The following is a 57671-nucleotide window of genomic DNA, read 5'->3' on the forward strand; positions in this document are numbered from 1 at the left end:
CGAAAGAAAACTATATCCCAGTCATTTCTTCCATTGGTATTGGGGAAGCGGGCGAAACTTATAATATCAATGCTGATTATGTCGCCGGGGAAGTTGCGGCTGCCGTTGGTGCGCACCGTTTGATCTTTTTAACGGATGTAGATGGCGTTTATCAAGATTTTAGTGATAAGAACTCTTTGATTGCCGAGATGAGTGTTGCAACAGCGCAATCGTATATCGATAGTGGCATTATTAATGGGGGGATGATTCCCAAAGTGAATACTTGTCTTGACGCGATTGATCGAGGCGTTGATCACGTTATTATTCTCAATGGTCAAATTCGCCATTCGATTCTACTTGAGTTATTTACAGAAGAGGGCTGCGGTACGATGATTTATCGTGATCAGCCTTAATAGTCGCCATTATTGAAATTAATTATTTATAGTAATATCGGTTCAGGAGCTTATTCAAATGCCGGGCATCGGCGGATCGAGACAAGGAAGTCGTTCTATCTGGCATCTTTCAAGTGTTGGGGAATCAGGTTTTATCTTTTTTAAAACTACACAATAGCTGTTTGAAAGCTATTTTTCTTAAACCAAATTTACTATAAATCAATTATTTAAATTGATTCTTTAAATATTTTATTGAAGTGTTTTATTGAAGTATTTTATTTAAAAATTGATCATTAGATATTACTATTAAAACTAGAGGAAGGAGAGGCACGATGTTGCTCAATGTTTATAACCGATTTCCGGTGAATTTTGTGAAAGGAAAAGGCTTGATCTTAACGGATGATCAAGGGAAAGAGTATTTAGATTTTGTGTCCGGAATTGCAGTCAATGCACTAGGACATGCGCATCCTAAAATGGTAGAAACCATTCAAAAACAAGCAGAAACATTGCTACACGTTTCAAATCTCTACTATAACGAAGCACAAAATAAGGCCGCTGAGAAGCTTTTATCGGCAACGGGCTATGAACGTGTGTTTTTCTGCAACAGCGGGGCAGAAGCGAATGAATTAGCCCTGAAAATTGCCCGTAAATATGGCAAGCAGATCAGTGCAACTAAAAACAGTATTGTCTATATGAAAAATTCGTTTCATGGACGAACAACCGGTACTTTAGCCGTTACAGGACAAGAGAAATATCAGAAAGATTATCGACCTTTAATTCCCAACACTGTAGAGATTCCTTTTAATGATGTTGAGGCACTGACCGAGATTATGAATGAGGATGTCTGCGCTATTATTCTTGAGCCGATTCAAGGAGAAGGGGGATTGACCAGTGTAACGCCGGCATTTATCAGCGCCATTCAGACGCTTTCGCAAAAATATCAAGCTTTGGTGATTTTTGATGAGATTCAATGTGGCTTAGGTCGTACGGGAAGCGTACTCTATTCGGATCAATTACCTCTAAAAGCAGACATTGTGACATTAGCAAAAGCGCTTGGAGGCGGCGTTCCCATTGGGGCTTGTATCACAAAAGGGCTTGCCAATGATGTATTAGTACCCGGTGATCATGGTTCTACTTATGGCGGTAATCCTTTTGTTTGTAGTGTCGCTAATACGGTTTTAACGGAGATTACAACACCGGAATTTTTAGCGAATGTTCAAGTGATGGGAGAATATGCACGTGAACAGCTCTCAGCTTTACAGCAAGAATTTCCACTCATTGAAGAACTTCGTGGAGAAGGATTATTATTAGGTTTTAAATTACAAGATTCAGTGACGGCTGGCGATTTTGTAAAAGCCGCTTTAGCAAAGCAGTTATTACTTGTTTCCGCGGGTGGCAATGTCGTGCGTTATTTTCCGGCCCTGATTGTTACAAAAGCAGAAATTAATCAATCGATAGTGATTCTAAAAAAGGTACTTTCTGAATTATCGTCATAGTGAAAGAATCCTATTATCAGCGGCCTATTATCAGAGGCACATCATCGAGATTCATCCACATATAAAAAGAACTAAGATCATTGATCGCATTGCCGAGGAGTGATCTTGTTCTTTTTATGATCGTGCGCTGATAATGATGACATTTTCAATATCGAGAGATTTCTAAAGTTTGCTACCGAATATTTCCTTAGATCCTCATTTGCGGACGCTCGGTTGATCTAGATTGAGTATCTTTCTATCCCACACTGAATCAGCTTCTATTGAGAATGATGAAAAATATTTATCCTTGATGAAGCGTAATCCCTAAATTTTTTAATGCCTGTACCGCTGTTTTGGGTAGTTTTTGATCAGTGAAAATCGCATCAAAAGTCTCGATAGGCAGAGCGATATAAGTACCGACTTTGCCATATTTAGAAGAATCTGTGATGAGGTAACGTTTACGACTAATATTTGCGACAGCCTCTTTAACGGGGACTTTGTTCTCATCAGGAGTAGAGATTCCGCGGAGATTCCAAGAAGATGCAGAAATAAAGGCGATATCGACAATAAAATTATTGAGCGCTTTAGCGGTAATCGTTCCAATGGTGGAGTTGTTCTCTTTGCGTACACGTCCGCCGGCGATGATCAATTCTGCTTCACTATGTTTGACAAGATAATTGGTAATCACAAGATCATTGGTGATAATTGTTAAGTCATTTCTTGGAGCTAACTGTTTTGCAAGTGCAAGTACCGTTGTTCCAGCATCTAAATAGACGCAGGCATTTTGCGGAATATGTTCACAAGCAATCGCTGCAATGGCTTCTTTTTCATCTGACATTAGCCCCTCTTTAACTTCATGTGATGGCTCAAAGGGCAGTCTTTCTGCGGCTTTTACGCCCCCGGAAACAGAGATCGCTTTTCCCTCTTTTTCAAGCAGATTGATATCTCGCCAAATCGTCATATAAGAGACATCAAAAATTTTACAAAGTTCCTGAATACTCATCACATCATGTTGCTGAATGAGATTAAAGATCGCTTTTTGTCGTTCTAAAGGGATCATAGGGCATTATTTCCTTTGTATGTTTTGAGATCAAGAGCATCATTCTAACCTAGCATTTATCAAGGAAGAAAGAGAGATAGTTTCTTTATTCTAACGTATTAAGTTAGACCTAGGACAGCTTTTTATCTTATTTATGTTGAAAAATGATGAGATTTGATAGATATTGGTGAGGAAGAATTTTGTCAAGGAGTGACGGTAATGAGTCAAGGATATCTATTATTGGTAGCTATTTTAGGAGTTTTAGGACTTCTATTAATGGTAATACGGTTTAAAATACAACCTTTTGTGGCGCTTTTATTGGTGAGTATTATTGTGGCATTAGCCAGTGGTATTCCCATGAACAATGTTGTAAATGTGATGACTTCAGGGATGGGGAAAGTACTCGGTTCTGTGACGATGATTGTGGGTTTAGGTGCAATGCTAGGCCAAATTATCGAAAAAACTGGGGGTGCGGAATCCATAGCTAACTATTTTAGCCGTCTTTTAGGCGCTAAACGAGCTATTCCCGCGCTTACAGCTTCGGCATTTATCCTGGGTATCCCGGTATTCTTTGATGTGGGATTTATTATCTTAGCGCCTATTATTTACGGTTTTGCGCGGGTTGCGAAAGTGTCGCCTCTTAAATTTGGGCTTCCTGTTGCCGGGATTATGTTAACGGTGCATGTTTCTGTACCCCCGCATCCAGGTCCCATTTCAGCAGCTGAATTGACCGGTGCAGATATCGGCTTATTAACCATTATCGGTCTAGGCATCTGTATTTTTGTCGGAGTCATAGGGTATTTCACATCTAAATGGATTACGCGCAAAGAGTATAAAAATCTATTACCACAAACGAATAATGATAGCGAAGTTGTAACGGAAATAGCTTTAGAAGAGAAAGCTAAAAATGCGCCAAATCCTTATCTAATCGCCTTTTTAATCATCGCCCCGATCTTCCTAATTATGCTAGGTACTGTTTCTTCGGCAGTGATTGATGGGGAATCAAGTATTAAATCATTCTTTAATTTTTTAGGTGCACCAGTAATTGCATTGATGATTGGTCTGATTTTGGCCTTTTACTTCTTAGGGATTCGCCGGCGTTATACCTTAACGCAGATTAGTGATGTGATGGGCGAGGCATTACCTGCCGCCGCAGTGGTCATTATGGTGACAGGTGCTGGTGGTGTTTTTGGGAATGTTTTGGTGGAATCTGGTGTGGGTAAAGCGCTCTCGGATCTTCTCACCTCGATTGGCTTACCCATTATGTTAGCGGCCTTTTTAATCTCATTGGCATTACGAGCTTCTCAAGGATCGGCAACCGTTGCGATCTTAACAACGGCAGGCTTATTGTCAGAGTCATTGATTGGAATGAGTGGAACAGAGATCGTTTTAGTCACATTAGCGATGTGTTTTGGCGGATTAGGTCTCTCACACGTGAATGATTCAGGGTTCTGGATTGTGACCAAATATTTAGGACTTTCAGTAGAAGATGGACTTAAAACGTGGACTGTCTTAACAACTATCCTCGGTGTCTCAGGCTTCTTAATAACTTGGTTGGTATGGTCATTGATTTAAATTTGATAAGCCGTAGCAATATATCAATGTATTAACCTATCAAGATAGTAAGTTATCAAGATATTAAAGGATTATCAGTACAAAAACTATCAGTACAAAAATTTTATAACGTGCTTTCTAGAGCGTTGCTTCGAGTAGAGTCCTCGATCACAGAGGAGAGCACAATTATCATAAATAGAAGGATCAATATTATGAGTCAACAATTTTCATTAGCAGTTATTGGATTAGGATCAATGGGAATGGGTGCGGCTAAATCAGCTATTCGTGCCGGCATTACTACTTATGGGATTGATCTTAATGAGGCGGCGCTTGCCGATCTTAAAGCGGCAGGTGCTAAAGCGGTGGGTAAGGATTGCCGCGAGTTTGCATCAGAATTAGATGCGGTATTGGTCTATGTGGTCAATGCAGCTCAGGCAAAAGCCGTACTCTTTGGTGAGAATGGCGTAGCGCAACATCTTAAAGCAAATACACCTGTGATGGTTTCAGCTACTATTTCAGCAGAAGATGCAAAAGCTATTGAGAAAGGATTAGCGGAATTTCAATTGCCAATGTTAGATGCCCCCGTTTCAGGTGGTTCAATTAAAGCTAATAGTGGTGAAATTACAGTAATGGCGGCAGGTAAGCCGGCAACATTTGCGCAATTACAACCTGTACTAGAGGCGATTGCGGCGAAAGTCTATAACATCGGCGAGGAGATTGGTCTTGGTTCAACGGTGAAAATTGTTCATCAATTATTAGCAGGTGTGCATATCGCTGCCGGAGCTGAAGCAATGGCATTAGCGGCTAAAGCGAATATCCCTTTAGATGTGATGTATGATGTTGTTATCAATGCCGCTGGTAATTCTTGGATGTTTGAAAATCGGATGAAACACGTGGTCGATGGTGATTACTCGCCCAAATCAGCAGTGGATATCTTTGTAAAAGATCTAAATCTTGTTCGGGATACAGCAAAAGAGTTGAAATTCCCCTTACCGCTGGCCTCTACAGCGCTCAATATGTTTGTCGAGGCTTCTAATAAAGGCTATGGCCGGGAAGATGATAGTGCGGTAATTAAGATCTTCTCAGGTATTGAGTTACCTAAGGCGAAATAGATTGTGATGACGATATATTGTCAATAATCCAATGAATTAAAAAATAGAGAAGGAGTCAATGATGAAAATTGGTGTCATTGCCGATGATTTTACCGGTGCAACTGATATAGCGAGTTTTCTTGTAGAAAATGGTCTTTCCACAATGCAGTTTAACGGGATACCTAAAGCTGATGAAGCTGTAGATACAGATGCGGTTGTGATCAGTCTTAAGAGCCGTTCTATCCCGAAAGCGGAGGCGGTGCAAATCTCTTTAGAAGCGCTGAAATGGTTACAATCAAAAGGCTGTGAGCAGGTCTATTTTAAGTATTGCTCAACCTTTGATAGTACTGCAGAGGGGAATATTGGTCCTGTAACCGATGCATTGTTAGATGCATTAGGGGAAAAAACAACGATTATCTCGCCGGCATTACCCGTTAATGGTCGGACTGTCTATAAAGGGTATCTCTTTGTATTAGATCAGTTATTGTCTGAATCCCCAATGAAAAATCATCCGCTCAATCCGATGCGAGATAGTAGCTTACAGCGTTTAATGGAGATGCAAAGCGACGGAAAAGCAGGGTTGATTACGAGCGATGAGTTAGATAAAGGTGTTGATTTTGTGAAAGCCCGTATTGAAGCGCTTTCTCAAGAAGGCATTAATTATATTGTGTTAGACGCTTTGACTGAGGATCATTTAGTGATTCAAGGAGAAGCCACTAAAACAATGAAATTAGTGACCGGCGGATCAGGGCTTGCAATCGGTTTAGCTAGAGCTCATACAGCGGGAAGATCAGGGGGGCAAGCGAATAGCGCGGGGTATCCTGTGAAAGGCGATGCGATAGTACTCTCAGGTTCTTGCTCGGCAATGACCAATAAACAGGTGCATTGCTATAGTGCTAAAGCACCAAATTTTGCCATTGATGTTGCAAAAGTGATCGATGAAGCAGATCGCAAACAGTATGTCCAAGAAATTATACAATGGATTGACGAGCAGAAAGGGAAGACGTTAGCACCCTTAATCTATGCCACGAGTGATGCGAAGATGTTAGCACAAATTCAGCAACAATATGGCGCTGAGAAGGCTAGTCACGCGGTCGAAGAGACTTTTCGACTATTGACAGAGGCCTTAAAAGAGAGTTCTATCACTCGGTTTATTGTGGCAGGCGGTGAAACATCTGGTGTGGTAGCGCAAACTTTAGGGGTGGAAAACTTCTATATCGGTCCTGTGATTTCACCGGGTGTACCTTGGGTGAAAGGGGTGAAACAACCCATTTCATTGGCGCTTAAATCAGGGAATTTTGGCGATGAAGATTTCTTTGCACGAGCACAAGAGGAGTTTGTGGTATGACCTCAAATCATCTACAGCAGCAAAAAATAGTACCGAAAACCGTTGATCCCGCAGTATTAGTAAAGGAGGAACAATTTGCCCGTAGCGAGATTGTTCGTATTGGCAAATCCTTTTTTGCAAGAGGGTATGCAACGGGCTCGGCGGGGAATCTTTCGATTCTACTTTCGGATAATGAGACGGTAATAGCAACGCCGACAGGTTCCTGTTTAGGAGAGCTTGAGGCGGATAAACTCTCAAAAGTGACGATTGATGGGGAGTGGGTGTCGGGTGATAAACCCTCTAAAGAAGTGGTGTTTCATCGGGCGATCTACATTCATAATCCCACTCATCGAGCAATTGTGCATCTACACTGTACCTACTTGACGGCGCTTTCTTGTTTGGAAAATTTAGATCCTAAGAATGCCATTAAGCCTTTCACTCCTTATGTAGTAATGCGTGTTGGCGAGGTGCCGGTGGTTCCTTATTACCGGCCGGGTGCTGATATGCTTGCTACGGATCTTGGGCGTTTAGCGCCAGATTATAAGGCTTTTTTATTGGCTAATCATGGACCTGTAGTAACCGGTTCCACTTTACAAATCGCAGCGGATAATCTTGAAGAGATGGAGGATGCAGCGAAGCTCTCTTTTATCTTACAAAATAGTCCTATTCGTTATTTAACCCAAGCTGAGATCGAAGAACTCAAAGGATAATAGAATGCCTAAATTTGCAGCAAATCTATCAATGATGTTTAAAGAAGTTGATTTTTTAGATCGCTTTGAACGTGCGGCGAATGCCGGTTTTAAAGCGGTAGAATTTCTCTTTCCGTATGAGTATGATAAGGCAGAATTAGCCTCTCTTTTAGAAAAGTATGGTTTAGAGCAAGCACTTTTCAATACAGCCCCAGGTGATGTTGCAAAAGGGGAATGGGGTTTAACTGCTGTTCCGGGAAGAGAAAAAGAAGCAAGGGAGATGATTAATCAAGCTTTTGAATATGCCTTAGTGCTCAAATGTCCACGTGTACATGTAATGGCAGGCGTTGTACCGGAAGGGGAAGATCGTGGCGCGTATCGACAAACCTTTATTGAAAATGTGCGTTATGCCGCTGATCTATTCAAGTCACACAATATTGATGTCGTAATTGAAGCATTAAGCCCCCCGGTGAAGCCGAATTATCTCTTTAGCAGTCAATATCAATCGCTTGCATTAGTGAAAGATATTGATCGCGAGAATGTAGGGGTGCAATATGACTTTTTCCACGCACAACTAGTGGATGGCAATATCACTAATTTCCTCAAAGATCATATTGATCAAATTAAGCATATCCAGATCGCCTCTGTACCGGATCGTCATGAACCGAATCAAGGCGAGATCGATTATCCTTGGCTCTTTAATCTATTAGATGAATTAGGTTATAAAGGATGGGTCGGTTGCGAATATAATCCTGAAGGCAATACAGAAGCAGGATTAGATTGGTTTAAACCTTATCGCTTAAAAGGCTAATGAAGTGTGTAGAGCCTAGTTGGAGATATCAGTAGGAGACTATAGATAAGAATATATAGCGATACATCACGACAGATAACAATATATTCATATAATATATCTCTATATTGATCCTGTATTATTAAAACCGTCAGTTTAGAATTTCTTAAAAGTGATTCTGAAAGGGCGGTTTTTTATTGTATGAAAATAGATGTGTAGTAAATAGATGTGTAGTAAATAGATGTTTAGTAAAACAGATCTGTATAGTAGTTTTTGTTTAAGAACAATGTTTTTGAGCAGCTAGTGTAGGATTTAAAAGAACATAAAATCGCGTACTAAAGAACACTTGCAAAATGCCGGATAGAAGAGCGTTCTTGCCTCGATTAACCAATACGCCGACATTTGAATAAGCTTATTTGGGTTGATAATAGGAATTAATTCCAAGTACTTCATATAAGTAAATATGTTTAACCAAATTATTAATAATATTTATGTTAATTGTAATAACCTTGTCATAAAAGATTTCTAAGATAATGATGATTGGATGCAGAACAATTGATATATGTAATCAATTCTGATCCATCTTCTTTCGTACTTTTTAGATAAAAATGCATAAAAAACTTTAAGTGCATTCAACATCTATAAAAGTCGTGAAAATATCATTTTATAAGTCCATCAATAGGAATCGAATAATGAAAAAATTATTGACTCAAAAGCCGCTACAAACAGCTGTTTTAACCGCTCTTTTAATGGTATCTGGCAATGCAATGGCCGATGATGCGGTGCTCTTTGATCGTGCTGCGAAAGGAAATGTGATCGAAAAGGGGGGCGCGACAAGATTGAAAGGGGATCAAGTTGAAGCCTTGAAAGCTGAGATGAAGAAGCACAATGTCAAAAATGTAATCCTTTTTATTGGTGATGGAATGGGGGATTCTGAGATTACCGTTGCGAGAAACTTTGCAGAAGGTGCAGGTGGTTTCTTTAAAGGGATTGATGCGCTTCCTTTTACCGGTCAGTATACTCATTATGCTTTAGATCCTAAAACTAAATTACCGAATTATGTGACAGACTCAGCCGCTTCAGCGACTGCTTGGTCATCGGGTGTGAAGACGTTTAATGGCGCGTTAGGAATTGATGTCAATGGCAATCCATTCCCAACGTTATTAGAGCTTGCGAAAGAAGCAGGACTTGCAACAGGTAATGTTTCTACAGCCGAGATTCAAGATGCTACACCGGCAGCACAATTTGCGCATGTTCCTAAGCGTAAATGTTATGGTCCTGAAGCGACTTCAACGCTCTGTCCCGAAAGTGCTTTAGAAAATGGCGGATTAGGTTCTATTACTGAACAATTGATCGAAACACGAGCGGATATCACATTAGGTGGTGGTGCAAAATCTTTTAAAGAAGTGGCAAAAGCAGGTCAATATGCCGGCAAAACTTTGACTGAAAGCGCTGAAGATCAAGGGTATATTTTTGTCTATAATAATGCGGATATGAAAGCATTAACCCAAGCTAACCAAGATCAACCTGTCATCGGTCTCTTTGCAGAAGGGAATATGCCGGTGCGTTGGAAAGGTCCTAAAGCCGTTGAGGGAGGGGCATTATTAGAGCCGGTCGAGTGTGAAGTGAATAGTGAGCGCACAGCAGAGATTCCAACGCTAGCTGAGATGACTGAAGTTGCTATCGATCTATTAAGTCAAAATGAGAATGGCTTTTTCCTACAAGTAGAAGGAGCTTCTATTGATAAACAAGATCATGCAGCAAATGCTTGTGGGCAAATTGGAGAAACGGTAGATCTTGATGAGGCTGTTCAAGTTGGTTTAGAATTTGCGAAAAAACATGGGGATACACTGATTATCGTAACAGCTGATCATGCTCATTCAAGTCAAATTATCCCCGCTGGCGCCAATGCACCGGGATTAACACAAACATTGATTACTAAAGAGGGTAGCCCTATGACAATCAACTATAGTAACTCGATGACAGAATCGCAAAATCACACAGGATCACAATTACGTATTGCGGCTTTTGGACCACAAGCGGCGAATGTAACCGGGCTTTTAGATCAAACAGACCTTTTCTTCATTATCCAAGATGCGCTTGAATTAGATCAAAAAAATGATTAGTTACTATTTGTATATGACGATTTTGGGCTTTATAGTAAATTGAGTTTAAAAAATGGTTTTAAGCAGTTGGTATGTGATATCAACAAAAATATAAAGCTGTATTAAACAACACTTGCAAAATGCCGGATAGAAGAGCGTTCTTGCCTCGATTAACCAATACGCCGACATTTGAATAAGCTTATTTTGAACCGATATTACTATAAAAAAACGCTCTAACTATTGAGTTAGAGCGTTTCTATTGTGATTGATTTTACGCTAATTGAATTAGGTATTATCTGATCATTAGGGGTATTTAAGCCCCAATTTTCGCTTCTTTTAGCATTTTCTCAAGATAGTGAATATCCATGCCACCTTTGAGGAATCCTGGATCATTTAAAATCCGTAGGTGTAATTCCGCATTGGTATTGATTCCTTCGATCACAAGCTCTTGTAACGCATTTTTAAGACGCGCAATGGCCATTTCACGAGTCGGTCCATAAGCAATAATTTTCGCAATCATTGAGTCATAGTATGGCGGAACACGATAGCCGGTATAGATATGGGTATCGATCCGAATACCAGGGCCACCAGGTGGGTGATAGGTGGTGATCGTACCTGGTGAAGGGACAAATGTTTCGGGATGCTCGGCATTAATCCGGCATTCAATAGCATGACCTTCGATTTGGATATCATCTTGCGTTAAACTTAATGGCTCGCCACTTGCAATTTTGAGCTGTTCTCTCACAAGATCAACACCTGTAATGAGTTCTGTCACAGGATGCTCAACTTGAATACGGGTATTCATCTCGATAAAGAAGAATTCACCATTTTCATAAAGAAACTCAAAAGTACCGGCACCACGATAATTAATACGCTTACACGCAGCAACACACGCTTCACCGATTTGCGCACGCTCTTCAGCAGTAATGCCAGGTGCAGGGGCTTCTTCAACCACTTTTTGATGGCGACGTTGTAATGAACAATCGCGCTCACCTAAATGAATGGCATGACCTTGACCATCTGCTAATACTTGAATCTCAATATGGCGTGGTTTTTCAAGATAACGCTCCATATAGACTTCAGGATTACCAAAGGCCGCGAGCGCTTCTGATTTAGTAAGCTCGATTGAACGAAGGAGATCTTTTTCAGATTCCACAACGCGCATACCACGGCCACCGCCGCCACCAGAAGCTTTGACGATAATAGGATAACCGACTTCACGAGCCAGGCGAAGATTCTCTTCTTTATCATCAGAGAGCGCATCACCTGAACCCGGTACACAAGGAACACCGGCTTCGATCATCGCTTTTTTCGCAGAGACTTTATCGCCCATAATCCGAATAGTATCAGCTTTAGGGCCAATGAAGATAAAGCCAGAACTTTCAACTTGCTCTGCAAAATCTGCATTCTCAGCGAGGAAGCCATAACCAGGATGGATTGCATCGGCATTGGTAAGTTCAGCAGCGGCAATAATACTGGGCACATTCAGGTAGCTAGCGCCGGGAGCTGCAGGTCCGATACAGACAGACTCATCAGCAAGACGAACATGCTTTAGGTCTTTATCTGCAGTGGAGTGAACAGCAACGGTTTGAATTCCAAGTTCTTTACAAGCTCTTAAAATTCGAAGTGCGATCTCTCCACGATTGGCTATTAATACTTTTTTTAACATCTCAAATTGCTCCTTATGCAAGGATCATCAGAGGCTGATCAAACTCGACAGGTTCACCATTTTCAACAAGGAATTTTACAACTTTACCTGATTCTTCAGACTCAATCTGATTGAACATCTTCATGGCTTCGATAATGCATACAACATCACCCACATTAACCTGTGCATCGACTTCTGTGAATGGGTCAGATGTAGGGGAAGCTGCACGATAGAAAGTTCCTACCATTGGAGAGCGAATCACTTTACCTGAAAGTTCAGCTTTAGGTGCTTCAGCTGCAGTTGTTGCAACAGCAGGGCTTTGTGCTTGCATCTGAACTTGTGGCATTTGCATAGGCTGCATCATAGGTTGCATCATCTGCATGCCGGGCGCTTCTTTAGGGAAACGGCTAATACGAAGTGATTCTTCACCATCGGTAATTTCGATTTCATCGATAGATGATTTATCAATGAGTTCGACTAATTTTTCTATTTCTTTAATATCCATTAAGATTAACTCCTATGTAAAAATGATAAGGAGACCCTGCGAAAGAGGATCTCCTTATTTGATCTATTTATGAGAGATTATATTCAATATCTGTAGTAGTGCAAGCTCATAACCATAAAGCCCACAACCGACTACAACGCCACTCGCAATATCTGAGAGATAGGAGTGATGTCGGAAAGTCTCTCGTTGGTAAACATTTGAGATATGAATCTCTACAAAAGGGATATCGACACCCAAAAAAGCATCCCGAATAGCAACACTTGTATGGGTAAATGCACCGGGATTAATAATGATACCGTCAATATCTGTTGTTTTTGCGGCATGAATCGCTTCAATAATCTCATACTCTCGATTACTTTGCATCGCTTTGAGTGTTGCCTCGAGTTGATGGGCTTTGTCAACCAGCATCTCTTCTAGCATCGCTAAAGTCGTAGAACCATAAATTTCAGGTTCACGCATCCCTAGGAGATTTAAGTTTGCTCCGTTGACTAAAAGTATGTTTTTATTTTTATTTCGATTCATCATGCTGATTATTTTACCGTATAATAGACAACAGTGCCTAGAATTTCACTTATACCATTTAGGCTTGTAAATTTGTATCTTTTCTCACACTATTTTTTGTATTTGTTTATCAAACAATGTTGCTTGATGTTGTTCATTTAAAAAATAAAGCGGTACTTTTAATATTTATTGGGTATACTTTTGACGTGTTTAACAATATTGAAATAACAGGATGATTATACAACAGACGCAAAGTTTCAAAACCAAACTCGGACTTACCCTTTGTCTTTTTCTCTCTTCATTTATGTCATTTGGCGTGGCCAAAGGGATGGAAGCGAAGTTCTCCGGCAATGAACTCCTAACGACTAAACTCGCTCAAGGAATGCAAATCAAAGATAAAAATCATGCTCGCGTGAAATCGATGATTGCAGATTTTGAGTCCCATAATCAGAGTTTATTTACCCATTTAGATGGAGAGGGCTTAGTGGTATTTAACTTTGTGGTACAAGAAGTTGAACGTCGTGGAATGCCTCTTGAAATTGCTTTTATTCCTTTAGTAGAGAGTGGTTATAAACCGAATGCTCGAAATGGTCAGCATATTGGTCTTTGGCAATTAAGTCCTGTTGCCGCTAAAACATTTGGTATTCATGTTTCACCTAAATCAGATGGTCGTTTGAATTTGATCAAAGCAACCAATGGCGCTTTGGATTATCTTGAGTATCTTAATCGTCGTTTCGATGGTGATTGGCTCTTAACGATCGCAGCTTATAATGCAGGAGAAGGGCGCGTACTTCGTAGTATGAAGAAAAATCGCGAAGCAGGAAAACCGACTGATTATTGGCACTTAGATCTCCCTGCAATTACGAAGGCTTATATTCCTAAAGTGTTAGCATTATCCGCGCTCTCTCTCAAAGAGCAGCGTTTTGATGTTGCGATGGCGAATATCCCTCAATTGATTGAAGTGAAAGCCTCCAATAAAGCTAAATTGCTCAATACCGTCAAAAAACATGGTATTGATGATCAAACGATTAAGTATTTTAATCCATCAGATGTCTATGCGAAAGATGGTTCATCTATTGTGATCCTGATGAAAGAGCTTTTAGATTTAGATGGGTTATCCTCTTATGCGCTGTAATATTATTGCAACTGATCATTGCATGCATATTTTTATCAACATATAAATTTTGTGTTTATGAGTATATATTCTGGCACTTGAGTGAAGTGTTGATCATGTAAAACGCTAGTCGATTTGGTAATTGACTAGCGTTTTTTATTGCGATCAGAAAAGTGTTATTTTGCTATTTGCCATTCTTCGCTTTGACGATATCCGCCATAATGGCGAGTGCAATCTCTGCGGGTGTCTTACTGCCAATGGGGAGTCCGATGGGGGCATGGATGCGTGACAGTTCTTGATCGGTAAAATCACTACAACTTTTTAACCGCTCCATACGGTTAGCACTATTGCGTTTAGAGCCCATTGCGCCGATATAGAAAGCAGGTGTTTCTAAGGCTGCTAACATGGTTAAATCATCGATTCTAGGGTCATGCGTTAATGAAATAATCGCAGTTTGTGCAGAGATACTATTATTTTCTATATATTGGGCTGGGAATGTCTCTAAGAAGGTGATTCGCTCATAGATCGGCAGATTTTTAAGTTGCCGGATCTCTTCTGCTCGATCATCGGCGACAATGACAGCAAATCCTAATTGATCAGCAAATTCCATACAATAGAGACCCACTGCCGAGATCCCGGCGATAAAGAGAGTTGTATAGCTACGAATGGTTAATTCCATATGTGTCCCATGATGTTGAATAAAGGGAAGGTTATCCGCTTCTACGACTGTTTCTAGCGTAGGGTATTCTCCTAATATAACGGTTTTTTGCAAAATATCATGGCCTTTGAGTGCCGAAATCATGGTTTTTAAATAGACTATTCTCTCATCAGAGGGCGTAATATATTCCACCAAGAGATCAATAGTACCGCCGCAAGGAAGGGTTGTAGTGGGTTTGAATTGCTCGCTCTGTTCGCCATACACAACCTCTTCACTCTTTTCAGTGAAAAATCCGGTCTGAATTTTTTCTAGGAAATCTTCTTCAATACAACCGCCAGAGAGCGAGCCGTAATATTGTCCATTAGCATCTGCTACAAATAGTGCACCGGGTGAACGGGGGGCGGAGCCATAAGTATGCAGGACGGTCGCTAACCAAATGGGCCGATCTTGTTGTAACCATTGCAGAGCAGTTTCTAGAACTTGTAGATCGAGCATTTTCATAGAGCATCTCCTAATATTCGTAAAATTCCAAGGATTTTGGCTAATGATGATTGGGGCAAGCTATAACAATTTTAAATCGGGTGATACTGACAAAAATCTTCATAAGTATCGATATCTTGGGTGATTCCGGGATCTTCTAGGTATATTTTTTTGAGGGGATATTTTTGCAGAATTTTCTGCGCTCCTTGATCACCACTTAATTGTAGTAATTCAGAAAAACAATGTTGCTGAAAGCCAACAGGATGCCCGGCAGTATCTTGGTAATAGGGGCGAACATTATGCTCAAGATATTGTGTTAAGGCGGTGATCACTTGTGTAAAACTATCCGCCTGAATAAAGGGAAGATCTGCCGGTAGAATGAGTACTGCCTTATAGTGCGGATTATGTTCTAAGGCAAAAGATAAGCCTTTTGCAATGCTTTCTCCTAACCCTTCACTTTGAATACTGATCTGTGGACTTGGCAGTGTACGAGCAATTTCGGCAATATTGGGTTCAAGTTGATTGGTCACAATCAAGATATTCTCAGGAGTCATAACTTGGTATGCCTGTTGATAGCTCTTCTCTAGCATCGTTTGAGAATCTTGATCCGCCATGGCTAATTTATGTCGTGGCGGATAAGGGCAGCTTGCTTTGAATCGTTCACTGAAACCGGCTGCCATTAGTAGTAATGCAATCATAGTACCTTCTTGCCTTTGATCAACAAAAAGGAAAGAATCTTTATCTATAGATGATTAAGGATCAATCAATGATCGAATAATCTATCATTTCAATTTGGATTCTTTCCTTGTGTATTAAATCTTCCTTACCATCCTTATCTTCTTGCTCTTCTGCTCTTGATATGAAAGATAAAGAGAGCAAAGAGAAAGAGAGCGATTTTCAGGTGAATTAACGTAACGCTTTCACCTCATGACTTGTGACATCGCCGGGAAGATCTGCATAAGCGGTTCGTAGATAATTGACTAATGTGGCAATCTCTTCGTCTGTTAGCTCATTTTTAAAAGAGGGCATAGATTGGAAACGCTCATAGTTCGGGAATGTTTGCCAAGGAAGTCCTTCTAAAATAGCGGTAATCAGATTATGGCTATCCGGATTGTTGATCGTACTGTTGCCGATCATTGAAACTGCGACACTAGGTTTTCCTAAGCCATCATCATTATGGCAACCGGCACACATATTGAGATAGAGATCTCGTCCCGGCGTTCCAACTGCGACCTCTTTGGTAGCGATCTCTCTAGGCGCAAGCGGTCTGTCACCCATGAGATAGGTTGCTACAGCATCGATATCACTTTCAGAGAGATATTGCGTACTATTTTTAATAACTAAATACATATCACTAAAAGCAGAACCCTGTGGTGCAATACCTTCTTTGAAATAGGTTTTTAGATCTGCTTTGGTCCAACCTCGTTCCGCAAGGCCTTTAGGGGTAATGTTAGGTGCTTGGAAACTGCCCAGAATACCGCCTTGGAGGAGTTTATCGCGCTCTAATTCCCCTAACTCTCCCATTGGAGAATGACACATAGCGCAGTGGCCTAAGGTGTCTACAATATATTTACCTTGCTTCCATGCCTCTGAATCCCCTTCAGAGATCGCTGGTAAAGGGGTTTTATCGAGGAATAGTAGATTCCAACCCATTAGCATCATGCGCTGATTAAAGGGAAATCCGAGTTCATTCTCAGGAATAGCAACATCAATCGCCGGAATCGACATGAGATAAGCGTAGAGTGCATCAGAATCTTCTCGAGTGATATTGGTAAAGTAAGTGTAGGGCATCGCTGGATAGAGATTGCGATTAGGAGGCGCGACACCTTCAGTCATTGCGCGATAAAAATCATCACTTGTCCAACGACCAATGCCATAATCAGCAGAGGGGGTTAAGTTGCTACTATATAATAGACCAAAAGGGGTATCCATCGCATAACCACCGGCAAGCATAGCGCCGTTTTCAGCAGTATGACAAGAAGCACAATCCCCTAGTTTTGCTAAATACTCACCACGTTGGATCTGCTCTTTAGAGGCATGACTTGTTTGAAGCGGTGTATCGGGTGTTCTGCGCTCTTCCCAGGAGAAAAAGGCAATAACGGCCACCATAATGATAATGACCACATAGATAATGTAACGAAATTTTATTTTCATAAGGTCTATCCTTTAATTAATCCCGGGGTAGCGAGTACTAAATCTCTGACTGCTTCATAGTAGCGAACATAACCGGTACAGCGACAGATATGATCATTAAGGGCTGTTTCAATAGCCCCTTCTAAATCGGCTCTTGGAATGGGATTTTTTGCTAACTGTTCCATAAATATTGTCGTAGCATTGACAAATCCGGGAGTGCAATAGCCACATTGAAAGCTAAAATGATCCATAAAGGCTTTCTGAACAGGCGAAGGAATCACTTCACCTGACTTATCTTTATGGGCAATTCCTTCAATGGTGCGAACTGTTTTACCGTTAAAGAAGTGAGCGCCGGTAATACAGGTACGCATCTCTTCACTGGTACCGTCAGGGTGATCGACAATAATGACACAAGCGTGGCAAATGCCTTGACCACATCCCATTCTGGATCCCGTCAAGTTGAGATATTCATGCAGAAAATCGAGCATCACAATCCCTTCAGGAACATCAATGGGGCCGACTTTTTCGCCATTAATGGTTAATGTTATTGGTTTAAAAACCATTGTGCTTTGTGCATCTGTCATTTGAGAATCTCCAAAATATCTTGCGGTAATATGGGGTGTTTATTGAAGTAATGGCCAGTGCCTGCGGCGATTGCATTGGTAATTGCAGATACAACCGGAATCATGGGTACTTCAGCCATGCCTTTGGGGGGATCGGTTTCAGAGAGCGGCGGTAAAACCTCGCGCGTCTGTTTCCAAACTGCCACATCACTCGCAAGCGGTAGACGATAGCGGTTAAAGTTCCATGTACCATTGCCGGGACCATCTTCATAAAGCGGGAGATACTCATGCAATGCATGACCAATGCCCATAGCAACACCGCCTTCAATCTGCCCTGAAACTAGTTGAGGAACAATCATATTGCCACATTCAACAACGGTATGATGATCAAGTAGATCAACAACGCCAGTTGCTCGGTCAATGGCTACTTCTACAGATGTTGCCACCGCAGTGTAGTAAGTAACACCGGCATTATTACGACGTGTTTTGGGATAGAAGACAGAGACTCGGGGGGCGACTTTATACTCGTCTTGATTTCCCCAACGAAGTGAAAGACCATCGAGCGCATAGCGAGTTGGAGCGGCTTGATCATCGATGGCAAAATCAGCATGAGCCCATTGCCAACGGTTAAAGCCATGACCTACCACCGCTGTTAAGCCATTTTGTTCGTAGATCCGTTTTGCAATACGTTCTAAAGGTAGCGGTTCTAAACCATCCGCAGTTAAACCTTTAGCGGTCCATCTTGCATCTTCTTTACGAACGGTTAAAGGTGTCGCTTGTCCACCGCCGATCCCTTCAGACCAAATCGACATCGCGGCCGGCCAGATACCATAATCAAAGAGTACTCGAGCTGATTCTGAAGTGACGTGAGAGAAGAAGTAAGCAGAGTTACTTGCGCTCGATGGAGAGGAAAGAAAAGGTGTCCAAAGTGGGTCTTTCTCTAATTGATCCTGCTCTTCTTGGGTAATGGTTTCAGGGCTAATGGTCATATAGAGCGGTAAAAGAGGCCATTCTGTAGTGCCATAAGTCGATTGATCAGCGGGCTTACCGAGATATTTCGCTAATAGTACTGATTGTGAAGTGGACATCCCAGTGCCGATCTCAATACCACTATGCCAGAGGCGAAGATCCCCATTTCGACCAAGTTCGATACGGGCAAAAGAGGCTTCTTGTCCTGTACCATAATCTTTCTGAACACAAGAGATCCCCGTTGCGAAAATTTTTCCGGGATTGGCTTTCTCATATTCTGCTTTTCGTTTTGCTCGATCTTTCCAGATCGCTTGTTCAGCACAAGCAGTTAATACTTCTTCACCGCGCATCATCCCGCCAGGAATAGCGCCTTGAGTATTTTTCATACCTGATTTCATCAGATTATTGAGACGAAAGGCAACAGGATCGACATTCAAAAGTTTTGCCGCTTCATCCATTAGCGTATCCATCGCCGGCATTGCCTGCAATGTTCCATAACCGCGGGCAGAACCTGCATCGACCGCACGAGAGGCGATACCAACTGCTGCAAGATCGCTTTTAGGAATATAGTAAATTCCTTGGACTCCTGTTGCACCTACGGCCATAACGCCGGGTGTAAAATTACAGCGCCCACCGCCATTACCGATAAATTTCCCGGTAAAAGCTTCAATTTTGTGGGTCTTTTTGTTCACTGCCATTTTGAAGTGCATATCAAAGGCATGACGCTTGAGTGCCGATTGGAACTGCTCATAACGGTCATTTGCAAGTCTTACAGGACGACCATCGCCATAAAGAGTTGCCATTGCACCATAAATAGGCTCAGGTGCATGGTCTTTTGAGCCATATCCCACTGTAAAGCAAGGATGTAAAAAGAGTTTTTTCATCTTAAATTGAGAGCGATTAATCATCTCAAGAAGTGAGTTCATCACCTCAAAAGGTGATTGAGCAGCCATCACAAGATGTAGCGCTTCATTCTCCGCATCATACCAACCATTGGAGTTATTCGGTTCCATCGCACAAGTATCGATTGATTGAGAATAAAACATACGATCTAACACTAACCAATCTTCTGGCGGATTTTCGAGTTCTTTCGCTATTTGGTCGGCATAATACATACCTTCCTCATCGAGCTTCCCACCTTCTCGACCTTCCGGCCAAACAGGAAGGTGTTTTTTGAATGAAGTAGGGGAGATTGAAATATCTTTAAGGCTAGAATAGGTATCAGGATCAAATGGATTATCCGCTCCCACTCGGACGCCGCGATAGGTTCCCCAAGGGTTACGCTCTACATATCCGGTATATTCACCCCATTTAATAATATTATTTTTAAATTTAAGGGCATTTTTGGCAAAACGGAAACGATTAAAATCATGATAGATAAGAAGCGCTACTGCTTGACCTAAATATTGAGGGGTTTTACCTTCCGGCAATAACATATCATCGCCGAAGAAAGCAGGGAATGAGATCCCGTCACGTTCAAGATCGGCTGCAGTAACGATCTTATCAGGCATTAAGCCATTCTCAAGTAGCGAGAGATCAAAACCTTGATAGATCTTATCTGCTTCTGTGACTCGAAGAAGCATCGCATGTGATTGGTTTTGGGGCCAATGGGGCATATCTTTGGCACGAATATCCATTGAAAAGACCTTTTCCCCTTGAACTTTAGCGAGCGCATCCGTGCGGCACTCTACCTGATGAGTCTTAGGATTCCATTCGGGTGTTTGGAGAATATTTTCTTCAAAAAGAGCGGCAAATGCCGGGCTAAATGGCTGGGCAACATAAACGGTTACCCCACCAATGACCATACTTTTTAAAAAATGTCTGCGAGATATCTGTGCTTTCAAAGTCATTCACCTCTTTTGTTTAAAATTGATATAATTTTACAATTATACCTGTAGTTATGACATTTTTTCAAAATATTGACATTTAAGAATAAGATACTATTTAGGTATACTTCTTATGTTTTCTTTTTTGTATTTTAGATAATTAATAGATATCAGCGTTATTTTTCATTAAGCCTTTATGTTTATCCAATGATGCTTACTCAACTATATCTACTAAACTTCTTTCTGTAACAGATATAGGAAGATATAGGACAAAGGCATAAGGTCGTAGACTCTAGCAGTTACAATTGAAGGTTTCACTGAATGTAATGAGATTGATAAAAGGATAAGTAGATGAACCAAACATTAATCACCAAATATGAGTATGGGCTAGGGCTGATTGCAATCTGCTTTGCTGTGCTGATGCTCTTTGAATTTTTTGCTAGGAGACAGAAACTCGGTATACGGGCGATTATTATTCATCTTGTACTCACCGGAATTCTCTGCGCAATTGTAAGCTTAACGGCAGAGTATATGCAGATGGCGATTAAAGATTTTAAGGTGAAATTCATCACGTCTCAAACCATCTATTTTTTTCAAATTCTACTGATTACCCTCATTATTATGCGTACTATCTTCTTCTTGCTTAATCGCTTAGAAGCTCGGCAAGTGGCTAAGGGTGCGGATCGAACTTCAGCAAGGATTATTACGCGGGTTTTTAAAATTCTGATCTTCTTTGTCATTCTTCTGCTTTTTGGAGAGCGCTTTGGCATGAGTCTATCAGGGCTACTAACTTTCGGTGGGATTGGTGGTATTGCGATCGGGATGGCGAGTAAGGATATTTTGAGTAATTTCTTTTCTGGTGTAATGCTCTATTTTGATCGTCCTTTTAACATTGGCGATTGGGTTAGTTCTCCTGATCGGCAAATAGAGGGGACGGTTATGGAGATCGGTTGGCGAATCACCAAAATTATGACCTTTGATCATCGTCCTCTCTATATTCCTAACTCGGTATTTTCGACGATTAGTGTAGAGAATCCCGGAAGAATGACGAATCGTAGAATTAAAACAGAGCTCGGTTTGCGCTATCAAGATGCCGATAAAATTGGCATTATTACTAGTGAGATCAGAACAATGTTACAAAATCATCCAAAGATTGATACCAAACAGACACTTTTAGTCTATTTTAATGAGTTTGCAGATTCATCATTGAATATCATGATCTATTGTTTTACAAAAACTGTAAAATGGGCCGAATGGCTTGAGTATCAACAAGATGTGTATTTAAAAATGATTGAGATTGTTCATCAACATGGTGCTGATTTTGCCTTCCCGTCACAGACGGTTTATCTTGATAATGATGATGCGCCCGTAAAACTCGATATCTCTCTTGTGAATAGTGATAAAGGTGCAGATATGGCGAATCAGTTAGCGGCAGCTGCAGGGAAATCAGAAAGTGAAACGGTAGTAAAAGGTCGTGTAGATCAGAATCAATCATCATAATCGTAACCATCATCATTAAGTGTTACGAGACGAATATAAAAAGAGGCTCTTTAAAGCCTCTTTTTATATGCCTGTCTTTGCAGGATATTAATCGGAAAAGACTACTCATAATCTCGACTAAAGAAGTATTTATAACGAATTCCCGGCGCGATAAAGCTCGAAAGACTAATAATATTGTGCTTATCCCAAGTTCTGCGAGTAATGTATAGGCAAGGTTCTCCTTCAGCAATATCTAGGAGATCGGCATTTTTTTCAGTACAAGCAACAGCTTCAATTGTCTGTTCCATGCGGCTTAAACCATGTTTCTCCAAGAGATAGCCTGTTGGTGTTATTGTGGTAAAGTCTTGTTGAATAAAATCAGGGACAAAAACGGGATTAATATAACGATTCTCTAACATTAAAGAACGTTCATTCTCATAGTGGATTAACTGGCAATAATAGACATTTGCACCTGTGTGAATCCCTAAGCCTAATGCAATTTTTTCATCGGCGGGTAATGAGCGAAGCGCTAAAACCTTTGCGCTATAACGATTACCTCGAGCGATCACCTCTTTTTGAATATCGCCGATATTAGTAGGAGAGGTCGCTGATTTTTGCCCTGTGACAAAAGTGCCTTTACCAGGTGTTCTTGTGAGCACATTTTGCGCAGTTAAATCTTGGATGGCACGATTGACCGTCATCCGACTAACACTGAATTTCTCTGCAAGTTCCAATTCTGTAGGGATTTGTGAACCTGCCGGAAATTCACCTGCCGTAATATTATTGAGTATATAGTTTTTGATACTTTTAAATTTAGGAATCGCCATCGTTTTAATATCTATCTGCGCTAAGAATTGATGAATTGAAAATGAATTTAAGTCGAAACAGTTGTGTGAAATGTCTGTTCAATATAGATAGTTTTATATAACTTTGTCTAACTTTTTTATCCTATTTTCACGAAATAATTATTCTATCATAGTAATACAGTAGACTGAAAATAAAGCGTTTAAAAGTATTTCATCAGAAAGTTTTAGGATGTGTTCTACTTTAGTAGAACTAGTATTTTCAATGAGTTATGTTGTTTTTGTAATGAAAAGTAAAAAAAATCTTGCGAGAATTTTGAAACCGTGATTAATTAAATATCGTCGATACAGAAATGTCTATACATTTACTGATATAGAAACAGGAGGAATGGAATTAAAGGTTCAATTTTAAAAGTGAAACAATAATTATAAATCCTTTTAGAACCATTCAAATTTTTACCGAAAGTAAGATAAAGCATAGCGTTCAAAACAAATTGATAGCGAGTTGTTGAGACGTAAATCATCAGGTTTTGAGTGATAACTCGCAAGCTTACTTTTACCAAAGGGATCAAACCAAAGAGATCCACTTGGATCATTTGACAAAATTAACAATAATTAGAACTAGAGGAGCATTTCATCATGCCACATCGTACAGATAATAGTCGTGTTATCAGAGCACCTAGAGGTAGTGAGTTAACTTGTAAAAGCTGGCAAACGGAAGCAGTTTACCGAATGATTCAGAATAACCTTGATCCTGAAGTTGCTGAACATCCTAAGAGCCTTGTGGTTTATGGCGGAATTGGACGAGCAGCACGTGATTGGGAATGTTATGACAAAATTTTAGAAGTTCTCAAAAATCTGGAAGATCATCAAACATTACTCGTGCAATCAGGGAAGCCTGTAGGTGTTTTTGAAACGCATAAAGATGCACCCCGTGTATTGATCGCAAACTCTAACATCGTCCCTCATTGGGCAACTTGGGAGAAATTCCATGAGCTCGATAAGAAAGGTTTAATGATGTATGGTCAAATGACAGCAGGTTCATGGATCTACATCGGTTCACAAGGGATTGTCCAAGGAACTTATGAGACATTTGTGGCGGCAGCGAAGCAACACTTTGAAGGTGATGCGACAGATCGTTGGGTATTAACTGGTGGTCTTGGTGGAATGGGTGGGGCTCAGCCTCTTGCAGCGACAATGGCTGGATTTAGCGTGATTGCAGTTGATTGTGATGAAACACGTATCGATTTCCGTCTCAAAACCCGTTATGTAGATAAGAAAGCAACGTCTTTAGATGAAGCACTTTTAATGCTTGAAGAAGCGAAGAAAGAGGGTAAACCTGTTTCAATCGGTCTTTTAGGTAATGCCGCTGATATCTTTACTGATCTTGTTGATCGTAATATTACTCCTGATGTGGTAACAGACCAAACATCTGCTCATGATCCTATCAATGGTTATTTACCATCTGGTTGGACAATGGAAGAGTGGCTTGAAAAACGTGTGACAAATCCTGCAGAAGTAGAACGTGAAGCGCGTAAGAGTATGGCAAAACATGTTCGAGCAATGCTCAAACTGCAAGAGCGTGGTGCTGCAACCTTTGACTATGGTAATAATATTCGTCAAATGGCGCTAGAAGAGGGCGTTGAGAATGCCTTTGATTTCCCAGGTTTCGTACCTGCTTATATTCGCCCACTTTTCTGTGAAGGTACAGGTCCTTTCCGTTGGGTAGCGCTCTCTGGTGATCCTGAAGATATTTATAAGACAGATCAGAAAGTCAAAGAGTTAATCCCTGATAATCCTCATCTTCATAATTGGTTAGATATGGCGCGTGAGCGTATTGAATTCCAAGGTTTGCCGGCACGTATCTGTTGGGTGGGCTTAAAAGATCGTCAACGTCTTGGTCTTGCTTTCAATGAAATGGTTCGTAATGGTGAGTTAAAAGCGCCTATCGTCATTGGTCGTGACCACCTCGATTCAGGTTCAGTCGCAAGCCCTAATCGTGAAACTGAAGCAATGCGTGATGGTTCTGATGCTGTATCAGATTGGCCATTATTGAATGCACTTCTCAATACTGCAGGGGGAGCAACTTGGGTATCATTACATCATGGCGGTGGTGTGGGTATCGGTTTCTCACAACACTCTGGTGTTGTTATCCTTTGTGATGGTTCGGAAGATGCAGATAAACGTGTTGCGCGTGTTCTTCGTAATGACCCAGGCACAGGTGTTATGCGTCATGCGGATGCAGGTTATGAGATTGCGATTAACTGTGCAAAAGAGCAAGGCTTAGATTTACCGATGGTGAAGTAATTAATCATTCGATAAATCAGTGAAGAGCAGGGGTTATTACAGGATTTCATTAAGAAACGAAGCAATATATTCACTAATAGATATATTAACCGATAGATTGTGTAATGGCTTCTGACTCTTCAAGATTAAAAAAGGAAGAGCGTATCTACAGTAGCAAGGGTTTGATAGGCTAGAAAGAAAGTGTAGATACTCTCTGACTGTATATAGTAGTGATGTATTTTTTACAAAATAACTGTATCCATACTGTTATCACATAAGTTCCAGGAGCCAGAATTACTCTATTGATGAATGGACTTTATGTAATCACAGTAAGCGTCACAAACCGGGAGGAAGTAGAATATGGTAGCATTGACTGGAAATATGACTATTTGGCGAGGTGCGCGCATTGCCACAATGGATAGTGCGCATACGGCAGATTATGGATTACTTGAAAATCATGATCTGATTACAGAAGGGGATAAGATTGTCGCAATTTTACCTACAGATAGTTATGAAACTCCAGAAGGTGCAACGATTCATCGACTTGATAATCTACTCATTACCCCAGGGTTTATTGATTGTCATACTCATATTGTATTTGGGGGTAACCGCGCAAAAGAGTGGGAGATGCGTCAAAATGGTATTCCTTATGCAGAGATTGCAGCTCAAGGTGGGGGAATTAATTCCACGGTAGAAGCAACGCGTGAGGCAACAGAAGAGGCGCTCTATCAAAAAGCGCGCCTTAGAATGCAAGCCCTCGCGGAAGATGGTGTTACAACGCTTGAATCTAAAACAGGTTATGGTCTTGATCTTGCGAATGAACGCAAACAGTTAGCCGTTTCGGAGCGTTTAGGGCGGGATTATCCGATTGAAATTGCAACAACGCTCCTCTCAGCGCATGCAGTGCCACTTGAGTATAAAGATCGTGCAGATGATTATATTGAATTAGTCTGCTCAGAGATTCTACCGACCCTATGGAAAGAGAAACAGTTTGAAGCAGTAGATGTCTTTTGTGAATCGGTAGGTTTTACACTAGAGCAAACACGTAAAGTTTTTGATAGTGCGAAAGCATTGGGGATACCTGTAAAAGGGCATATGGAGCAGATGTCGAATTTGGGGGGGAGCGAGTTAATTGCCCAATATAATGGATTATCTGTAGATCATATTGAGTTTTTAGATGAAGCCGCGATTAAAGCGATTTCACAATCAGGTACAGTCGCAACACTTTTACCTTTAGCATTCTACTTTTTAAGAGAAACACAGAAGCCACCGATCGATCTACTTCGTCAATACAATGTGCCTATGGCTGTATCAACAGATTATAACCCTGGTACCAGCCCATTTACTTCTCTTCGTTTAGCAATGAATGCTGCTTGTGTCTTTTTTGGTTTAACTCCCCAAGAAGTCATGGCAGGCGTGACGCGTAATGCCGCTCAAGCCTTGGGAAGAGAGAAGACGCATGGTCAGTTAAAACCTGGTTTTGTGGCAAATTTAGCGATTTGGAATGTGAAAGATCCTGTGGAGATCTTTTATGAGGTAGGTTATAACCCGCTGGCTTATCGTGTATTTAAAGGCGAAATGTTATCTAAAATGACATTAGCAACGCTGTAGATACCAATCTAATCACAATAGATTGATCGCAATAATATTACTTATAACAATAAAATCGATTAAAATTACCGATTGGTGTGAATTAGATGGGTCATCACCAGAGTAACAAATTCAGTCAATTCAAAAAGTGACTAGATTCGGTAATTTTAATATATGAAACAGATGTTTCATTTAGGAGGTAGCAATGCATTTATGGCAAAATATTGATAAAACAGTTTGGCAAGGGCGAGATGATTCCGCAGAGAGTCCTATTGCGAAACGTCTTTTTCAGACGGTTGTTCAAGCGCCAAGCTTTGCGCCTCAAGATTATCCTGAACATGTTGCGTTATTAGGTTTTGAATGTGATGAAGGCGTGCGTCTCAATAAAGGACGAGTAGGTGCTAAAGAAGCTCCTAATGCACTTCGTAAAGCACTTGCAAATATGGCAGATCATGGCAGCCACAAACCCATCGTTGATTTGGGTAATATTCAATTTGCCGGAGAATCTCTCGATGCAGTGCAGAATGTTTTTGCTTCTTGCGTGACGAAGTGCCATCAATTAGGCTTGCCTACTTTAGTATTAGGTGGAGGGCATGAAACCGCATATGCCCATGGTAAAGGTATTTTTGATGCTTATCCTAATCAGAAAATTGGGGTCATTAATTTTGATGCTCACTTAGATATTCGAACAGCCGAGATGGGAACATCAGGTACCCCATTTAAACAGCTTTATCAAAATGCAAAATCACAAGATCAGGAATTTCATTATCTCTGTATTGGTGCAAGTCTTCCGGGAAATACAAAAGCACTATTAGCAACCGCTACCGATATGGGTGTTGAGATTATCTGGGATAATGAGTGTCATCCTGGGAATTATGCTGAGATTGCCACTCAAATCGAAGCCTTTATGGCAAAAGTCGATATTATCTATTTAACGATTGATTTAGATGCTTTGCCATTTTCAGAGATGTTTGCGGTATCAGCACCTAGTGCTTATGGCGTATCGATGAAAGATTATCTTCATTTTGCTGATCAGATTATGGCCTCGAATAAGTTAAAAGCTGTAGATTTCGTGGAATATAATCCGAGTTTAGATCGTGATCAGCTCTCAGCTAAAACTGCGGCAAGAATGATTTGGCACTTCTATCATCAATGGCGCTCGTGATGAATGAAAGGGCGGATTGTGTTGGGCATGATGTTTCAACTTTAAATTCAAAAGACAGTAATTAATAGTAATCGCTAATAAAGACAGTCAATAACAATAGTTAATTTCTAGCCGATTAAGGCTAGTGGGTTTATTCGGCCTAAAAAAGCCTCAGATGGTATAAGAGGGAAAAGGAATGACCCTCTTTTCAAATAATTAAGGATTAACAAGTCAAAGATTCATGATCTATAGATTAATGAGTTACAGATTAATGCATTAAAAATTATAGTCTTAAAGTAGTTTACTGCCTATAGGACACTTAATAGCGACATACAACACATAATATTGATAATAAAAGCGTTGTGATGTCATAACCCAGAGAAACTTGAAGGAGTTACGATGAAAACAATTAAAATCGATGGTAATCATTTAACCTTAGAAGATGTCGTCAATGTTGCGCGTCATGGCTATCCCATTGAATTGAGCCCTGAAGCCATCGTTGAAGTAGAAAAGTCACGGCAGTATGTCGATGAGTTAGTAGAATCAGGTGCGGTCGTTTACGGAATTACCACCGGTTTTGGTAACTTTAGTAATGTTCATATCTCTAAAGATGAAGCAAAAGCATTACAAAAAAATCTCATTATCAGCCATTCTTGCGGCATTGGTCCTTGCTTTAGTACGGAGATTGTTCGCGCAATTATGCTACTTCGTATCAATAACTTAGCGAAAGGTTTCTCTGGAATTCGTTTAAGCACTTTAAATACACTCATTGAGATGCTCAATAAAAAAGTGCATCCTAAAATCTATGAAAAAGGTTCATTAGGGGCAAGTGGCGATTTAGTACCTTTAGCGCATATGGTTTTACCGATGATTGGTGAGGGTGAAGCGGAATTTGAAGGCGAGATGCTTGCCGGTGAAGAGGCGATGAAGCGTGCGGGCATTACCCCTATTGAATTGACTTCTAAAGAAGGGCTTGCGCTTATTAATGGTACACAAGTGATGACCGCTGTGGGTGCTTTAACTGTATATGATTCAATCGCACTTTTAAAAGCAAGTGATATCGCGACCGGTTTAACGATTGAAGCTTTAAATGGTATTACAGACCCGTTTATTCCGGAGTTACATGCACTTCGTCCACATCCAGGCCAAGGTCATGTCGCAGCTAATCTTTTAACCCTACTTGAAAATAGTGAAAGAACGACACATCAAGGCGATCTAAGAGTACAAGATGCTTATTCACTTCGTTGTGCACCCCAAATTCAAGGGGCAAGTCATGATGCTTTAAATTATGTACGTGAACGTGTTGAGATTGAGATTAACTCTGTAACCGATAACCCGATTATCTTAATTGATAAGAAAATGGGCATTTCCGGTGGTCATTTCCACGGTCAACCAATGGCGCTTGCATTTGACTTCCTCGGTATTGCTTTAGCCGAAATTGCTAATGTGAGCGAGCGTCGTATTGAGCGTCTTGTAAATCCTGCACTCAATAATAACTTACCAGCATTCTTAACAGAACAGGGTGGATTACATTCAGGTTATATGATTGTGCAATATGCTGCCGCTTCACTAGTATCTGAAAATAAAGTATTAGCCCATCCTGCCAGCGTAGATTCAATTCCCTCTTCTGCTAACCAAGAAGATCATGTCAGTATGGGAACGATCGCTGCACGTAAAGCGCGGGATATCTATGCGAATGCAAAATCTGTTGTGGGTATGGAATTAATGTTGGCTTGTCAGGCGATTGATCTTAATAAAGAAGATGCCGGTAAAGCATTAGGTAAGGGTACAAAAGCAGCATACGATACTATTCGTGAAGTGGTACCAGCGCTTACAGAAGATCGTGTTGCTTATGTAGATATGCATAAAGTCATCAACCTTGTCGATGATAAATTGGTACACAATGTTGAAGCAGCATTAGGGGCTTCTTTGAAGTAAGTCTACGAGATCGATGAGATCAAGGATCACTATAGAAGGTTAGTAAAACCGCTATAGTGATCGCACAATGAAGTTATATCTTGTTTTGAATGTTGATATTAATACTATATTAATACTAATATTCAATGATTCAGTAGAGATATAGCAATAATCAATAGAAAGAGCGCGTTATTGGCATCGGTAGAATAGATAAAATATGGATGACAAATATGAAGCATTCATATCAATAGCTCATTAGATTATAAGAGATTATAAGATTTCAAGCATATCAAAAGGATTTGTGGCAATCATGAAAGAACCATAAGTTGATATTGATAATCAATATTAATAAATATTAATCAATATCATACTTGATGCTTCTGATTTGATATGACCTGACTTGAAGACCAAACAGCTCATAACGCCTCTTTTACTGCATCATTGCGTAATTTGTACGATATTTTCCATATTATGATTTGGCATAATGTACTATTACACGATGACCGCTTTTCACGCAGGAGGATTTTATTATGGCCACACAACAATTAAAAAAGGGCCTTACTGCACGTCATGTTCTTTTTATCGGTTTAGGTTCAGCGGTTGGAACAGGGCTTTTTTATGGCTCGGCTGGGGCAATTGAATTAGCAGGCCCTGCGGTACTCGTTGCTTATTTATTAGCAGGATTAGCTGTATTTATGGTGATGCGCGCATTGGGAGAGATGATTATGCATAATCCTCTACCAGGAGCTTTTGGTGCGTATGCCTCTAAATATTTAGGACCATTGCCTGGTTACATTACAGGGTGGACCTATGTGATTGAGATGGCACTTGTCTGTATTGCCGATGTTACCGCTTTCGCCGTTTATATGGGCGTTTGGTATCCGGATGTGGGCCACTGGGTTTGGGCGCTAGGTATTACATTAGTACTGTGCGGTATCAATCTCTGTACAGTTCGTCTTTTTGGGGAGTTAAGTTTCTGGCTTTCACTACTGAAAGTTGTGGCAATTGTCGTGATGATTGTTGCAGGTGCTTATATTCTCTTCTCAGGAATGGGTATTACTGGTAGCGATATTACGGGTGGTGGCAGTAAAAGTTCTATCTCTAATCTTTGGGAAATTGGAGGGTTTGCACCCTATGGGATTCAGGGCATTATTATCTCATTGAGTGTTGTCGTGTTCGCCTTTGGGGGTGTTGAGACTTTAGGTTTAACCGCGCTTGAAGCGAAGAATCCCAATAAAGTGATTCCTATGGCCATTAATGTGGTGCCGGTACAGATTCTACTATTCTATTTCTTGGCGATGTTGGTGGTTCTTTCGCTCTTTCCTTGGAATGAGATTGGTTTAGAGGGCAGTCCATTTGTAACTATTTTCCATAAGCTCGGTATTGAGTCAGCGGCGAATATTCTCAATTTAGTGGTGATTACTGCAGCTGTTTCGGCGATTAATAGCGATATCTTTGGAGCCGGTAGAATGATGTATGGTCTCTCTAAACAAGGCCAAGCACCGAAAATTTATAGTAAGCTCTCAAAAAGTGGGGTTCCGATCTATGCGGTAGGTGTTATGTTCTTAGTCTTAATCTTAGGCGTTATTTTAAACTACTTTATCCACGATCAACTCTTTTTCATCATTGCTTCAATGGCAACCTTTGCAACAGTTTGGGTTTGGATGACAGTATTGATCTCACAAGTGATGATGCGCCGTACCTTATCACCGGAAGAGCAGAAAGCACTTAAATTCCCGATCCCATTTTGGCCTGTAGGACCTTTTATTGCGATTGCGTTTATGGTCTTTGTAATCGGCGTGCTTGCTTATTATCCGCCAGCAAGAGGGGCATTTTATGCAGGGATTATCTGGTTAGTGTGGTTAGTCTTAGCCTACTATTTCTGGACTAAACCACAGATGGCAAAACGTGCCGCTGCCGGGGAAGTCTTTACAGATTGATAGATTAATTGCCATAAGCTTTAGATGAAATATAAATTTAGTTTCAGCATATTGAGTGTGACTCCTATATACCATCACTCAATAGAGGTTCTCTTTTGATGGTTTGTTCAGAGAATCTTTTACCCTAATAGTTAGTGATAATTATTAGGGCTTTTTTATGACGGGATGAAAAAGAGGCATAAAAAAACTCTTTGAGCTAAAGGCTCAAAGAGTAAAAAAAGATCTCCCATAATCTAGGGGGAGGGAGAACTTGAGGACAAAAGTCTATGAATCGACATTTAATGCGTCATTCATATTGTATTGAGATATTGGGAATGTACTTCAATATCTCAATATTATATTTCAATAGGAAATAGAGAGATAAAAGCGCTAGATCGCCATTTTATTAGATTGCACTGAGCGCTTTATCATCTATCCGACTCTATTAGAAAGTTATTCTACAGACAGAGAAACACTTACTGAGAAGAGCACAGCGGCGATACGAATTGCTGATTGAATACCTTGAGTAGAAACACCTAATTCACGAAGATTTTTCTCATGTGAATCAAGGCACATACCACAACCATTGACTGCTGATACAGCAATTGACGCTAATTCAAACGTTGCTTTATCTAGGCCTGGATTTGCCATTTGGTTCATGCGAAGACGCGCTGGTAATTTGCCATATTCACTGTCAGATACAAGATGTGTAAAACGATAGTAAATATTGTTCATGCTCATAATGCTAGTTGCGATCTGCGCACCTTGGTATTCTTCTTCTGTTAAGAAGTCTTGTGCAAATTGCTCGATATTTTCAACGAGCACTTTGCATTTTGTGCTAAGAGCTACAGAGACAGCAATGGCCGCAATCTGCTTTTCTGTTAAGCCTGGTGCACCGGCTTCTGTTAATACCGTTGAAAAGTTTAAACGCATATCTTTTGCATACGCTGGTAACATATCTTTGATTGTATCAATTGCCATAATCTATTCTCCTTAATATATGAATATTAAAAAATGAATTTAAAAATCGTGTGTGATAACGATGATCACAGAAGAACTGTTTCAACATTCTTTAATTTAGTTGTATCAGGTCAGGTTTTAAATTAAAGAATGCTACATTTTGCGAGATTGTCATCAAAATAGATTTAAAATGCTATTTTGTCGATCTCTTGCTATGGATTTATTTAAACATAGAACCACGATAAAATCTTATGGTATTTATTAATGAGGATGATAAGTAATGCTAAAAAGGGCATTATAAATTGCACTTATCTCTATCTGTCTCAGTATAGGAAAAATAGACTTAGAAGACAAATAGCTAGGGAATATCAGAGAAATGGCGATAGATAGGTAAGAAATTGAGAATAAAAATAGATGACAAAAAGGATAATAACAATGGATGAACTTTGGCAATCTGATCCTTGTACTTATTTGCGGGAATGGCTTCCACGAGAGATTCCTATTAGTGCCTCTTTAGCGTTAGAGCCACTATCGTGGGTGAATGAGATGTTACAGCTAAAAGTTCCTTTGGAGGCGAATCGCAATCATATGCACTCAGGATTTGGGGGAAGCTTATATACCGCATCATTACTCGTTTGTTGGAGCTGGTTACATCTACAATTGCGTACATTGGGGGTTGATGATGGTGTACATATCGTCATTCAAAAAGCGGATGTGCAGTACCCTAAGCCATTATTGACAGATGGTATTGCCATTTGTCGAGGCGTGGATACAACTGCTTGGGCTAAATTTTTGAAATCTTGGCAACGTTATCAAAAGGGTAGAATAACTTTATCGAGTGAGATTAAACCTATGGATGCAATCGATCCGATAATGGATTCACGAACTGATGCACGAACTGATCTATCCATCACAACACAATTTATCGGTGACTTTGTCGTCTATCGAGCATAATCACGCAGAATATTGACGCAGGCTTAAGATCGTAGAGTCATTTTAGATTATGATATTGCTTATTAAAATTCAAACACGAATTCGAACTTCAACTCAAACTTGAACTTAACTTCAAACCTCAATTCAAAATATCAGGGATAGATATTTGATATCTATATGAGATTAGCTTAACAAAGGATCACTTTATGAAACTTGCATCAAAATCACGCCGGAAACATTATCAACAGTTACGGGAAAATCACTATGATCTGATTATTATTGGCGGTGGCATTAGTGGTGCAGCGATTGCTTTAGATGCAGTGACTCGAGGGATGAAAGTGGTGCTGCTTGAGAAGCAAGATTTTGGATTTGGTGCAAGTAGTCGCTCGACAAAATTGATTCATGGTGGCTTGCGTTATCTACAATCCTTTCAGTTAAAACAGGTCACGCATAGTGGTGAAGAGCGGGCGCTTCTCTATGAAAATGCTCCCCATTTGGTGACTCGCCGGAAGATGTTAATTCCTTTCTATAAGGGCGGTTCGTTTGGCAAAATTCGGACAGCCATTGGACTTCGATTATATGATTATTTGGCGAAAGTGAAAGCTGATGAACGGCAGCAGATCCATTCAAAATCAGCACTGTTATCATTAGTGCCAGCATTGACAGATCAAGGCTTAAAAGGGGCAGGTGAGTATGTTGAATATGTGGTGGATGATGCGCGTTTGACATTAGAGATTATTAAAAAAGCGATGGAGAAAGGGGCTCACTGCTTCAATTATTTAGCGGCTATCGATTTTAATTATGATGATAAAGGTTATATTGAAGGCGTTGTTGCACGAGATCAGTTGACAGGTAATCGTTATCTTATTGAAGGTGATTTCTGCTTGAATGCTACCGGTGCTTGGCGACAATCGCTATTAGCACCTCAAGATGATCACGCGATAGATTCTTCTACAGCTACGGTAAAAGATCAGTCTGTAAAAGATCAGTCAAGCACTGATCGCTCAGCTAATAATAGCTTACCTGATAGCGCGATTAAATGGATTAAAGGTGCCCATATTGTCTTTGATCAGACAGATTTTCCTTTGAAAGAAGCGGTTTGTATCGAGATAGACCCTCAAGAAGAGGGGGCTGAATCTAAGCGTAAAAAAGAGATGGTGATGGCGATTCCTTATGCCGGCAAAACCTATGTGGGTGTGAGTCAAAGTGAATATGAGGGTAATGTGGATATGCCAACGATTTCAGTGAGCGATCAAGGATATCTGTTATCGGCAATGCAACGATTTTTCCCTAGCCTTCATTTGACGAGTGAAATGATTGAGTCGAGTTGGGCGGGTGTAATGCCGATTGTCGCGCATAAAGGGGCATCTTCTAAAAAAGGTCAGCCGGTGAGTGCATTACTCGATGAAGCTGAGAATGGTTTATTAACGCTTATGAGTGGCAAATTAACGGGTTATCGCTCGCTGGCACAAGCTGTTGTTGATGAGTTAGCCAGTAAAATTATGACCGTTAAACAGCGACAATTTAAACCCTGTCAAACAGCTCAATTAACTGTTTCAGGCGGAGATGTTGGCGGTAGTGCTGGGCTAGATCATTTCTTGCAAGAAGCGATTAAGCGCGGAGAGACTTTACAGTTGAGTGAGGAGGAGAGCCGAGCTTTAGCGATCCGTTATGGGAGTAATGTTGAGCATCTTTTTACCATTGCCGAGAAAGCAACACCGGAAGTGTTACAAGGTTTACCGTTGCTACTCTATACCCAACTCTATTACAGCGTGACAGAAGAGGGCGTGATGACCCCTTGTGATTTCTTTATTCGTCGCTTAGGCGCACTCTATTTTGATATTGATTTAGTTAAAAATCATCGAGTTGCAGTCGTAGAGTGGATGGCGCGTTATTTTGGTTGGTCAATTGCCGAGGTTAAGCGCTATAATGCTGAACTTGAGCAAGCGCTCTACCAGGCAACGCATGCAGTAGAAGATGACCGTATTGTGAAGATTACTCATCAAACTGACGATAATCAATCGCAAAATAGAATAAGCAAGGATGCAGAGGAAGTCGGCACTCAGAAAAATGAAGCCGATGTGTAGGATGTTTTGAAAGTATATTTTAAGGACATATTTTAAGTATATATTTTAAAAGTGAATTTTAAATATACATTTTAATTCACGTTTTAATACACATTTGCTATTCACTTCGGGTGAAGTATGTGATGATATAAATCATTGATATTAATAAAAGGGGAATGAAGGATGAGCCAAAAAGATCTAGGGGCATTAGCGACCCGTTTAGCAGAGATCGATTTTGAGGAATCACTCTGCCGAGCATTTTTAAAAATTGAGACCGAAGAGGAGTTATTACGTTTTCTACGGGATCTCTTAACACCCAAAGAGCTCAATTCGGTGATTGAACGTTGGAAAGTCTGTCAGCTTTTAGTGCGTGGGGATCTCTCTTATCGCGAGATTCATGCGCTCACATCAGCTAGTTTGACAACCATTGGTCGTGTTTCTCGTTTTATTAATGAGGAAGATAATGATGGTTATCGCTTAGTACTCAGTCGAATGGATGAAGAAGAGAAGATCTAATATTCATTCTTCACCACAAATAGCTAGATCAATTGATCGCAGAACCGCCTAAAGAGGCGGTTTTTTTTGTCTGCCATTTTCATCGTTGTATTGAGAGTGCCACTTTTCATTCTGTCTAGAAGTATCGATCAATAAGATTGGTTCAAAAGATACCTTATTTAAATGCCGGCGAATCGGCTGTAATAGATAAGAAAGCTGTTCTATCCGGCATCTTGCAAGTGTTGTTGAGTGCAGTTTGATGTGCTTTTTAAATCCGATACAGGCTGTTAAAACCATTTTTCTTAAACTTATTTTAAGAAGGATAGAAAAAGATCAGAAAAAGGATCAGAAAAAAATTGACATTCATTCTTGAAAACATTACTGTACTACTACAGTAGAACAAGAAGAGAAAATAATTGAAATCTTCACTACTCATATAACCATTTAAAGATATTGATCAATAGATGAAATAACCATCAAGGAGAAATTATGAAGAAGTTACTAGCTGTAGTATTGAGTGCCGCTTTAGCGACAGGATTAACAGGGGCTGCATTTGCTGCAGATATGAAAAAAGTTTATGTTAATCAGATCGTAGAGCATCCTGCACTTGATATGACTGCCAAAGGTATCCGCGATGGTCTTAAAGAGCGGGGGTATGTGGAAGGGGAAAATTTAGATTTTGTCATTGAATCAGCGCAAGCGAATGTGGCATTAGCTTCTCAAATTTCTACCAAATTTGTAGCACAAAATGCTGATGTAACGGTGGGAATTGGTACGCCCTCTGCCCAAAGTCTTGTAAAGGCCGCGATGGATGGTAAGACTAAAATGGTCTTCAGTTCAATCACTGATCCATTGGCAGCAAGTTTAGTGAAGTCCCTTGAAAATTCGAATACTAACGTAACCGGTATGTCGAACTTTGTAGAAGTCGCCCCGCAGTTAGAGATGTTTAAAACGGTATTGCCGGAGATGAAAAAGCTAGGCTTTATCTATAATCCAGGGGAAGCAAACTCCATTTCACAATTGGAAGATCTACAAAAAGCCGCACCTCAATTGGGTATCGAAGTCATCACGCAAGCGGTGAACCGTACAGCCGATGTGCCACAAGCGGCGACTCGTTTAGCAAGTCAAGCAGATGCGATCTTTATCTATGGAGATAATACAGCACTTGCCGCATTAGAGAGTATTGTGATTGCCGGTATTAAACAAGGTAAGCCTGTTTTTGTTGCGGATACAGATGCAGTACCATCGGGTCCTCTTGCGGCGCTTGGTCCTAATCAGTATCAATTAGGGATCGATACAGCAGCGATGATTGCCGACATTTTAGAAGGAACGGATATCAATGCAATTCCTGTGGGTTTCCCGGGTAAAACTGAATTGGTGATCAATTTAGATAGCGCGAAAAAGCTCGGCATTGAATTACCTGCTACAATTATCGATTCTGCGGCTGTGATTATTGAAGATGGTCAAGCTCGCACTGTCAAATAATAGCGTGAATGAGTATAGTGAATTCTCGTGAATTCTCAAGCGTAAAGGATGCGTAATGAGCATAAGTGAATTAGTGATGAGCCTGGAACTCGGGCTCATTTATGGAATTGTCGGGATGGGAATCTATCTGACCTTTCGGATTATCGATTTCCCGGATCTAACCTGTGATGGTAGCTTCGTTTTAGGTGCGGCAATCTCTTCAATCTTAATTAAAGCCGGCGTTGATCCCTTTATCTCGTTAATATTCGCACTTATGGGCGGTGCATTAGCGGGCGCATTAACCGGCATTTTAAATAGCTTTTTTAAAGTGACCGATCTACTTGCCGGGATTCTCGTGGCCTTTATGCTCTATTCGATTAATTTACACGTGATGAACGGAACCCCCAATATTTCGCTATTAATGTCGCCGACTATTTTTATTACTAATAATTTGGTGGTATTAGGCGGTATTGCGGTGGTTCTGATCGCACTCTTTACATTCTTACTCAATACAGATATTGGGCTTTCACTACGGGCTGTCGGGCAGAATAAGCGTCTTTGTATGAATGGTGGCGTGAGTGTCAAATGGATGATTATCCTCGGGGTTGCGATGGGAAATGCGCTAATCGCAATGGGCGGCGCACTCTTCAGTCAACAGCAAGGTTTTACCGATATTTCAGCTGGCGTGGGCACTATTATTTCAGGATTTGCCGCGGTCATTATTGGGGAGAGAATCTTACCCTTTCGCTCTATCTGGATTAAACTTTTAAGCTGTATTGTGGGCTCAATTGTCTACCGTATCGTCACTAGCTTAGCGCTGCACGCAGAATTCTTACATCTGAAGAGTTATGACTTTAACTTAGTGGCAGGATTATTGATTATCATTATTATGGCGATGCCAGGAGGGAAAAAACGATGCTAAAGCTCGAAGATATTACCCTCAAAGTTGGTAAAGGCACGCAACTTGAACGAGTGATTTTAGAAGATCTGTCGTTAGAGGTGAAAAAAGGGGAGTTTCTCGTCGTAATCGGCGGTAATGGCGCCGGTAAGTCAACCGTTTTTAATACTATCTCAGGGTTTATGAAACCAGAGAAAGGCCGAATCCTCATCGATGGTGTAGATGTCACTAAGAGCTCACAAAAAGCGCGGGCGAAGCTAGTCTCGATTGTCATGCAAGATCCGAGAATGGGGACAATGGAGAATATGTCCATTTTAGAGAATATGGCATTTTCTTATAAACGGGGGCAGAATCGTGGGTTTAAATTATTTAATAGCGATAAACGCCGGCAATTTTTTCAAGAGAAATTATCCCTTTTAGAGATGAATCTTGAAAATAGACTGCACGAGATGGTGAGCAATTTATCTGGTGGACAACGTCAAGCATTGAGTTTGGTGATGTCGATTATGGCAGAATCTAAGGTGCTTTTACTCGATGAGATTACGGCAGCACTTGATCCTAAAATTGCAGAACATGTGATGGCATTGGCAGATAAACTCGTGCGAGAGCAGAATCTTACCTGCATTATGATTACTCATAATATGGAACATGCGATTCGCTATGGAGATCGTACTGTATTATTGAAAGAAGGACGGTTCTGTAAATCCTATAGTCGAGAAGAGAAATCGAAATTAACAGTTTTTGATTTAACGCGGGAATTTACCGATGCGTAATAGAACGATTATGGGCGGTGCAGTGATCTGTAATAATCTCCCAGATACCGCTCTCTTTCCCAACTTGTTAGAAGAGATGCTACAATATTGATATCATAATCTTATATCACATTTTTTATATATTCATTATTGTACGCACTTATGATTATTATCGCTGAAGATCTGCTATTAAAAGCCTCTCTTGATGGAGAGGTTCTTTTACATCAAGTCAAAACAAAATTGTTGGCAACAGAAGTGCAAACGATGGGTAAATTGGCCGCGATATTGCCACGTAAGCAATATAAGAAGGCTACAGAACAGATTTTAATGTTAAAGCAGCGCTATTATCCTGATAATCGATCCTTATTACCTATATTGAGCTTTAAACAACGAGGTCAAACTGCCGGTACTGCCCATTTGCAAAAGTGGGAGATTCGGCTAAATCCTATTTTATTAGCAGAGAATAGCACCTCTTTTATCGATGAGGTTCTGCCCCATGAATATGCACATCTTTTAGTTTATGCGCTCTATGGGCGAGTTCAACCCCATGGCAAAGAGTGGCAGCAGATGATGGAATATGTGATGAATCTGCCGGCTAAGCGGACTCATCAATTTGATACTGCCCGGAGTAGTACCAAACAATATCGGCGCTTTACGTATCAATGTGATTGCCAAACACATCAATTAACAGCTATTCGCCATAATCGTTTTCAGCAAGGAAAAGCCCAATACCATTGCCGGCAATGTGGGCAGATTTTAAAACCGATAGTGGATTCAACGACCTCGCAGAATTTTGAGTCGAGCCGATAGAGGGTGCTACAATAGCGCCTTAAATGGATATTGATAGCGATAAAATAGCGCGTAATTAAAAATAGGGTAGAGAGATTATGGCAGAACAAAAGTCTTCGGCACTCATCACAGATTTAACGGACTCTTCAGATCAATCAGGTAGTACAACAATCTCTACAATATCTGAGGCGCGTGCCCGGGAGCAATCTCACTACTCAGTGTCCGAGAAGAAGCTTGAGAAACGTCTACGCAGGCAAGTGGGTAGAGCGATTATGGATTATGAGATGATCGAAGAGGGCGATCGGGTGATGGTCTGTCTTTCTGGTGGGAAGGATTCTTATGCGCTTTTAGATCTACTGTTCAAATTGCAGGAGAAAGCCCCCGTTCAATTTGAACTCTTTGCGGTTAATCTTGATCAGAAACAGCCGGGGTTTCCCGAAGAAGTTTTGCCGAATTACTTAAGCTCAATCAATGTGCCTTTTGAGATTATTGAACGAGATACTTATTCTGTCGTGAAGCGAGTGATTCCAGAAGGGAAAACCACTTGTAGCCTCTGTTCTCGGCTACGCCGAGGAGTGCTCTATCAATATGCTAAAGATCATAGGTTTAATAAGATTGCATTAGGTCATCATCGAGATGATATGGTGGAAACGCTCTTTATGAATCTGTTCTTTGGCGGTACGATGAAATCGATGCCACCGAAGTTGAGAAGTGATGATGGAGAAAATATCCTCATTCGTCCCCTTGCGTACTGTGAAGAGAAAGATTTGATCAAATACGCACAAATGCGCCAATTTCCGATTATTCCTTGTAATCTCTGTGGTTCACAAGATGGCTTACAGCGACAAAGCACTAAATCTATGCTTGCAGAATGGGAGGCAAAATATCCCGGTCGTATGGATTCTATCTTTAGAGCGATGTGTAATGTAAAACCCTCACAATTAGCAGATAATCAACTGTTTGATTTTAAAGAGTTTAAAATTAAAGCGGACGGTGGGCAGAATCGCTCTGTTGTAGATGTGGAGGAGGATGCTGTAAAAGGTTCCGAGAAACAAGTCTTAAATTGGTTAGGGTAATTGATTGTGGAAATTTATGGGTTTTTAATTATCAATAAAAAACACTAAAACATATCATATTTAACATATTAAAAATAATCTTACAATAAGCAAACATAATGTAGGTCAATTTTGATAATGGTGTTCTGTGCTATAGTCTGTATGTACTATCATGAATATCAAATAAGTACATTGATATCGTTGTTCGGTAATAAGTAACAAATTTTATCATGTGACTTATAACGAATTCTTGACGGGTGTCGCGGTCATAGTGCGAGATATTATGATGAACAAGGCTCGTACAGGGAATGAAGGGAGATCGACCTACAGGAGTTGAAGGCAAGATACTTTCCACAAAGATCACGGCAATTTTTGAGTTCCATTATTAAAAGGACACAAATTATGTTGGATTTAAAAGAAAAATTTGCGAAAGCTTGGGATGGTTTTAAACAAGGTGAATGGCAAGAAGGTGTTGATGTACGTGACTTCATTCAAAAGAACTATACCCCTTATGAAGGCGATGAGTCCTTTTTAGCTGGCGCAACGCCAGCAACGACCCAATTGTGGGAAAAGGTTCTAGAAGGTATTAAGATTGAGAACCAAACTCACGCACCTGTAGATTTTGATACCGATAAAGCTTCTACAATTACCGCACATGATGCCGGTTATATCGAAGAAGGTTTAGAGAAAATCGTAGGTTTACAAACTGATGCGCCTTTGAAACGTGCCATTATTCCTTTTGGTGGTATCAAAATGGTGGAAGGTTCTTGTAAAGCGTATGATCGTGAGCTTGATCCTGATTTGAAAAAAATCTTTACCGAATATCGTAAAACCCATAACCAAGGGGTATTTGATGTCTATACACCGGATATTCTAAAATGTCGTAAATCCGGGGTTTTAACGGGGTTACCTGATGCGTATGGTCGTGGCCGTATTATCGGGGATTATCGCCGCGTTGCACTCTACGGTATTGATTTCTTGATGGAAGATAAATTCAAGCAATTTGCCTCACTACAATCTCGCTTAGAATCAGGCGAAGATCTAGAGATGACGATTCAGCTTCGAGAAGAGATTGCTGAGCAACATCGCGCACTGGGTCAAATGAAAGAGATGGCGGCAAAATATGGCTTTGATATCTCAGGACCTGCGACTACGGCACAAGAAGCGGTACAATGGACTTACTTTGCTTACCTCGCGGCAGTCAAATCGCAAAATGGGGCCGCAATGTCCTTTGGTCGAGTATCAACATTCTTAGATATCTACATTCAACGGGATATTGAAGCAGGGCGCTTAACAGAAGTCGAAGCGCAAGAGCTGATTGACCATTTAGTGATGAAATTACGGATGGTGCGTTTCTTACGAACCCCTGAATATGATGAACTCTTCTCAGGCGATCCTATTTGGGCCACAGAATCCCTTGCAGGTATGGGCTTAGATGGACGGACATTAGTAACTAAAAATACCTTCCGCTTCCTCAATACACTCTACACAATGGGACCATCGCCTGAACCTAACTTAACAGTGTTATGGTCAGAACAGCTCCCACAAGGCTTTAAAGAGTATGCGGCGAAAGTTTCGATCGATACTTCATCGATTCAATATGAGAATGATGACTTAATGCGCCCGGACTTTGGTAGCGATGATTATGCGATTGCTTGCTGTGTGAGCCCGATGATCGTGGGTAAACAGATGCAGTTCTTTGGTGCTCGTGCCAACCTTGCGAAAACACTTCTCTACAGTATCAATGGTGGTATGGATGAGAAGATGAAGATGCAAGTCGGGCCAAAACATGCGCCGATGACTGATGAGATTTTGGATTACGATAAAGTAATGGCAAGTATGGATCAATTTATGGATTGGTTAGCGACACAATATGTCACAGCCCTTAATGTCATTCACTATATGCATGATAAATATAGCTATGAAGCGGCCTTGATGGCGTTACATGATCGTGATGTTTATCGGACAATGGCTTGTGGTATCGCCGGTCTTTCAGTGGCGGCGGATTCACTCTCAGCGATTAAATATGCCAAAGTTAGACCGATTCGTGATGAAGATGGTATTGCCGTAGATTTTGAGATCGAAGGGGAGTATCCACAATTTGGTAACAATGATGCTCGAGTAGATGATATTGCGTGTGATCTTGTGGAGCGTTTTATGAAGAAAATTCAGAAACTCCCTACCTATCGGAATGCAGTACCTACCCAGTCTGTGTTAACCATTACTTCTAATGTGGTATATGGTAAGAAAACAGGAAATACGCCGGATGGTCGCCGCGCAGGTGAACCTTTTGGTCCTGGTGCAAACCCAATGCACGGTCGAGATCAGAAAGGGGCGATTGCTTCATTAACCTCGGTGGCGAAAATTCCGTATGCTTATGCGAAAGATGGGATCTCTTATACTTTCTCAATCGTACCGAATGCTTTAGGGAAAGATGATCAAGCGCGTAAAGCGAATCTTGCGGGTATGATGGATGGATATTTCCATCACGATAGTGAGTTTGAAGGTGGACAACATCTGAATGTCAATGTGATGAATCGTGAGATGTTACTCGATGCGATGGATCACCCAGAGAAATATCCACAGCTCACCATTCGGGTATCGGGCTATGCTGTCCGCTTTAATGCTCTCACCAGAGAGCAGCAGCAAGATGTGGTGACTCGAACCTTTACACAAACAATGTAGTGGGTAAGAGATCAATCAGGGAGATGAGTCTATTGTGTAAACAAAATTCTCAATCAAATCGTTAAGATATCTCCCACATTTGAAAGACCTTTGTTATCGTCGAGTCCCCGATAGTGAAATATTGGGGACTCTCTTCTTTTTGATCCGCAGTAGAGAAAGTAATATTGGTAGATTATTATGATAGATCTTGATGCGAGATCTATGAGAGATATTCATTTTCGGCGGTAAGGAGTTTTTTATGTCTGTACTTGGTCGTATTCATTCTATTGAATCTTGCGGAACTGTCGATGGTCCCGGCATTCGTTTTATTGCTTTTTTTCAAGGATGTCTATTACGCTGCCTCTATTGCCATAATCGTGATACGTGGAATTTACGGGGTGGACGATTAGTCACCGTAGATGAACTGATGCAAGAAGCTCACGCTTATCGCCATTTTATGAAGGCTTCTGGCGGTGGTGTTACCGCTTCCGGCGGTGAGGCGGTATTGCAGGCAGAATTTGTCCGGGATTGGTTTCGAGCCGCACAAGCTGATGATCTTAATACCTGTTTAGATACGAATGGTTTTGTTCGACAATATAATAATATTATTGATGAGTTAATCGATGCTACAGATCTTGTAATGCTCGATTTAAAACAGATCAATGATGAGGTTCATCGGAAATTAGTCGGGGTTCCTAATCGCCGGCCTTTAGAGTTTGCCCGCTATCTTGCCAAAAGAGGTCAGCGCACTTGGATTCGCTATGTGGTAGTACCGGGTTATACAGATGATGATGATTCAGCGCATCGTCTAGGGCAGTTTACAGAGAATATGACAAATATCGAGAAAATCGAGTTGCTACCCTATCACGAGCTTGGAAAGCATAAATGGGAAGCCTATAACGAGCCCTATAAGCTTGAGGGCGTTCATTCCCCACCGGCAGAAACATTAGAGCGGATTAAAACTATTCTCACATCCTATGGGCATACTGTGACTTATTAAAGAGATTAGGATATTTTGAAAGCGAGATTTTGCAGGAGAAATTTTATAGTAAATTTGGTTTAAGAAAAATGGTTTTAAACAACACTTGCAAGATGCCGGATAGAACCGCTTCCTCACTTATTACAACCGATGCGCCGGCATTTAAATGAGCTTATTTTGAACCGATCTTACCTCACTATAGAAAGCGAGATTTCCGAAAAATCGTGTAACAAAAAACAAAAACCGATCCTGCACTCTGAATGGCACGATCGGTTTTTATTGGTTGAGAAATGATATTCGTGGATTATTTTCTCGTGAATTATTTACCTTTAAAACCTTGCGATTTTAACAGTTGATTGGCCACTCGGATTTGATGTTCAAGGGCATCGCTTTCTTGAAGTAATCGCTCCTGCGCTTCAATATCCTTATGAGCGTTATCTTGGTGCTTTCCATTAGATGAGCGTTCTTCGGTTCGTGAACCATTCGTTTCGGTAGTATAACCTTTGCTACGCATCAATTTATTAGCAACATTTAGTTCTGTCTGTAACTCAGAGAGATCTGTCTCTACCAATTTCTCAGCTTCCTCTTTGAATGCCTTATGGAAATTACGCATTGAATCCATAACTTGAATCTGCATATCACGCACCGCATTCATATCTTGACGATAGATTTTAAGATACATCTGTAATTGCATCTGAACAGAGGGAAGAAAAGTATTGAGAAATCGACCGGCACTTAACACATTATTCTCATCCTCTTCAATGGCATCGATCATCTGCTGTGTATAAATAATGATCTGATCCACGTGCTGTTTGATATTATTAGGTGTATCGAGGTTCTCTTGTTCAATCACAGTTAGCACTTCAATATGACGACGCACTAACTCATATTTGGCATTTTGTTGACGTAGAATCTGCTCTTCCATTGCTCGTTGCTCAGCTTGTTGTTGCAATATTTTGGCCTCTTCCGCAATACGTTGCTCCTCCTCTAAATAGGCTTCTCGCTCCTCTCTATTCATAAAGTAAGAACCAAACTTCCGGCGAATATCTTCCGGCGCTAATATACCAAAAGCTAACAAGATACCGAAGGCAATGAGAGCCCAAAGCGGGAAGAGGGAGAGTAATGGCAGATGATTATCTTGCAAGGCACCATAGAGGAATAGAATCGCTAAGGGAATCGTGAGCCAGAAGATGCGATTACCAATATGTCGATCGCGAATGCCGACGACAGCGGTAAATAATCCACCTACTAAAAGAGACACAGGCCAAGCACCGCTTAAAGCCGTGATAATCGTTGCAATAATACCTACGCCGGTTGCAAAACGATTAGGACGAGCCGGGAACATCATTACAAAGCCGAGATAAGTACTAAAAAGGGTAAACCCCGAACCCACTAAAAGTTTTGGCGGAATAATATTCGTAAAAATTTCCGCTAAAACCCCGCACGCAAATCCTTTGCCGTGATCGATAAGACGCAATATAGTTGATTTAACCCGACTAAATCCTTTAGTCAGTGGGGTTTCAGCTCTGTTTAAAAAAGGTCTAATAATGCGATATCCGATATAGACAACAATGAGAAATGCAATAAACGGCATAGAAACTTCCTTATAAGCTTATAAAGCGATCCCTTAGATTCCGATGAACAGTATCGAAACTAAGGGATATGAAGAGCGATCTTGGCCTACATCGCTGATGACGATGAGAGATCTGACACTTAAATGGGGCGCAAACTCAATGATCACTTACGCCTTTTTAAAATATATTAGCTCTGATATTTATCAACAACAGCCCCAATACGTTGACGAAGATTATCTTCCATTTGACCAAGTTCCACTTCCACTTCAGCACGGCGATGACGGGCTTCTGTAGCAATACGCATAGTCTCTTCAATGGTATTGACTAAGCGATCTTGTACTTCACGAATGGTTTCAATATCAACGACAGAACGTTCAATCTCGGTTGCTGTTGCGATACTATTTTGTTGTAACGCTTCAGCATTCCGGCGAAGTAGCTCATTGGTGGTATCAGAGACATCTTTCTGTAATTTTGCAGCTTTTCCTTGTTGATCTAATGACAGTGCAAGCACCATTTGGTTTTTCCAAACAGGAAGCGTGGTTAAGATACTACCTTGGATCTTTTCTGCTAACTGTTGGTTATTATTCTGCATAATACGAATTTGCGGCGCTGTTTGCATCGCAATGGTTTTAGAGATTTCAAGATCGTGAAGACGGCGTTCAAAACGATTCAGGTTTTCCATTAGATCTTTCACTTTTTGGGCATCAAGAAGATCTTTACTCTCATCTGCTTGTGCTTGTAAGCGCGGTAATTCTGTCATTTTAATCTCTTCGATCTTCTTTTTACCGGCCGTGACAAAAAGGCTGATCTCTTTATAGTATTCAAAGTTTTTGAGATAGAGTTGTTCAAGACGCTCATTATCGCGTAGTAAACCCACCATAGATTGATCGAGATGTGCCGCGATCGTATCTACTTGCGAGGTCAGTGTCATATGATCGATCTTTTCAGCGGCATTTTTTCGAAAGAAGCCACCAATAATCGGTAATTTCGCAAGGAAACTACTGTTTTGATCCTCTTTGGTTAATGGGTCATATTCTTTCACTTTGGCGATTAATGAGCCTAATTGTTCCCCAATGGCGCCAGAATCTTTGCCTTTGACGCCTTGTAGTAAGGTATCGGCAAATTTTGCGATCTCTGACATTGGTTTAACGCCGTATCCCAAAACTTCACTTGCTTGATTAATATCGATATTTTGACTTATTTCATCAATACGAACGAGATCTTGACTATTCTCTTTAGGATCTTCCCCTTTGCTAAAAGCGGTAAGATCAGTGGGGTTAATCGTTTGTAATGCTGTGTTATTGTTGCTTGTGGTATTCATATCGTTTCATCTCTTTGTTATAGGATTATGAGGTAGAATCGTGGGCAAATGCCGCTTATTTTTAAACATATATAACTCAATATTATAGAACGTTTTATCTTATTTTACTTCCCATAATTCTATTTATAGTAAATTTGGTTTAAGAAAATGATTTTAAACAACCCTTGCAAGATGCCGGATAGAACGGCTTCCTTACTTATTACAACCGATGCGCCGGCATTTCAATAAGCTTATTTTGAACCGACATTACTATAATTCACGATTATCCGCTATTTTGCCATAAGGGAATGCAATTTTGCGTTCACGCACTCTGATTTTGAAGAATACAACGTTATGAGATCGAATGATGATGGTTTATTAGTTTATTAGCTTGTGAGTTTGTTTGTTAATTGCTTGTCATATTTGCCCCTTATACTCACAAAAGATCGATAAGATCCACCTGACAATAGATTAATGACAACATTAATAGCCGTCCTAATACGCAGTTGATCGCGTTATTTGCTCGGCTTTCAAAAGGGATTTGAGTATATGAAGATAAAAAAATGGGTTGCAGCGACCGTTATGGGGGCTTCACTTCTCTCAACAAATGCATTGGCACAGACAGAGATTCAGTGGTGGCATTCAATGGATGGTGCATTAACTGAATGGGTGAATGATCTTGCGAAAGGCTTTAATGAGTCACAATCAGATTATAAAGTGGTTCCCGTTTACAAAGGTGGGTATGAGCAATCAATGACTGCCGGCGTTGCTGCTTTTAGAGCCGGGGAAGCGCCCGATATTTTGCAAGTCTATGAAGTGGGGACTGCTTCGATGATCTATGCAAAAGGAGTGACTAAATCAGTCACTGAGATTATGCGCGATAATAATATTCACTTTGATCTCAATGATTATATTCCTGCGGTTGCAAGTTACTATACTGCGCCTAATGGCGAGCTTTTATCACTTCCTTTTAATAGCTCAACAACAGTAATGTATTACAACAAAGATGCTTTCAAAAAAGCAGGATTAGATGCAGATCATCCTCCGAAAACATGGGCAGAAGTTCGCTCTGCAGCGGAGCAGTTAAAAGCCGCGGGCTATAGTTGTCCAATGACTACAGAATGGATGGGTTGGACACAGTTAGAGAGTTTCTCAGCGTGGCATAATGAACCTTATGCCTCTAAGAATAATGGCTTTGATGGGTTAGATGTTGAGTTACTGATTAACAAACCTTTGCAATTACGCCATTTTAATAATCTTGCAGATATGGCTAAAGAGGGTTTATTTGTCTATAAAGGTCGCGCTAGTGAAGCGGGACCGGCGTTTAGATCTGGAGAATGTGCGATGACTTTCGGTTCATCTGCGAGTTATGGCGGATTAAAACGGGATGCGCAATTTGAATTTGGGGAAACAACGTTGCCTTACTATGAAGATGTTGCCGGCGCCCCGCAAAATACCGTAATCGGTGGTGCAAGTCTTTGGGTGATGAGTGGGAAACCGGACGATCATTATAAAGGGGTGGCGAAATTCTTTGAATATATCTCACAGCCTGATGTACAAGCGGCAAGCCATATGCGCACCGGTTATCTACCTGTGACGAAAGCGGCTTTTGAGATCACAGAGAAGAGTGGTTTTTATGAGCAAAATCCCGGTGCCGAAGTCCCTGTTGAACAGATGATTCGGAAAGCGACCAATAATACGCGCGGTATCCGTTTAGGGAATATGTTACAGATTCGAGCGATCGTCGATGAAGAGACAGAGCAGATCTGGACAGGTAAAAAGACAGCTGAACAAGCATTAAGTACCATTGTAGAACGTGGCAACGAATTATTACGTCGCTTTGAGCGCGTCAATAATCGTTAATACAACAGAAAAGGGCGGGGCGGTTTTGGAAGGGGCTGCTTCGCTTTTTTATTGTCTTGCATTTATGTCGAAAGATTCGCCGAAAGATTCGATGCCGACAATATTAAGAGCATTATTCAGCGCATTATTAAGAGAATATTAATACCATTATGAAACTCTATTTTAAACATTACCGCTGGTTGCCTTGGTTTTTGATGCTGCCGCAATTAGCAATCATTTTGATCTTCTTCTATTGGCCGGCCGTTCAAGCAATGGTGCAGAGCTTTCAGTTAGAGGATATGTTTGGTCTCTCTAAAGAGTGGGTCGGATTTGAGAACTTTGCGGTGCTATTTGCCAATCCGATCTATTTAGAAGCGATCTATACGACGCTCTATTTCTCATTTTGGGTGACGCTATTAGGTCTGACGATTGCACTCTTTTTAGCATTTTTTATGCAGAAAATTGCGCGTTTTATCACCTTTTATCGTACCGCTTTGATTCTACCTTATGCTGTATCGCCGATTGTGGTGGGGGTATTGTGGACCTTTATGTTTGCGCCCTCTTTCGGGTTAGTGAGCTATGCTTTGGCCAAAATCGGTATTACTTGGAATCATCAACTCAATGCTGATCAAGCAATGTGGCTTGTGATCATTGCTTCAATTTGGAAGCAGATCTCTTATAATTTCCTCTTCTTTTATGCTGGATTACAAGCGATTCCCAAATCGTTAACGGAAGCGGCCGCCATAGATGGTGCCGGCCCTTGGCGTCGATTCTTTACCATTGAATTTCCTCTCTTATGGCCGACGACCTTTTTCCTTTGTGTGATTAATATTGTCTATGTTTTTTTCGATACGTTCGCGATTATCGATGGTTTAACGCAGGGAGGCCCTGGGAATGCCACTTCAACTTTAGTCTATCGAATCTATTTCGATGGCTTTAAGAGTATGAATTACGGCAGTTCTGCGGCGCAATCGGTGGTATTGATGGGCTTTGTTCTAATATTAACGATTATTCAATTTCGGTATATCGATCGTAAGGGGAATGGCAAATGATTGAGAATCGTTTAGGATTACGCATTTTTGCGCATATTATGATTATTCTAGCAGTGTTGTTAGTCTGCTTTCCGATCTATCTTGCAATTATCGCGTCCACTCAGAGCGCGACCGAAGTGGTGAATGTCCCTATTTCACTGCTGCCGGGTGATCAGATGATCGAAAATTATAAGATTGCGCTCTTTGGTAAAGATGAAACGGTCGCTTATCCCGCTGCGAGAATGTTATGGGTTTCCCTAGTGATGACGCTCATTATTGCGGTGGGGAAAATTGCGATCTCATTAACCTCCGCATTTGCTATTGTCTATTTCCGATTTCCTTGTCGGATGCTCATTTTTTGGATTATCTTTATTACCTTGATGTTACCGGTTGAGGTGCGGATTATCCCGACATTTGATGTGGTGGCAAATCTACATATGCTCAATAGCTACGCCGGATTAACAATTCCGCTCATTGCTTCGGCTACTGCGACATTTCTCTTTCGGCAATTTTTTAGTACGGTGCCGGATGAGTTATTGGAAGCTGCGCGCGTAGATGGTGCCGGTGCAATGCGCTTCTTTAAAGATGTTTTATTGCCGCTCTCTATTCCAACGGTTGCGGCGCTCTTTGTGATCCAATTTATCTATGGTTGGAATCAATATCTCTGGCCTCTTTTGATGACCACAAGGGAAGAGATGTTCCCGATCTCTGTGGGGTTACGGCAGATGATGGGAAGCGGGGATAGTTTAGTGGATTGGAATATTGTGATGGCGACGGTGGTCTTGATGTTAATCCCGCCGATGATCGTCATTCTTGCGATGCAACGGTGGCTCGTGAAAGGGCTCATTGATAGTGAAAAGTAGTTTTATGATCAATGACAAGTCGTTAAGCCCTTGACCATTGGCAATAAGATGGAAGCGATCAACTGACAGTATCGAGAAGAACGAATCTGATAAGAACAAATCTGAGAATAACGAATCTGCAGATTGAATAAAAGGATAAAAGAGTATGGCAAGCGTAGTATTAAAAGGCATTACTAAACATTATGGAACGCAACGTAAACCGGGGAATTTGATTCTAAAAGGGATCGATATTGCGATTGAAAAGGGGGAATTTATTGTTGTGGTCGGCCCCTCAGGTTGCGGTAAATCAACATTATTGCGGGTTATTGCCGGCTTAGAGGAATCTTCTAGTGGGCAGATTATGATTGGCGATCGAGATGTGACGAAGTTAGAGCCGGCACAGCGGGATATTGCAATGGTTTTCCAAAACTATGCGCTCTATCCCCATATGACCGTCCGAGAGAATATGGCATATGGTGTGAAGCTTGCGAAAATGCCTAAAGAAGAGATTGATCGCCGGATTCGAGAAACTGCTAAAATGCTCGATATAGAGATGCATCTTGATAAGAAACCCAATGCGCTCTCCGGCGGACAACGACAACGGGTTGCGATGGGACGAGCTATTGTCCGTAAGCCAAAACTCTTTCTCTTTGATGAGCCACTCTCAAATCTCGATGCCAAACTGCGTACATCCACTCGATTAGAGATTCGCCGGCGACATAATGAGATTGGTATCACTTCACTCTATGTCACTCACGATCAAACAGAAGCGATGACCTTAGCGGATCGAATGATTATCTTAAATGGGGGCAATATTGAACAATTTGGGACGCCGCAAGAGATTTTCCACGAACCTGCTTCCACTTTTGTCGCGAATTTTATGGGATCGCCGGCGATGAATCTACTACCGGTGGAGATTACGGATGCCGGGCTCTATTTTCAAGGGCAGTTATTACCCGGCATTATCGTGCCGGAAGCGCTACGAGCTACAGGAAAAAGATCGTGGATTGTCGGGATTCGACCTGAGCATATTATCTTGCGCTCACAAGAGGCGACGGATACAAGCCATAGAATGCCAACGATTACCACAACATTAACCCTAGCAGAAACATTAGGTTCAGAAATTCTACTCTATTGCGATCTCTTAGGAACAATGCTAACGGTGAAGCAATCGCATCATATTGAGAATATCGGTCGTTTTCAGTTAGGAGAGCATCTTGAATTAGAGTTCCCACAAAAGTCGCTCTATTGGTTTGATGCAGATACACAAAAGCGAGTTGTGTTGTAACGTGTCAGAGAGCTTATCAGATAAAGGGATAGATAGAGAGATTGGTTTAAAATAAGTACTATAGTCATATCGGTTCAAAATAAGCTTATTTAAATGCCGGCGCATCGGTTGATCTAGGCAAGGAAGCTGTTCTATCCGGCATTTTGCAAGTGTTGGTGAGTCAGGTTTATGTTCTTTTAAATTCTTTTAAAATCACGCGCAATAACTGTTTAAAAACCAGTTTTCTTAAACCAAATTTACTATATTTAAATAACAGATAAGTTGAATTGTATATAAGAATATAGGTGTATAAACATATAAATATATTCATTATGAGTTTTATTCTAGTTTGATTGTTTTGAGGAATATAATTTTATAATTAAATATTATTTGATAATAAAAATTCTGCAATATATTATCATTTAGAACAGATAGGATAAAACTTGTGATCAATAGCACTCAAGTCGCTAGGAATGTGATCGAGAAAGTCATCAGTAGATTGAGTAACAACGTAATAACGATATAAAGGCTAATTATGACAGCAACAGGGATTGTTATGAGAAATGAAGAAGTAATAGAGCGCTATCCAACAGTGATCTCGCATCGTGGTGCGGGTAAGGATGCGCCGGAGAATACATTAGCGGCTTTTCGTTTGGGCGCTTCTCAAGGTTTTACGATGTTTGAATGTGATGCGAAATTATCGCAAGATGATATCCTCTTTTTATTGCACGATTCAACGCTAGAGCGCACGACTAATGGCCAAGGGGAAGCGAAAAAACTGACTTGGAATGCACTCTCACAGCTTGATGCCGGCAGTTGGCATTCCCCTGAATATGCCGGAGAAACAGTGCCCCGTTTGGGCGCATTAGTGGATTATATTGTCGCTAATCAATATCGATTAAATATTGAGATTAAGCCGAATCCCGGCGAAGCTTATGAGACAGGTAAAGCGGTTGCCACACTATTGCAAGATCTGATCTTATCTCGCCTAGATAGCTGTTTAGATCTCCTCTTTGATGAGCCTTTAGAAGAGCTATTTGATCGACTCTACGATGATCTTGTGGAGAATCCAACGACTTCTTGTGTGAAACGACAATTTTTGCTCTCTTCTTTTGAACCGGATGCACTCAAAGGTGCTAAAGAGATTGCCCCGACATTGCCGAGAGCGCTACTGCTTGATGAAGATCAGACTGATATCGAAAAAGTGATCGCTCAGTTACAAGCCTTAGAATGTCAAGGTGTAGTGGCTTACTACCCACTTGTAACCGAAGCATTTATGCGACGTTGTCGGGAGATTGATTGTTTCGTAATGGTCTATACGGTGAATGATCCCAATGAAGCGAAGCGCTTATTAGACCTCGGTGTAACTAGTGTGATTACTGATAATATGAGTTTTGCCGATCTCTTTTAGCGTATTGCCGGTAATTGAACACTAGGAAATATAGAAAGGCTTGCGAATCACAAGCCTTTTTGTCGTGATGGTCATCAGAGAGATGATGTGATTTATAGTAAATTTGGTTTAAGAAAAATGTTTTTTAAACAGCTATTGCGGGATTTTAAAAAACATCAAATCGTACTAAATAGCAGTTGCAAGATGCCGGATAGAACAGCTTTCGCACTTCTTACAACTGATGCGCCGGCATTTAAAGGCGCTTATGTTGAACTGACCTTACTATAAATAGATGAAGAGCGTAATGGAGGGTTATTTCTCAACATTTGTTTCTGCATCTTTCTCTGCACATTTCTTACAAGTATTAATCCCTAATACCGGATAGAGCGGGCAGTAACGGAAAATACCGGTGAGTAGCGGGACAAGTCCGATTAATCCCCAAAGTGATTTAGGACCGATAAATACTAAACTTAAGAGAATAAGACCGATAATAATACGGATGATTGAATCAGTAGAACCGATATTCTTTTGCATAATGAATTCCTCAAGAAGTGGTTGACATTAAAATAATGTTACGAATATGAATAGGGTGCAATATTGCCTAAATAGAGCGACTGAAATCGTGGTTGAAAACATCATTCAATATCTCAATCAGCAGGTTAGTAGGCAAGGATCTTAGAGTATATTTGTGGTCTAAGTAATATATAACTTTAATAATATATAAAATTATATATAGTCTAAGTCATAGTATGAGGTGAGCAGACAAGTGTCAAGTATTGCGATGATGATTTGTTGCGGTTTGCGTAACTTATTCAGAAATAACTCTATTTGATGTGAAAGAGTGGTAAAATTAGATGGTTTTATTGATCTATTGGCGGAATCTGTAACACAATATCAACCTATTGAATATGATGAGAGGGATTATGCATCCATTTTTTGATTATTGGCTTGAGCAAGAAGCATTATTACAGCGCCTTGTGGGAGAGGCAATATCACTTCTGTTCGGGGCTTTTTTTGTGAGTTTGATTGCCGGCTCTCTACTTGGGTTATTACTTGCAGGATTACGTCGAGGGCAGAGTCCACTTATCCGTCTGATCTCTGGTATTTTACGTTTTGCGGTGATGTTATTGGGAGATTATCCTTTTATTATCCTATTTATGTTCATTGTAATACTCGGTTATTACGGCAATATGTTACCTTTTGATCAGATGTTGCAACTCTTGCTGATGGGATGGGGCGCATTGCGTTTTGCATATTTTATGCTACAAAATCTCATTGATCGAGCGGAAGAGGAAGGCTTTGCCATACAATTTATTCGCAGTGCTCGGCAGTTAGCTATTTCCCTTATTAGCGCAGTGGTTATCGCCGGAATTATTGGGCGAATGGGCATTGGTCGATTACTGTATGAAGGATTCTATCAAGAAGATTTTATGAGCTTTAGTACAGGTGCGTTACTCTTTGCGATACTGATTGTCGCAGTGGAGTTGATCTTTGGTATTGTGCTCTTTAAAGCTCGGAAAAGTTTGCGCCGTCAACGCCAAGAACTAAGAGAACATCTAAAACAACAATTTGCGAAAGCGAATACTTTTGAAACGTCAGATTATGCGCAAGCATTTGATGATGAATTACGTGAAGAGGCAGAAGCGGTATTAGCGCAAGCCCCTGAACCGATTGCCGAAAAAGCGAATCATCATATCACAACACCGACATCAACAAGTGCTGCCAATAGTAAAGGCGCTCAATCACCACAATCAGCCAAAGATGATCCATTTTCCGGCCTGATTCAGTAGTATTTGTCTTATTTATAGATTTGCAAAAAAGACGAGGAAAATCGGCGCTAATAGGTTGGTAATAAACCCAAAACTGATGGCAATGGGCACCACTTGTGGCCCGCCGGCGCGCTGAATAACCGGTAGTACAAAATCTAAAGAGGTTGCACCCCCAGAACCTACCGAGGTCAGTGGAAAACGTGCCATTAATAGCGGAATCATCATAAAGGCGAAGAACTCTCGAAAGAGGTCATTGAAGAAAGCGATAGAGCCCATAATAGGGCCTTGTGCATCTTGGAGAATAATGGTCGAGAGCGAGTACCAGCCAAAACCAGAACTAATAGCTAGTCCTTGGACTACCGGCATTTGCAAAATGAGCGCCGCGATGATACCGCCGACAAAGGAGGAGATAATAAAAAAGAAGCTTAAGATTAACCCATAACGATTAAAGAGCACCGCTTTAAGTTGAATGCCGCTTGCCCGTAGCTGTAGACCGACACAAGCAAGGAGAATCACAATAGCGACTTCCGCAAGATGTTCCGGTACTTTGACATATTGATTAGCCAGTAATCCTACAATTAACCCTAGAATAATGGTGCCGATTAATTTAAAAGAGCCCAAGAGAGAGTGCCAAGTAGAACCTTGTGGCGGTCGATCCCCTTTGATTTTAAAAGGAAGCAGTTTATCGAGATAGAGAAGCGTTACCATATTTAGGCCTAAAATAGCGATGATAAAAACCGCAGTTTTCCCAAATATCGATTGCAATTGATTCCAAAGATCAGGAATCAGAGAGAGATTCAGCCCCATAATAAAGAGTACAAGATAGATCAATGCAATCAGCGCCTGATCGACCAATCGAATCAAACGTCTATTTTTAAGTGGAATGGCAAAGCCAAGAAAGAGCGGGAGCAGAACCCAAAGGAGCGTTTGTAACATATCTTTTGCTATATCCATTCAAAATCAGAGAGCCGAGTAGAGAGGATAGCAGTGATGTGCTTAAAGTAAAATAGTTAAGTGAAATATTGCAGCGGAAAATAATGGAAATCTCTGTTGAGCAATCATTGAGGGAGTAGGATGAGTAGAACAAGTAGAACAATTTGTATATTAATCAATAAATGATCGGGATTATCATAGTAATGATAGTTATTGTGCGCTTTTTTATGATAAAATGCCCTCTTTTCTTCTCTTGTCAAAATAAGGGTGATTAAATATGGCAGGTCATAGTAAATGGGCAAATATCCAGCATCGTAAAGGTGCGCAGGATAAAAAACGTGGGAAAATATTCACCAAATTAATTCGTGAGATTACGATTGCTGTGCGAGCAACCGGCAACGGCGATCCTGACGCAAACCCTCGCTTACGCTTAGCGGTTGATAAAGCGTATGGCGCTAATATGCCAAAAGATACTATTGAGAGAGCGATTAATCGTGGTCTTGGTATCTCAGATGGCCCACCAGATGAAGAGATTCGTTATGAAGGTTATGGTGCCGGTGGTGTTGCCGTAATGGTGGATTGCCTTTCGAATAACCGTAACCGGACTGCCGGCGAAGTGCGTCACGCATTTACTAAATATGGCGGTAATTTAGGAACCGATGGTTCTGTGGCATTCCAATTTAGAGAACTAG

48 protein-coding genes (2 of these 48 cut by a window edge) are annotated in these 57671 nt (G+C 40.8%); 33 read left to right on the top strand and 15 right to left on the bottom strand.

The genetic code is table 11. The annotated features are described in order from the left end of the window. Window positions 1-392: the final stretch of an acetylglutamate kinase gene (gene argB, locus DC083_RS03065; RefSeq protein ID WP_109188807.1), read on the top strand. It extends 490 nt beyond the left edge of the window; the window shows 392 of its 882 coding nt (coding positions 491-882); its start codon lies beyond the left edge, outside the window; its stop codon occupies window positions 390-392. Between the two features lie 311 nt (window positions 393-703). Beyond that, on the top strand, window positions 704-1867 hold the full coding sequence (locus tag DC083_RS03070) for an aspartate aminotransferase family protein (protein WP_109188808.1): 1164 nt from the start codon (window positions 704-706) through the stop codon (window positions 1865-1867). Between the two features lie 280 nt (window positions 1868-2147). Here DC083_RS03070 and DC083_RS03075 read toward each other — a convergent pair whose 3' ends face one another. After that, window positions 2148-2906 (bottom strand): DeoR/GlpR family DNA-binding transcription regulator, encoded by a 759-nt coding sequence (locus tag DC083_RS03075; protein ID WP_109188809.1) that lies wholly within the window; start codon window positions 2904-2906, stop codon window positions 2148-2150. A 198-nt stretch (window positions 2907-3104) separates the two neighbouring features. Between DC083_RS03075 and DC083_RS03080 the strand changes: the two genes are divergently transcribed. The 6 genes from DC083_RS03080 to phoA all read left to right on the top strand — a co-directional run bounded on the left by DC083_RS03080 (window position 3105) and on the right by phoA (window position 10462). After that, complete coding sequence (locus tag DC083_RS03080; RefSeq protein WP_109188810.1) at window positions 3105-4460, top strand: GntP family transporter; 1356 nt, start codon at window positions 3105-3107, stop codon at window positions 4458-4460. Window positions 4461-4651: 191 nt separating this feature from the next. Further along, on the top strand, window positions 4652-5551 hold the full coding sequence (ltnD, locus tag DC083_RS03085) for an L-threonate dehydrogenase (protein ID WP_109188811.1): 900 nt from the start codon (window positions 4652-4654) through the stop codon (window positions 5549-5551). A gap of 58 nt (window positions 5552-5609) precedes the next feature. Further along, a complete protein-coding gene (gene otnK, locus DC083_RS03090; RefSeq protein ID WP_109188812.1) occupies window positions 5610-6878 on the top strand; it encodes a 3-oxo-tetronate kinase in 1269 nt (422 codons plus the stop codon). After that, on the top strand, window positions 6875-7567 hold the full coding sequence (otnC, locus tag DC083_RS03095; protein WP_109188813.1) for a 3-oxo-tetronate 4-phosphate decarboxylase: 693 nt from the start codon (window positions 6875-6877) through the stop codon (window positions 7565-7567). The genes otnK and otnC overlap by 4 nt, the downstream gene beginning before the upstream one ends. A 4-nt stretch (window positions 7568-7571) precedes the next feature. Then, window positions 7572-8357: a 2-oxo-tetronate isomerase gene (gene otnI / locus DC083_RS03100; RefSeq protein WP_109188814.1), complete on the top strand. Its 786-nt coding sequence runs from the start codon at window positions 7572-7574 to the stop codon at window positions 8355-8357. A gap of 671 nt (window positions 8358-9028) precedes the next feature. Continuing rightward, window positions 9029-10462: an alkaline phosphatase gene (phoA, locus tag DC083_RS03105; protein WP_109188815.1), complete on the top strand. Its 1434-nt coding sequence runs from the start codon at window positions 9029-9031 to the stop codon at window positions 10460-10462. Window positions 10463-10754: 292 nt separating this feature from the next. Here the strand turns inward: phoA and accC are convergent, their stop codons facing one another. The 3 genes from accC to aroQ form a co-directional block, all read right to left on the bottom strand. Next, a complete protein-coding gene (accC, locus tag DC083_RS03110; protein ID WP_026878597.1) occupies window positions 10755-12110 on the bottom strand; it encodes an acetyl-CoA carboxylase biotin carboxylase subunit in 1356 nt (451 codons plus the stop codon). A gap of 13 nt (window positions 12111-12123) precedes the next feature. Next, window positions 12124-12594, bottom strand: coding sequence for an acetyl-CoA carboxylase biotin carboxyl carrier protein (gene accB / locus DC083_RS03115; RefSeq protein WP_026878596.1), 471 nt, complete (start codon window positions 12592-12594; stop codon window positions 12124-12126). Between the two features lie 63 nt (window positions 12595-12657). After that, window positions 12658-13116, bottom strand: coding sequence for a type II 3-dehydroquinate dehydratase (gene aroQ, locus DC083_RS03120; RefSeq protein WP_109188962.1), 459 nt, complete (start codon window positions 13114-13116; stop codon window positions 12658-12660). A 211-nt stretch (window positions 13117-13327) separates the two neighbouring features. Between aroQ and DC083_RS03125 the strand changes: the two genes are divergently transcribed. Continuing rightward, window positions 13328-14230 carry a transglycosylase SLT domain-containing protein gene (locus DC083_RS03125; RefSeq protein WP_109188816.1) on the top strand — a complete coding sequence of 301 codons (903 nt, stop codon included), beginning with the start codon at window positions 13328-13330 and terminating at the stop codon, window positions 14228-14230. A 163-nt stretch (window positions 14231-14393) separates the two neighbouring features. Here DC083_RS03125 and DC083_RS03130 read toward each other — a convergent pair whose 3' ends face one another. The 5 genes from DC083_RS03130 to DC083_RS03150 form a co-directional block, all read right to left on the bottom strand. Then, on the bottom strand, window positions 14394-15368 hold the full coding sequence (locus DC083_RS03130; protein ID WP_109188817.1) for an XdhC family protein: 975 nt from the start codon (window positions 15366-15368) through the stop codon (window positions 14394-14396). Between the two features lie 71 nt (window positions 15369-15439). Next, window positions 15440-16045: a nucleotidyltransferase family protein gene (locus DC083_RS03135; RefSeq protein ID WP_109188818.1), complete on the bottom strand. Its 606-nt coding sequence runs from the start codon at window positions 16043-16045 to the stop codon at window positions 15440-15442. A 208-nt stretch (window positions 16046-16253) separates the two neighbouring features. Continuing rightward, window positions 16254-17501: a c-type cytochrome gene (locus DC083_RS03140; RefSeq protein ID WP_109188819.1), complete on the bottom strand. Its 1248-nt coding sequence runs from the start codon at window positions 17499-17501 to the stop codon at window positions 16254-16256. A gap of 5 nt (window positions 17502-17506) precedes the next feature. After that, window positions 17507-18064 (bottom strand): (2Fe-2S)-binding protein, encoded by a 558-nt coding sequence (locus DC083_RS03145; RefSeq protein ID WP_109188820.1) that lies wholly within the window; start codon window positions 18062-18064, stop codon window positions 17507-17509. After that, window positions 18061-20862, bottom strand: coding sequence for a xanthine dehydrogenase family protein molybdopterin-binding subunit (locus tag DC083_RS03150; RefSeq protein ID WP_109188821.1), 2802 nt, complete (start codon window positions 20860-20862; stop codon window positions 18061-18063). The genes DC083_RS03145 and DC083_RS03150 overlap by 4 nt, the downstream gene beginning before the upstream one ends. 327 nt (window positions 20863-21189) lie before the next feature. On the opposite strand from DC083_RS03150, the gene DC083_RS03155 reads away from it, so the two are divergent. After that, window positions 21190-22338, top strand: a complete 1149-nt coding sequence (locus tag DC083_RS03155; protein ID WP_109188822.1) for a mechanosensitive ion channel family protein — start codon at window positions 21190-21192, stop codon at window positions 22336-22338. Between the two features lie 101 nt (window positions 22339-22439). Here DC083_RS03155 and DC083_RS03160 read toward each other — a convergent pair whose 3' ends face one another. Further along, window positions 22440-23144, bottom strand: coding sequence for a UTRA domain-containing protein (locus DC083_RS03160; protein ID WP_109188823.1), 705 nt, complete (start codon window positions 23142-23144; stop codon window positions 22440-22442). A 615-nt stretch (window positions 23145-23759) separates the two neighbouring features. Here DC083_RS03160 and hutU point away from each other — a divergent pair. From hutU to DC083_RS03185, 5 genes are all read left to right on the top strand, one after another. Next, a complete protein-coding gene (gene hutU, locus DC083_RS03165) occupies window positions 23760-25427 on the top strand; it encodes a urocanate hydratase (RefSeq protein WP_026878589.1) in 1668 nt (555 codons plus the stop codon). Window positions 25428-25766: 339 nt separating this feature from the next. After that, on the top strand, window positions 25767-27017 hold the full coding sequence (gene hutI, locus DC083_RS03170; RefSeq protein ID WP_109188824.1) for an imidazolonepropionase: 1251 nt from the start codon (window positions 25767-25769) through the stop codon (window positions 27015-27017). A gap of 184 nt (window positions 27018-27201) precedes the next feature. After that, window positions 27202-28161, top strand: coding sequence for a formimidoylglutamase (hutG, locus tag DC083_RS03175; RefSeq protein WP_109188825.1), 960 nt, complete (start codon window positions 27202-27204; stop codon window positions 28159-28161). Between the two features lie 378 nt (window positions 28162-28539). Beyond that, complete coding sequence (gene hutH / locus DC083_RS03180) at window positions 28540-30078, top strand: histidine ammonia-lyase (protein WP_109188826.1); 1539 nt, start codon at window positions 28540-28542, stop codon at window positions 30076-30078. Between the two features lie 509 nt (window positions 30079-30587). After that, window positions 30588-31997 (top strand): amino acid permease, encoded by a 1410-nt coding sequence (locus DC083_RS03185; protein ID WP_109188827.1) that lies wholly within the window; start codon window positions 30588-30590, stop codon window positions 31995-31997. A 432-nt stretch (window positions 31998-32429) separates the two neighbouring features. Here the strand turns inward: DC083_RS03185 and DC083_RS03190 are convergent, their stop codons facing one another. Further along, window positions 32430-32957 carry a carboxymuconolactone decarboxylase family protein gene (locus DC083_RS03190; RefSeq protein WP_109188828.1) on the bottom strand — a complete coding sequence of 176 codons (528 nt, stop codon included), beginning with the start codon at window positions 32955-32957 and terminating at the stop codon, window positions 32430-32432. Between the two features lie 414 nt (window positions 32958-33371). Here DC083_RS03190 and DC083_RS03195 point away from each other — a divergent pair, with 414 nt between their 5' ends. The 10 genes from DC083_RS03195 to pflA all read left to right on the top strand — a co-directional run bounded on the left by DC083_RS03195 (window position 33372) and on the right by pflA (window position 45052). Next, on the top strand, window positions 33372-33890 hold the full coding sequence (locus tag DC083_RS03195) for a YiiD C-terminal domain-containing protein (RefSeq protein ID WP_157954881.1): 519 nt from the start codon (window positions 33372-33374) through the stop codon (window positions 33888-33890). Between the two features lie 185 nt (window positions 33891-34075). Then, window positions 34076-35956: a glycerol-3-phosphate dehydrogenase/oxidase gene (locus DC083_RS03200; RefSeq protein WP_109188830.1), complete on the top strand. Its 1881-nt coding sequence runs from the start codon at window positions 34076-34078 to the stop codon at window positions 35954-35956. Window positions 35957-36118: 162 nt separating this feature from the next. Continuing rightward, window positions 36119-36451 carry a YerC/YecD family TrpR-related protein gene (locus DC083_RS03205; protein ID WP_109188831.1) on the top strand — a complete coding sequence of 111 codons (333 nt, stop codon included), beginning with the start codon at window positions 36119-36121 and terminating at the stop codon, window positions 36449-36451. 468 nt (window positions 36452-36919) lie between these two features. Continuing rightward, window positions 36920-37915 (top strand): ABC transporter substrate-binding protein, encoded by a 996-nt coding sequence (locus DC083_RS03210; RefSeq protein ID WP_109188832.1) that lies wholly within the window; start codon window positions 36920-36922, stop codon window positions 37913-37915. 55 nt (window positions 37916-37970) lie between these two features. Further along, on the top strand, window positions 37971-38816 hold the full coding sequence (locus DC083_RS03215; protein WP_109188833.1) for an ABC transporter permease: 846 nt from the start codon (window positions 37971-37973) through the stop codon (window positions 38814-38816). Continuing rightward, window positions 38810-39565 carry an ABC transporter ATP-binding protein gene (locus DC083_RS03220; protein ID WP_034855423.1) on the top strand — a complete coding sequence of 252 codons (756 nt, stop codon included), beginning with the start codon at window positions 38810-38812 and terminating at the stop codon, window positions 39563-39565. Before DC083_RS03215 ends, DC083_RS03220 begins: the two co-directional genes overlap by 7 nt. A gap of 243 nt (window positions 39566-39808) precedes the next feature. Continuing rightward, window positions 39809-40354 (top strand): SprT family zinc-dependent metalloprotease, encoded by a 546-nt coding sequence (locus tag DC083_RS03225; RefSeq protein ID WP_157954886.1) that lies wholly within the window; start codon window positions 39809-39811, stop codon window positions 40352-40354. A gap of 77 nt (window positions 40355-40431) precedes the next feature. Beyond that, on the top strand, window positions 40432-41409 hold the full coding sequence (ttcA, locus tag DC083_RS03230) for a tRNA 2-thiocytidine(32) synthetase TtcA (RefSeq protein WP_109188834.1): 978 nt from the start codon (window positions 40432-40434) through the stop codon (window positions 41407-41409). Window positions 41410-41790: 381 nt separating this feature from the next. Beyond that, the gene (gene pflB, locus DC083_RS03235; protein WP_109188835.1) at window positions 41791-44073 is read left to right on the top strand and encodes a formate C-acetyltransferase; all 2283 of its coding nucleotides are present in this window, start codon (window positions 41791-41793) and stop codon (window positions 44071-44073) included. 238 nt (window positions 44074-44311) lie between these two features. Continuing rightward, on the top strand, window positions 44312-45052 hold the full coding sequence (gene pflA, locus DC083_RS03240) for a pyruvate formate lyase 1-activating protein (protein WP_109188836.1): 741 nt from the start codon (window positions 44312-44314) through the stop codon (window positions 45050-45052). Between the two features lie 298 nt (window positions 45053-45350). Here pflA and DC083_RS03245 read toward each other — a convergent pair whose 3' ends face one another. Further along, window positions 45351-46625, bottom strand: a complete 1275-nt coding sequence (locus DC083_RS03245; protein WP_109188837.1) for a hypothetical protein — start codon at window positions 46623-46625, stop codon at window positions 45351-45353. 167 nt (window positions 46626-46792) lie between these two features. After that, window positions 46793-47926 carry a toxic anion resistance protein gene (locus tag DC083_RS03250; protein ID WP_109188838.1) on the bottom strand — a complete coding sequence of 378 codons (1134 nt, stop codon included), beginning with the start codon at window positions 47924-47926 and terminating at the stop codon, window positions 46793-46795. A gap of 528 nt (window positions 47927-48454) precedes the next feature. Here DC083_RS03250 and ugpB point away from each other — a divergent pair. From ugpB to DC083_RS03280, 6 genes are all read left to right on the top strand, one after another. Further along, window positions 48455-49768, top strand: a complete 1314-nt coding sequence (ugpB, locus tag DC083_RS03255; protein WP_109188839.1) for a sn-glycerol-3-phosphate ABC transporter substrate-binding protein UgpB — start codon at window positions 48455-48457, stop codon at window positions 49766-49768. Window positions 49769-49917: 149 nt separating this feature from the next. Next, complete coding sequence (ugpA, locus tag DC083_RS03260) at window positions 49918-50799, top strand: sn-glycerol-3-phosphate ABC transporter permease UgpA (RefSeq protein WP_109188840.1); 882 nt, start codon at window positions 49918-49920, stop codon at window positions 50797-50799. Beyond that, window positions 50796-51641, top strand: coding sequence for a sn-glycerol-3-phosphate ABC transporter permease UgpE (gene ugpE, locus DC083_RS03265; protein WP_109188841.1), 846 nt, complete (start codon window positions 50796-50798; stop codon window positions 51639-51641). The genes ugpA and ugpE overlap by 4 nt, the downstream gene beginning before the upstream one ends. A 145-nt stretch (window positions 51642-51786) precedes the next feature. Beyond that, on the top strand, window positions 51787-52908 hold the full coding sequence (locus DC083_RS03270) for an ABC transporter ATP-binding protein (protein ID WP_109188842.1): 1122 nt from the start codon (window positions 51787-51789) through the stop codon (window positions 52906-52908). A 535-nt stretch (window positions 52909-53443) separates the two neighbouring features. Continuing rightward, entirely contained in the window at window positions 53444-54298 is an 855-nt protein-coding gene (locus DC083_RS03275) for a glycerophosphodiester phosphodiesterase family protein (protein ID WP_109188964.1), read from the top strand. 87 nt (window positions 54299-54385) lie between these two features. Continuing rightward, on the top strand, window positions 54386-54565 hold the full coding sequence (locus DC083_RS03280; protein WP_109188843.1) for a hypothetical protein: 180 nt from the start codon (window positions 54386-54388) through the stop codon (window positions 54563-54565). 24 nt (window positions 54566-54589) lie between these two features. Here DC083_RS03280 and DC083_RS03285 read toward each other — a convergent pair whose 3' ends face one another. Then, entirely contained in the window at window positions 54590-54811 is a 222-nt protein-coding gene (locus DC083_RS03285; RefSeq protein WP_109188844.1) for a YgaP family membrane protein, read from the bottom strand. Between the two features lie 389 nt (window positions 54812-55200). Between DC083_RS03285 and DC083_RS03290 the strand changes: the two genes are divergently transcribed. Next, entirely contained in the window at window positions 55201-56067 is an 867-nt protein-coding gene (locus DC083_RS03290) for a hypothetical protein (RefSeq protein ID WP_109188845.1), read from the top strand. A gap of 12 nt (window positions 56068-56079) precedes the next feature. Here DC083_RS03290 and DC083_RS03295 read toward each other — a convergent pair whose 3' ends face one another. Then, window positions 56080-56982: a LysO family transporter gene (locus DC083_RS03295; protein WP_109188846.1), complete on the bottom strand. Its 903-nt coding sequence runs from the start codon at window positions 56980-56982 to the stop codon at window positions 56080-56082. 274 nt (window positions 56983-57256) lie between these two features. Between DC083_RS03295 and DC083_RS03300 the strand changes: the two genes are divergently transcribed. After that, window positions 57257-57671: the 5' portion of a YebC/PmpR family DNA-binding transcriptional regulator gene (locus tag DC083_RS03300; RefSeq protein ID WP_026879033.1), read on the top strand. It continues 338 nt past the right edge of the window; only the first 415 of its 753 coding nucleotides appear in the window; its start codon is at window positions 57257-57259; its stop codon lies beyond the right edge, outside the window.

This window comes from Ignatzschineria ureiclastica (genome assembly GCF_003121845.1).
GTDB classification, from domain to species: Bacteria; Pseudomonadota; Gammaproteobacteria; order Cardiobacteriales; family Wohlfahrtiimonadaceae; genus Ignatzschineria; species Ignatzschineria ureiclastica.

What these genes read in the sequence shown, in the direction of transcription:
- DC083_RS03070 (WP_109188808.1), top strand. Translation starts at nt 704, where the DNA reads ATGTTGCTCAATGTTTATAACCGATTTCCGGTGAATTTTGTGAAAGGA.
- DC083_RS03075 (WP_109188809.1), bottom strand. Translation starts at nt 2,906, where the DNA reads ATGATCCCTTTAGAACGACAAAAAGCGATCTTTAATCTCATTCAGCAA.
- DC083_RS03080 (WP_109188810.1), top strand. Translation starts at nt 3,105, where the DNA reads ATGAGTCAAGGATATCTATTATTGGTAGCTATTTTAGGAGTTTTAGGA.
- ltnD (WP_109188811.1), top strand. Translation starts at nt 4,652, where the DNA reads ATGAGTCAACAATTTTCATTAGCAGTTATTGGATTAGGATCAATGGGA.
- otnK (WP_109188812.1), top strand. Translation starts at nt 5,610, where the DNA reads ATGATGAAAATTGGTGTCATTGCCGATGATTTTACCGGTGCAACTGAT.
- otnC (WP_109188813.1), top strand. Translation starts at nt 6,875, where the DNA reads ATGACCTCAAATCATCTACAGCAGCAAAAAATAGTACCGAAAACCGTT.
- otnI (WP_109188814.1), top strand. Translation starts at nt 7,572, where the DNA reads ATGCCTAAATTTGCAGCAAATCTATCAATGATGTTTAAAGAAGTTGAT.
- phoA (WP_109188815.1), top strand. Translation starts at nt 9,029, where the DNA reads ATGAAAAAATTATTGACTCAAAAGCCGCTACAAACAGCTGTTTTAACC.
- accC (WP_026878597.1), bottom strand. Translation starts at nt 12,110, where the DNA reads ATGTTAAAAAAAGTATTAATAGCCAATCGTGGAGAGATCGCACTTCGA.
- accB (WP_026878596.1), bottom strand. Translation starts at nt 12,594, where the DNA reads ATGGATATTAAAGAAATAGAAAAATTAGTCGAACTCATTGATAAATCA.
- aroQ (WP_109188962.1), bottom strand. Translation starts at nt 13,116, where the DNA reads ATGAATCGAAATAAAAATAAAAACATACTTTTAGTCAACGGAGCAAAC.
- DC083_RS03125 (WP_109188816.1), top strand. Translation starts at nt 13,328, where the DNA reads ATGATTATACAACAGACGCAAAGTTTCAAAACCAAACTCGGACTTACC.
- DC083_RS03130 (WP_109188817.1), bottom strand. Translation starts at nt 15,368, where the DNA reads ATGAAAATGCTCGATCTACAAGTTCTAGAAACTGCTCTGCAATGGTTA.
- DC083_RS03135 (WP_109188818.1), bottom strand. Translation starts at nt 16,045, where the DNA reads ATGATTGCATTACTACTAATGGCAGCCGGTTTCAGTGAACGATTCAAA.
- DC083_RS03140 (WP_109188819.1), bottom strand. Translation starts at nt 17,501, where the DNA reads ATGAAAATAAAATTTCGTTACATTATCTATGTGGTCATTATCATTATG.
- DC083_RS03145 (WP_109188820.1), bottom strand. Translation starts at nt 18,064, where the DNA reads ATGACAGATGCACAAAGCACAATGGTTTTTAAACCAATAACATTAACC.
- DC083_RS03150 (WP_109188821.1), bottom strand. Translation starts at nt 20,862, where the DNA reads ATGACTTTGAAAGCACAGATATCTCGCAGACATTTTTTAAAAAGTATG.
- DC083_RS03155 (WP_109188822.1), top strand. Translation starts at nt 21,190, where the DNA reads ATGAACCAAACATTAATCACCAAATATGAGTATGGGCTAGGGCTGATT.
- DC083_RS03160 (WP_109188823.1), bottom strand. Translation starts at nt 23,144, where the DNA reads ATGGCGATTCCTAAATTTAAAAGTATCAAAAACTATATACTCAATAAT.
- hutU (WP_026878589.1), top strand. Translation starts at nt 23,760, where the DNA reads ATGCCACATCGTACAGATAATAGTCGTGTTATCAGAGCACCTAGAGGT.
- hutI (WP_109188824.1), top strand. Translation starts at nt 25,767, where the DNA reads ATGGTAGCATTGACTGGAAATATGACTATTTGGCGAGGTGCGCGCATT.
- hutG (WP_109188825.1), top strand. Translation starts at nt 27,202, where the DNA reads ATGCATTTATGGCAAAATATTGATAAAACAGTTTGGCAAGGGCGAGAT.
- hutH (WP_109188826.1), top strand. Translation starts at nt 28,540, where the DNA reads ATGAAAACAATTAAAATCGATGGTAATCATTTAACCTTAGAAGATGTC.
- DC083_RS03185 (WP_109188827.1), top strand. Translation starts at nt 30,588, where the DNA reads ATGGCCACACAACAATTAAAAAAGGGCCTTACTGCACGTCATGTTCTT.
- DC083_RS03190 (WP_109188828.1), bottom strand. Translation starts at nt 32,957, where the DNA reads ATGGCAATTGATACAATCAAAGATATGTTACCAGCGTATGCAAAAGAT.
- DC083_RS03195 (WP_157954881.1), top strand. Translation starts at nt 33,372, where the DNA reads ATGGATGAACTTTGGCAATCTGATCCTTGTACTTATTTGCGGGAATGG.
- DC083_RS03200 (WP_109188830.1), top strand. Translation starts at nt 34,076, where the DNA reads ATGAAACTTGCATCAAAATCACGCCGGAAACATTATCAACAGTTACGG.
- DC083_RS03205 (WP_109188831.1), top strand. Translation starts at nt 36,119, where the DNA reads ATGAGCCAAAAAGATCTAGGGGCATTAGCGACCCGTTTAGCAGAGATC.
- DC083_RS03210 (WP_109188832.1), top strand. Translation starts at nt 36,920, where the DNA reads ATGAAGAAGTTACTAGCTGTAGTATTGAGTGCCGCTTTAGCGACAGGA.
- DC083_RS03215 (WP_109188833.1), top strand. Translation starts at nt 37,971, where the DNA reads ATGAGCATAAGTGAATTAGTGATGAGCCTGGAACTCGGGCTCATTTAT.
- DC083_RS03220 (WP_034855423.1), top strand. Translation starts at nt 38,810, where the DNA reads ATGCTAAAGCTCGAAGATATTACCCTCAAAGTTGGTAAAGGCACGCAA.
- DC083_RS03225 (WP_157954886.1), top strand. Translation starts at nt 39,809, where the DNA reads ATGGGTAAATTGGCCGCGATATTGCCACGTAAGCAATATAAGAAGGCT.
- ttcA (WP_109188834.1), top strand. Translation starts at nt 40,432, where the DNA reads ATGGCAGAACAAAAGTCTTCGGCACTCATCACAGATTTAACGGACTCT.
- pflB (WP_109188835.1), top strand. Translation starts at nt 41,791, where the DNA reads ATGTTGGATTTAAAAGAAAAATTTGCGAAAGCTTGGGATGGTTTTAAA.
- pflA (WP_109188836.1), top strand. Translation starts at nt 44,312, where the DNA reads ATGTCTGTACTTGGTCGTATTCATTCTATTGAATCTTGCGGAACTGTC.
- DC083_RS03245 (WP_109188837.1), bottom strand. Translation starts at nt 46,625, where the DNA reads ATGCCGTTTATTGCATTTCTCATTGTTGTCTATATCGGATATCGCATT.
- DC083_RS03250 (WP_109188838.1), bottom strand. Translation starts at nt 47,926, where the DNA reads ATGAATACCACAAGCAACAATAACACAGCATTACAAACGATTAACCCC.
- ugpB (WP_109188839.1), top strand. Translation starts at nt 48,455, where the DNA reads ATGAAGATAAAAAAATGGGTTGCAGCGACCGTTATGGGGGCTTCACTT.
- ugpA (WP_109188840.1), top strand. Translation starts at nt 49,918, where the DNA reads ATGAAACTCTATTTTAAACATTACCGCTGGTTGCCTTGGTTTTTGATG.
- ugpE (WP_109188841.1), top strand. Translation starts at nt 50,796, where the DNA reads ATGATTGAGAATCGTTTAGGATTACGCATTTTTGCGCATATTATGATT.
- DC083_RS03270 (WP_109188842.1), top strand. Translation starts at nt 51,787, where the DNA reads ATGGCAAGCGTAGTATTAAAAGGCATTACTAAACATTATGGAACGCAA.
- DC083_RS03275 (WP_109188964.1), top strand. Translation starts at nt 53,444, where the DNA reads ATGAGAAATGAAGAAGTAATAGAGCGCTATCCAACAGTGATCTCGCAT.
- DC083_RS03285 (WP_109188844.1), bottom strand. Translation starts at nt 54,811, where the DNA reads ATGCAAAAGAATATCGGTTCTACTGATTCAATCATCCGTATTATTATC.
- DC083_RS03290 (WP_109188845.1), top strand. Translation starts at nt 55,201, where the DNA reads ATGCATCCATTTTTTGATTATTGGCTTGAGCAAGAAGCATTATTACAG.
- DC083_RS03295 (WP_109188846.1), bottom strand. Translation starts at nt 56,982, where the DNA reads ATGTTACAAACGCTCCTTTGGGTTCTGCTCCCGCTCTTTCTTGGCTTT.